The organism is Shinella yambaruensis (assembly GCF_050859155.1).
Classification (GTDB): Bacteria; Pseudomonadota; Alphaproteobacteria; order Rhizobiales; family Rhizobiaceae; genus Shinella; species Shinella yambaruensis.
In genome coordinates, this window is record NZ_CP150638.1 from 530,172 (window position 1) to 586,462 (window position 56,291).

Annotated in this window: 52 protein-coding genes (2 of these 52 cut by a window edge); 39 read left to right on the forward strand and 13 right to left on the reverse strand. The window is 64.5% G+C overall.

All coding sequences use genetic code 11. From position 1 onward, the window contains the following. The 3 genes from WMC41_RS02570 to WMC41_RS02580 all read left to right on the forward strand — a co-directional run. Positions 1-239, forward strand: the 3' portion of a protein-coding gene (locus WMC41_RS02570; RefSeq protein ID WP_272804507.1) for a phytoene desaturase family protein. 1,372 nt of this gene lie to the left of the window's left edge; only the last 239 of its 1,611 coding nucleotides appear in the window; the start codon falls outside the window, past its left edge; the stop codon is at positions 237-239. Positions 240-250: 11 nt separating this feature from the next. Next, positions 251-544 carry a muconolactone Delta-isomerase gene (locus WMC41_RS02575; RefSeq protein WP_244768050.1) on the forward strand — a complete coding sequence of 98 codons (294 nt, stop codon included), beginning with the start codon at positions 251-253 and terminating at the stop codon, positions 542-544. 72 nt (positions 545-616) lie between these two features. Further along, the gene (locus tag WMC41_RS02580) at positions 617-2,437 is read left to right on the forward strand and encodes an ABC transporter ATP-binding protein (protein WP_432346934.1); all 1,821 of its coding nucleotides are present in this window, start codon (positions 617-619) and stop codon (positions 2,435-2,437) included. Positions 2,438-2,696: 259 nt separating this feature from the next. Here WMC41_RS02580 and WMC41_RS02585 read toward each other — a convergent pair whose 3' ends face one another. After that, positions 2,697-3,725, reverse strand: a complete 1,029-nt coding sequence (locus tag WMC41_RS02585; RefSeq protein ID WP_244768048.1) for a LacI family DNA-binding transcriptional regulator — start codon at positions 3,723-3,725, stop codon at positions 2,697-2,699. A gap of 161 nt (positions 3,726-3,886) precedes the next feature. Between WMC41_RS02585 and WMC41_RS02590 the strand changes: the two genes are divergently transcribed. From WMC41_RS02590 to WMC41_RS02635, 10 genes are all read left to right on the forward strand, one after another. Next, entirely contained in the window at positions 3,887-5,602 is a 1,716-nt protein-coding gene (locus tag WMC41_RS02590) for an IlvD/Edd family dehydratase (protein WP_432346935.1), read from the forward strand. A 63-nt stretch (positions 5,603-5,665) separates the two neighbouring features. Further along, complete coding sequence (locus WMC41_RS02595; RefSeq protein WP_432346936.1) at positions 5,666-6,319, forward strand: RraA family protein; 654 nt, start codon at positions 5,666-5,668, stop codon at positions 6,317-6,319. A gap of 92 nt (positions 6,320-6,411) precedes the next feature. Then, positions 6,412-7,509, forward strand: coding sequence for a substrate-binding domain-containing protein (locus WMC41_RS02600; RefSeq protein ID WP_432346937.1), 1,098 nt, complete (start codon positions 6,412-6,414; stop codon positions 7,507-7,509). An 11-nt stretch (positions 7,510-7,520) separates the two neighbouring features. Continuing rightward, entirely contained in the window at positions 7,521-8,591 is a 1,071-nt protein-coding gene (locus WMC41_RS02605) for an ABC transporter ATP-binding protein (protein WP_432346938.1), read from the forward strand. After that, positions 8,584-10,290, forward strand: coding sequence for an ABC transporter permease subunit (locus WMC41_RS02610; RefSeq protein WP_432346939.1), 1,707 nt, complete (start codon positions 8,584-8,586; stop codon positions 10,288-10,290). Before WMC41_RS02605 ends, WMC41_RS02610 begins: the two co-directional genes overlap by 8 nt. Continuing rightward, entirely contained in the window at positions 10,287-11,375 is a 1,089-nt protein-coding gene (locus WMC41_RS02615) for an aldose epimerase family protein (RefSeq protein ID WP_272804514.1), read from the forward strand. The genes WMC41_RS02610 and WMC41_RS02615 overlap by 4 nt, the downstream gene beginning before the upstream one ends. Next, entirely contained in the window at positions 11,372-13,072 is a 1,701-nt protein-coding gene (locus WMC41_RS02620) for a phytoene desaturase family protein (RefSeq protein ID WP_432346940.1), read from the forward strand. Before WMC41_RS02615 ends, WMC41_RS02620 begins: the two co-directional genes overlap by 4 nt. 49 nt (positions 13,073-13,121) lie before the next feature. Then, positions 13,122-13,904, forward strand: a complete 783-nt coding sequence (locus WMC41_RS02625) for an SDR family NAD(P)-dependent oxidoreductase (protein WP_244768040.1) — start codon at positions 13,122-13,124, stop codon at positions 13,902-13,904. Between the two features lie 42 nt (positions 13,905-13,946). After that, the gene (locus WMC41_RS02630) at positions 13,947-14,600 is read left to right on the forward strand and encodes an HAD family hydrolase (protein WP_432346941.1); all 654 of its coding nucleotides are present in this window, start codon (positions 13,947-13,949) and stop codon (positions 14,598-14,600) included. A gap of 195 nt (positions 14,601-14,795) precedes the next feature. After that, positions 14,796-15,821: a LacI family DNA-binding transcriptional regulator gene (locus WMC41_RS02635; RefSeq protein WP_288083136.1), complete on the forward strand. Its 1,026-nt coding sequence runs from the start codon at positions 14,796-14,798 to the stop codon at positions 15,819-15,821. Here WMC41_RS02635 and WMC41_RS02640 read toward each other — a convergent pair. Continuing rightward, positions 15,802-16,878 (reverse strand): ester cyclase, encoded by a 1,077-nt coding sequence (locus WMC41_RS02640; RefSeq protein WP_432346942.1) that lies wholly within the window; start codon positions 16,876-16,878, stop codon positions 15,802-15,804. The two genes, WMC41_RS02635 and WMC41_RS02640, sit on opposite strands and share 20 nt — an antisense overlap. Before the next feature lie 193 nt (positions 16,879-17,071). Here WMC41_RS02640 and WMC41_RS02645 point away from each other — a divergent pair, with 193 nt between their 5' ends. The 11 genes from WMC41_RS02645 (at position 17,072) to WMC41_RS02695 (ending at position 27,409) form a co-directional block, all read left to right on the forward strand. Further along, positions 17,072-18,316 (forward strand): ABC transporter substrate-binding protein, encoded by a 1,245-nt coding sequence (locus tag WMC41_RS02645; RefSeq protein ID WP_432346943.1) that lies wholly within the window; start codon positions 17,072-17,074, stop codon positions 18,314-18,316. 83 nt (positions 18,317-18,399) lie between these two features. Further along, the gene (locus WMC41_RS02650; RefSeq protein WP_244768035.1) at positions 18,400-19,428 is read left to right on the forward strand and encodes a carbohydrate ABC transporter permease; all 1,029 of its coding nucleotides are present in this window, start codon (positions 18,400-18,402) and stop codon (positions 19,426-19,428) included. Between the two features lie 10 nt (positions 19,429-19,438). Then, positions 19,439-20,320, forward strand: a complete 882-nt coding sequence (locus WMC41_RS02655; RefSeq protein ID WP_244768034.1) for a carbohydrate ABC transporter permease — start codon at positions 19,439-19,441, stop codon at positions 20,318-20,320. Between the two features lie 5 nt (positions 20,321-20,325). Further along, positions 20,326-21,390: an ABC transporter ATP-binding protein gene (locus tag WMC41_RS02660; protein WP_288083132.1), complete on the forward strand. Its 1,065-nt coding sequence runs from the start codon at positions 20,326-20,328 to the stop codon at positions 21,388-21,390. Between the two features lie 5 nt (positions 21,391-21,395). Further along, a complete protein-coding gene (locus WMC41_RS02665; RefSeq protein WP_244768032.1) occupies positions 21,396-21,926 on the forward strand; it encodes an ester cyclase in 531 nt (176 codons plus the stop codon). Positions 21,927-21,930: 4 nt separating this feature from the next. Beyond that, positions 21,931-23,241, forward strand: coding sequence for a histidinol dehydrogenase (hisD, locus tag WMC41_RS02670; protein WP_244768031.1), 1,311 nt, complete (start codon positions 21,931-21,933; stop codon positions 23,239-23,241). Next, positions 23,238-24,011 (forward strand): SDR family NAD(P)-dependent oxidoreductase, encoded by a 774-nt coding sequence (locus tag WMC41_RS02675; protein ID WP_432346944.1) that lies wholly within the window; start codon positions 23,238-23,240, stop codon positions 24,009-24,011. Before hisD ends, WMC41_RS02675 begins: the two co-directional genes overlap by 4 nt. Positions 24,012-24,019: 8 nt before the next feature. Further along, positions 24,020-24,997 carry an ester cyclase gene (locus WMC41_RS02680; protein WP_432346945.1) on the forward strand — a complete coding sequence of 326 codons (978 nt, stop codon included), beginning with the start codon at positions 24,020-24,022 and terminating at the stop codon, positions 24,995-24,997. 5 nt (positions 24,998-25,002) lie between these two features. Beyond that, a complete protein-coding gene (locus WMC41_RS02685; protein ID WP_432346946.1) occupies positions 25,003-25,974 on the forward strand; it encodes a cupin domain-containing protein in 972 nt (323 codons plus the stop codon). Then, entirely contained in the window at positions 25,971-26,669 is a 699-nt protein-coding gene (locus WMC41_RS02690) for an alpha/beta fold hydrolase (RefSeq protein ID WP_288083129.1), read from the forward strand. The genes WMC41_RS02685 and WMC41_RS02690 overlap by 4 nt, the downstream gene beginning before the upstream one ends. A 38-nt stretch (positions 26,670-26,707) precedes the next feature. After that, a complete protein-coding gene (locus tag WMC41_RS02695; RefSeq protein ID WP_432346947.1) occupies positions 26,708-27,409 on the forward strand; it encodes an RraA family protein in 702 nt (233 codons plus the stop codon). Positions 27,410-27,540: 131 nt separating this feature from the next. Here the strand turns inward: WMC41_RS02695 and WMC41_RS02700 are convergent, their stop codons facing one another. From WMC41_RS02700 to WMC41_RS02740, 9 genes are all read right to left on the reverse strand, one after another. Further along, a complete protein-coding gene (locus tag WMC41_RS02700; RefSeq protein WP_432346948.1) occupies positions 27,541-28,545 on the reverse strand; it encodes a zinc-binding dehydrogenase in 1,005 nt (334 codons plus the stop codon). Between the two features lie 11 nt (positions 28,546-28,556). Continuing rightward, on the reverse strand, positions 28,557-29,630 hold the full coding sequence (locus WMC41_RS02705; protein WP_288083127.1) for an ABC transporter ATP-binding protein: 1,074 nt from the start codon (positions 29,628-29,630) through the stop codon (positions 28,557-28,559). Positions 29,631-29,640: 10 nt separating this feature from the next. After that, positions 29,641-30,465 (reverse strand): carbohydrate ABC transporter permease, encoded by an 825-nt coding sequence (locus WMC41_RS02710; protein ID WP_244768023.1) that lies wholly within the window; start codon positions 30,463-30,465, stop codon positions 29,641-29,643. Between the two features lie 4 nt (positions 30,466-30,469). Further along, positions 30,470-31,360 carry a carbohydrate ABC transporter permease gene (locus tag WMC41_RS02715; protein WP_432346949.1) on the reverse strand — a complete coding sequence of 297 codons (891 nt, stop codon included), beginning with the start codon at positions 31,358-31,360 and terminating at the stop codon, positions 30,470-30,472. A gap of 129 nt (positions 31,361-31,489) precedes the next feature. Then, on the reverse strand, positions 31,490-32,890 hold the full coding sequence (locus WMC41_RS02720; RefSeq protein WP_432346950.1) for an ABC transporter substrate-binding protein: 1,401 nt from the start codon (positions 32,888-32,890) through the stop codon (positions 31,490-31,492). A gap of 92 nt (positions 32,891-32,982) precedes the next feature. Continuing rightward, complete coding sequence (locus WMC41_RS02725) at positions 32,983-33,498, reverse strand: VOC family protein (protein WP_288083125.1); 516 nt, start codon at positions 33,496-33,498, stop codon at positions 32,983-32,985. Positions 33,499-33,523: 25 nt separating this feature from the next. Next, a complete protein-coding gene (locus WMC41_RS02730; RefSeq protein ID WP_432346951.1) occupies positions 33,524-35,155 on the reverse strand; it encodes a GMC family oxidoreductase in 1,632 nt (543 codons plus the stop codon). Between the two features lie 94 nt (positions 35,156-35,249). Next, positions 35,250-36,257 carry a LacI family DNA-binding transcriptional regulator gene (locus WMC41_RS02735; RefSeq protein ID WP_288083123.1) on the reverse strand — a complete coding sequence of 336 codons (1,008 nt, stop codon included), beginning with the start codon at positions 36,255-36,257 and terminating at the stop codon, positions 35,250-35,252. 24 nt (positions 36,258-36,281) lie between these two features. Then, entirely contained in the window at positions 36,282-36,941 is a 660-nt protein-coding gene (locus tag WMC41_RS02740) for a TetR/AcrR family transcriptional regulator (protein ID WP_288083122.1), read from the reverse strand. Positions 36,942-37,196: 255 nt separating this feature from the next. Here WMC41_RS02740 and WMC41_RS02745 point away from each other — a divergent pair, with 255 nt between their 5' ends. The 7 genes from WMC41_RS02745 to WMC41_RS02775 all read left to right on the forward strand — a co-directional run bounded on the left by WMC41_RS02745 (position 37,197) and on the right by WMC41_RS02775 (position 45,973). Beyond that, positions 37,197-38,306: a sugar ABC transporter substrate-binding protein gene (locus WMC41_RS02745; RefSeq protein ID WP_432346952.1), complete on the forward strand. Its 1,110-nt coding sequence runs from the start codon at positions 37,197-37,199 to the stop codon at positions 38,304-38,306. Between the two features lie 78 nt (positions 38,307-38,384). Continuing rightward, a complete protein-coding gene (locus WMC41_RS02750; protein WP_244768015.1) occupies positions 38,385-39,350 on the forward strand; it encodes an ABC transporter permease in 966 nt (321 codons plus the stop codon). 8 nt (positions 39,351-39,358) lie between these two features. Further along, positions 39,359-40,864: a sugar ABC transporter ATP-binding protein gene (locus WMC41_RS02755; RefSeq protein WP_432346953.1), complete on the forward strand. Its 1,506-nt coding sequence runs from the start codon at positions 39,359-39,361 to the stop codon at positions 40,862-40,864. An 8-nt stretch (positions 40,865-40,872) separates the two neighbouring features. Further along, positions 40,873-41,814 (forward strand): ABC transporter permease, encoded by a 942-nt coding sequence (locus tag WMC41_RS02760; RefSeq protein WP_432346954.1) that lies wholly within the window; start codon positions 40,873-40,875, stop codon positions 41,812-41,814. 9 nt (positions 41,815-41,823) lie between these two features. Beyond that, a complete protein-coding gene (locus WMC41_RS02765) occupies positions 41,824-42,858 on the forward strand; it encodes a zinc-dependent alcohol dehydrogenase (RefSeq protein ID WP_432346955.1) in 1,035 nt (344 codons plus the stop codon). Positions 42,859-42,881: 23 nt separating this feature from the next. After that, positions 42,882-44,378, forward strand: a complete 1,497-nt coding sequence (locus WMC41_RS02770; RefSeq protein ID WP_432346956.1) for an aldehyde dehydrogenase family protein — start codon at positions 42,882-42,884, stop codon at positions 44,376-44,378. After that, on the forward strand, positions 44,378-45,973 hold the full coding sequence (locus WMC41_RS02775; RefSeq protein ID WP_432346957.1) for a GMC family oxidoreductase: 1,596 nt from the start codon (positions 44,378-44,380) through the stop codon (positions 45,971-45,973). Before WMC41_RS02770 ends, WMC41_RS02775 begins: the two co-directional genes overlap by 1 nt. 51 nt (positions 45,974-46,024) lie before the next feature. On the opposite strand, the gene WMC41_RS02780 is transcribed toward WMC41_RS02775, so the two are convergent. Then, positions 46,025-46,843: an aldo/keto reductase gene (locus tag WMC41_RS02780; protein WP_432346958.1), complete on the reverse strand. Its 819-nt coding sequence runs from the start codon at positions 46,841-46,843 to the stop codon at positions 46,025-46,027. A gap of 137 nt (positions 46,844-46,980) precedes the next feature. Between WMC41_RS02780 and WMC41_RS02785 the strand changes: the two genes are divergently transcribed. Genes WMC41_RS02785 through WMC41_RS02795 form a run of 3 tightly spaced genes read left to right on the forward strand, consistent with a single transcriptional unit; the run spans position 46,981 to position 50,621 of the window. Further along, complete coding sequence (locus tag WMC41_RS02785; protein WP_288083113.1) at positions 46,981-48,552, forward strand: acyl CoA:acetate/3-ketoacid CoA transferase; 1,572 nt, start codon at positions 46,981-46,983, stop codon at positions 48,550-48,552. Beyond that, positions 48,549-49,322: an enoyl-CoA hydratase/isomerase family protein gene (locus tag WMC41_RS02790; RefSeq protein ID WP_432346959.1), complete on the forward strand. Its 774-nt coding sequence runs from the start codon at positions 48,549-48,551 to the stop codon at positions 49,320-49,322. The genes WMC41_RS02785 and WMC41_RS02790 overlap by 4 nt, the downstream gene beginning before the upstream one ends. Positions 49,323-49,361: 39 nt before the next feature. Beyond that, on the forward strand, positions 49,362-50,621 hold the full coding sequence (locus WMC41_RS02795; RefSeq protein ID WP_432346960.1) for a glycerate kinase type-2 family protein: 1,260 nt from the start codon (positions 49,362-49,364) through the stop codon (positions 50,619-50,621). A gap of 40 nt (positions 50,622-50,661) precedes the next feature. Here WMC41_RS02795 and WMC41_RS02800 read toward each other — a convergent pair whose 3' ends face one another. Next, complete coding sequence (locus WMC41_RS02800) at positions 50,662-51,678, reverse strand: aldo/keto reductase (RefSeq protein ID WP_432346961.1); 1,017 nt, start codon at positions 51,676-51,678, stop codon at positions 50,662-50,664. 152 nt (positions 51,679-51,830) lie between these two features. Between WMC41_RS02800 and WMC41_RS02805 the strand changes: the two genes are divergently transcribed. The 5 genes in view from WMC41_RS02805 to WMC41_RS02825 are tightly spaced (at most 11 nt apart) and all read left to right on the forward strand, a layout consistent with a single transcriptional unit that may run on beyond the window. After that, a complete protein-coding gene (locus tag WMC41_RS02805) occupies positions 51,831-52,973 on the forward strand; it encodes an acyl-CoA dehydrogenase family protein (protein WP_432346962.1) in 1,143 nt (380 codons plus the stop codon). Beyond that, entirely contained in the window at positions 52,970-53,749 is a 780-nt protein-coding gene (locus tag WMC41_RS02810; RefSeq protein WP_432346963.1) for a 3-ketoacyl-ACP reductase, read from the forward strand. Before WMC41_RS02805 ends, WMC41_RS02810 begins: the two co-directional genes overlap by 4 nt. Positions 53,750-53,758: 9 nt before the next feature. Further along, positions 53,759-54,907, forward strand: a complete 1,149-nt coding sequence (locus WMC41_RS02815) for a dihydrodipicolinate synthase family protein (RefSeq protein ID WP_432346964.1) — start codon at positions 53,759-53,761, stop codon at positions 54,905-54,907. Between the two features lie 3 nt (positions 54,908-54,910). Then, positions 54,911-55,768 carry a sugar phosphate isomerase/epimerase family protein gene (locus WMC41_RS02820; RefSeq protein ID WP_432346965.1) on the forward strand — a complete coding sequence of 286 codons (858 nt, stop codon included), beginning with the start codon at positions 54,911-54,913 and terminating at the stop codon, positions 55,766-55,768. Positions 55,769-55,779: 11 nt separating this feature from the next. Beyond that, on the forward strand, positions 55,780-56,291 hold the 5' portion of the coding sequence (locus tag WMC41_RS02825; protein ID WP_432346966.1) for an electron transfer flavoprotein subunit beta/FixA family protein. 238 nt of this gene lie beyond the right edge of the window; 512 of the gene's 750 nt are visible here — the first part of the coding sequence; it begins with the start codon at positions 55,780-55,782; its stop codon lies beyond the right edge, outside the window.

Sequence of the window (56,291 nt, forward strand, 5' to 3'; positions counted from 1 at the left end):
TCAATCCCGTCGAAATCGAGGACGAGCTGGGTCTCGTCCAGTCGAACATCACGCATGGCGACATGCTGCCGAATGCACTTTTCGGTGCGCGCCCGCACCGCAAGGCGCACGATTATCGCACGCCGCTTTCCGGGCTTTACCTCTCGGGCGGCGGCACCTGGCCGGGTGGCTATGTCACCGGCATCCCCGGCTACAACGCCGCAAACACCATCATCAAGGATCTGGACGTCACATCATGAGGGAACATGCAATGGAATTTCTGGTCAACATCAAGCTGCGCTGGTCTGACGACATGGATCCGGAATTGAAGGCGAAGGTGATCCGCGACGAGCGCGCCCACGCCGCCGAGCTGATCAAGGAGGGGCACCTGGTGCGCATGTGGCGTGTGCCCTGCCGCTTCGAGAACTGGGGTCTGTGGCGCGCAGCGGATGCAACGCAGCTGCACGAGATCATTACCAGCCTGCCGGCCAACCCCTGGATGTACGATATCGACGTGCTTCCGCTGGCCAAGCATCCGGTCGATCCGATCCATACCGCCGCCTAGCGCAGTTCGGTTTGCCGCATTGTCCGACCGCCGAAGCGATTTGGCTTCGGCCGCTCCAGAAGGGAAAACAGGATGGACATACCTTCCGCCCAGCCGCCGGTTCTGTCCGTCAGCGATCTCACGACTGCGTTCCGGTCGGGCGACCAGTGGAAGCCCGTCGTCCGCAACCTCTCCTTCTCGATTGCCCCGCGTGAGACAGTGGCGATCGTCGGCGAGTCCGGATCCGGCAAGAGCGTGACGTCCCTGTCGATCATGCGGCTGCTTCCGAAACATTCGAGCCGGATCGAAGGCAAGGCTTCGCTCGGCGGGCGCGACCTGCTGACGCTCGGCGAGGAGGAGATGCGCAAGGTCCGCGGCAACGACATCTCGATGATCTTCCAGGAGCCGATGACCTCGCTCAACCCGATCTTCCCGATCGGCAAGCAGATCGCCGAAGCGATCACCTGCCATCGCGCCCTCTCCCGGGGCGAGGCGCGGGCAGAGGTGACGCGGCTTCTGGAAAAGGTCCGCATTCCGAACGCCAAGGGCCGGTTTGACGACTATCCGCACCAGTTCTCCGGCGGCATGCGCCAGCGCGTGATGATCGCCATGGCGCTCGCCTCGAAACCAAAGCTCCTGATTGCGGACGAGCCGACGACGGCGCTCGACGTGACGATCCAGGGCCAAATCCTCGACCTCATCAAGACGCTGCAGGAAGAGGAGGGCATGGCGGTGCTCTTCATCACGCACGACATGGGCGTGGTGGCCGAAGTCGCCGACCGGACGATCGTGATGTTCCGTGGCGATGCGGTGGAAACGGGCGCGACCGGGGATATCTTTAGCCGCGGAAGGCATCCCTATACGCGGGCGCTGCTCTCGGCGATTCCGCGTCTCGGCTCGATGGCGGGACGGCCCCGGCCCATGCGCTTTCCGGTGATCGACATCGTGACCGGCGAAACGCGCCAGGCGGAAAGCGAGGGACCTGTGCCCGTTGCCGGTGAACGACCCGTTCTGGAGGTGAAGAACCTGACGACGCGCTTCGACATCCGCTCGGGCCTCTTCGGTCGCAAGAGCGGTGCGGTGCATGCGGTCGAGAACGTGTCCTTCGACCTGAAAGCCGGTGAGACGCTGTCGCTTGTGGGTGAATCCGGCTGCGGCAAGTCGACGACGGGGCGCTCGATCATACGGCTGGTCGAGCCGACGGGCGGGGCGGTCTCGTTCAGCGGGCATGATGTGATGGGCCTCGACGGCAGGTCGCTGCACAAGATGCGGCGCAATATCCAAATGGTGTTCCAAGATCCGTTCGCCAGCCTTGATCCACGCATGACGGTGGGGGCGGCGGTGATGGAGCCGTTCATTGAGCATGGCCTCGGCACCAAGCAGCAGGCGCGGGACAAGGCGACCGACCTCCTGCGGCGGGTCGGGCTCGGCCCGGAGATGATGCGGCGCTTCCCGCACGAATTCTCCGGCGGCCAGCGGCAGCGCATCGCGATCGCGCGGTCGCTGATACTCGATCCGAAGGTGATCATCGCCGACGAGGCGGTCTCGGCGCTCGACGTGTCGGTCAAGGCGCAGGTGTGCAACCTCCTCCTCGACCTCCAGCAGAGCTTCAACCTCGCCTATCTGTTCATCAGCCATGACATGGCCGTCGTGGAGCGGGTCAGCCACCGGGTGGCGGTGATGTATCTCGGCGAGATCGTCGAGATCGGCCCGCGACGGGAGGTGTTCGAAAACCCGCAGCATCCCTATACGAAGAAGCTGATGGACGCCGTCCCGATACCCGATCCCGCCCGGCGCACCCTCCGGCGATGCCTTTCCGGCGACGAGACGAGAAGCCCTGTCCGCCCTCTTGGCTATACCCCGCCCAGGCGCAGCTACCATGAGGTCTCGGAGCGGCATTTCGTTCAGGTTTAGTCTGGAGACGGGAATGCACGTAACCGCGATCTCAAGTTGCTGATGGATGCTGCTGGATGAACCGGGGCGGCAGACAAGATATCGTGCTGGCCGGCCATCGGCCTCATGGAGCTGACCATGGAGACCGCCTTGCCCGGGCGGGGTCTGAGGGAACGCAGCCAGGCGAATGCCCACTTTGCTGGCGACCGCTGCATCCAAGCTGTGTTTGCAACTTGTGCATCGATGCCGGCCGCGAGGCCAGCCATTGCGGGGGTTGCCGTCAGGCGCAGGTATCGCCCGGCAGGAACTCGACGTTCAGCACTTTGCCACCCGGGAAACTTCCCTTGGTGATCCGCTTCAACAGCGCCGCCGCCGCCGCCTCGCCGATTTCATAGGCAGGCGAGCGCATGGAGGTCAGGAGCGGCATCGAATATTCACGGAAGGCAAATCCGTTGAAGCCGGTGATCATCAGATCCTTCTTGATGGAGAAGCCGAGCTGAAGCGCCGCCTGCGTGGCGGCAATGCCGAACAGGTCGTTGCCGCCCATGACGAAATCCGGCGGGTTGGCCGATAGCCGCGTCTTCACCTGGCTCACGACGGCCTGGAAGTTGATTTCCGTGCAGATCATGGTTTCGACATCGGCGCGTCCGGCCGCTGCCTTGCGGGCCCCGAGTTCGCGCTGCGCCATGGCCGGCCAGAAATGGTCCGGGCGCATGAACAGGATCTTACGGGCGCCATTCGAAAGCCCAAGCTCGGCCAGCTGGAATGCGCCTTCCTCGTTCGTCTGGCGTACGAAACTGGCATCCGCCAGGCTGTCGTTCGCCTCGTCGCCGATGAGGAGCATGGGCAGGCCGAGCGCGGCGAGCTTGGTATAGACAGCGTCGCGCTGAGCGGTGTCGCCGAAGATGTAGACGGCAAGGGCATCCAGCTGCGAAATGCGCGGCAGCTTGTTTTCGAGATCCTTCGAATTTTGCGCTCCGAAGATCAGCAGGCCGTAACCGTTCTGTGCGAGCTTGTTGCTCATGCCGGCCGCGACCTCGGTGTTGAAGGGATCGTTGAGGAAGCGCCGCTCCGGATGCAGCATGACCAGGCCGATCGCAAAGTCTTTCGCCAGCCGCAGGCCGCGGCCGCGCAGATGCGGCACATATTTCAGGTCTTTGATCTTTTCCTTGACGAGAAGCCGGATTTCATCGCTGACGCGGGCGGTCTTTCCGTTCACGACGTTGGACACGGTCATGATGGAAACGCCGGCGGCGTCGGCGACGTCCCGAAGGGTTGCGCGTCCCTGACCCTGTTGATTTTTCTTCATGATCATCGCCTGCACATATTCGGTCCGATCGCTGGCGGCAACAATACAACTCAACTCGATGTTTACAATCTCGCCCGCCGGAACGAGAACAATCTGGCCTGTTGACAGGAGATAGGTTTAACGTTAAATCTAAATCCAACAGAGGCGTGGAGGCGCATGTCGTGGAGCGCAAGCAGAGACTGAGAAGCCAGGATTGGTTCGGCAGCGGCGGGAAGGATGGTTTCATCCATCGCAGCTCGATGAAGATGCAGGGGCTGCCCGATCATGTCTTCGATGGCCGGCCGGTCATCGGCATCTGCAACACCTGGTCGGAGTTCAATCCGTGCAATGCGGGCCTGAAGGGCCTCGCTGAGGCCGTCAAGCGCGGCATCTGGGAGGCGGGTGGCCTGCCGCTGGAATTTCCGGTCGGCTCGCTCGGGGAGGACCAGATGCGCCCGACCGCCATGCTGTTTCGCAACCTGCTCGCCATGCAGGTGGAGGAGTCGATCCGCGCCCATGGAATGGACGGTGTCGTTCTGCTCGCCGGCTGCGACAAGACCACGCCGGCCCAGTTGATGGGGGCTGCCAGCGTCGATCTGCCGACCATCATGATCTCGGCCGGGCCGGCACTCAGCGGCAATTTTCGGGGCAGGACGATCGCCTCGGGCACGGATGTCTGGAAGTTCTCCGAAGAGGTGCGGGCAGGCACGATGTCCATGAAGGACTTCGTTGCGGCTGAAAGCGGAATGAGCCGCTCCGTCGGCGTCTGCAACACTATGGGCACGGCATCGACAATGGCCTCGCTGGTCGAGGTTATGGGCGTGGCACTGCCGATGAATTCGGCCTATCCCGCGGTCGATGCGCGCCGCTTCGCGCTCGCGCATCTCACCGGCAACCGCATCGTTGCGATGGTGCGCGAGGATCTCCGGCTTTCGAAGATCCTGACAAGGGCGAGTTTCGAGAATGCGATCCTTGCGAATGCGGCGCTGGGTGGTTCGACCAACGCGATCGTCCATCTGCTTGCAATTGCTGGAAGAATTGGCGTCGACCTGAAGCTGGACGATTTCAACCTCGGCTCCGACGTGCCGCTGCTCGTCAACTGCCTTCCGTCGGGCAAGCACCTGATGGAAGAGTTCTGCAATGCCGGTGGCGTGCCGGCGGTTCTCGCGCAGATCAAGGGCATGCTGCGCGATGCGCTGACGGTGGAGGGGCGCTCGGTCGTCGAGGTCGCCGCCGAGGGCGAGTGCTTCAACGACGACGTGATCCGCGCGCTGGACAATCCGGTTCGGCCAAAAGCCGGCATCCGCGTGCTGCGGGGAAACATCGCGCCCGATGGCGCGGTCATCAAGCCTTCGGCGGCGACGGAATCTCTTCTCGTGCACGAGGGAGAGGCCTATGTGTTTTCCTCCGTCGAGGAAATGAAGACGAAGATCGACGATCCCGACCTGCCGGTCACGGCCGATACGGTGCTGGTGCTCCAGGGCTGCGGGCCGAGGGGATATCCCGGCATGGCTGAGGTCGGGAACATGCCGATCCCGGCGCGACTGGTGCGCGAAGGCGTGCGCGACATGCTGAGAATTTCCGACGCCCGCATGTCGGGCACCGCCTTCGGCGCCGTCGTCCTGCATGTCTCGCCGGAAACCTCGGTGGGCGGACCGCTCGCTCTGGTGAAGACCGGCGACCGCATCCGGATGAATGCCTATGAAGGAACGCTGGAGCTTCTGGTCTCCCAAGACGAGCTTGAGAAACGCGCGAAGGCGTGGGTGCAGCCTCGAACGGTCACCCCGCGCGGCTTTGTGAAACTCTACCAGGATCATGTGATGCAGGCCCATACGGGTGCCGACCTGGACTTTCTCGTCGGCGCCAGCGGCGACGCTGTCGTCAGGGAAGCGCATTAGCCGTACGCCCCTTTTGGCACTATTTCCGGCTTCAAGGTTTATCGTTAAAGTAAGGACCAAGCGATGCAGTTCGAAACTTACGCAAAGCAGCTCTACACCGGCGTGCTATCCGACGTGATGGACAGTCTCGGCCGGACCAGCCAGGCGATGCGGCCATTCATCCGCCCCGTCGACGATGCATCGGTCCTGATGGGCCGTGCGCGGACCGGCCTTTACGCGACCGTCTACGGCAGGCGCGACAACGACAACCCCTACGAACTCGAAATGGAGCTTGTGGACAGCCTGACGAAGGACGATGTCGCCGTGCTCGCCTGCAATGGCCCGACCGAGCGCATCGCTCCCTGGGGGGAGCTTCTGTCGACAGCGGCCAAGATGCGGGGCGCCAACGGGTGCGTGACGGATGGCCTCGTGCGCGACACCAAGCACATCAAGCACCTCCGATTTCCGGTGTTCCACGGCGGCATCGGCCCGCTCGACAGTATCGGCCGCGCAAAGATGATCGAGCATGACACGGAAATCATCTGCGCGGGTGTGACCGTCCGCTCCGGCGACATCGTCTTCGCCGACATCGATGGTGTCGTTGTCATTCCGCAGGAGATCGAGCAGCAGGTGCTCGATCTCGCCATGACCAAGGCCACGAGCGAGAACAATTCCAGGAACGAACTCCTGGAGGGCAGGCTGCTGCGCGAAGTCTACGAAAAATACGGCGTTTTGTAAGTCATCGAAAGGGGGAGCGGCCGAAAAGAGCCGAAGGCGAAGCCGTCGCCGGAAATTGCTCCCCCGCTAACCGACCAGAGAGGATTAAAAGCATGGGCAACTACCAATTTGACCGCCGAACCTTCCTGAAGAGCGCCGCGGGTCTCGGCGCTCTGGTGACACTGCCGGGCCTTGCGAAGCGGGCTTTCGCCGACCAGGGTGAGATCACCCTTCTGACGTGGGAAACCTATCAGGACGACCCGTGGATTGCCGAATACACGGAAAAAACCGGCGTGAAAATCAAGGCCGTCCGCTCCGGATCGATCGACGAGATGTTCGCGACCGTCCAATCGGGCGCCATTTCGCCCGATGTCATCTATTTCGACACGGGCACGGCCAATCGCTTCAAGAACTCGGGCCTGATCGCGCCCTTCGACGCCTCCCAGGTTCCCAACAGGTCGAACATCGCCTCGTCGATGGACTGGGAGGCGAAGGCCACGATCGACGGCACCCTCTACGCCCTGCCGTACAACTGGGGCAACCAGCCGCTGATGTACAACGCCGATGCCACCGGCGGCGAGCCGCAGAGCTGGGACGCGCTCTGGGATCCGAAATACGCCGGCAAGGTCAACCTGTTCGACGACGGCTACGTCGTCATGCAGATGATCGCGCTCAAGATCAAGGCGGCCGATCCGTTCAACCTGACGGACGAGGAGTTCGAGGCGTGCGCGGATGCGCTGCGCACCCTGCGGCCCCAGGTCAACACCATCGCCCGCGGCTTCGACGATGCCCTGACGATCTATGCGGCGGGCGACGCGGTGATCGGCTACTGCCAGAACATCTCGATCGTCAACAAGCTGAAGTCGCTCGGCAAGAACTTCGCCTATACCTTCCCGCAGGAAGGCACGCCCACCTGGCTCGACTGCGCCGTCCTGACCGAGCGGGGCCGCAGGAAGGAGGTGTACGATTTCATCAACGAGACGCTGACGCCGGCCTGGCAGGCACGCTTCATCAGCACCAACAGCAACAACGGCATTCTCAGCCCCGAGGCGGCCGCAAAGGCCGGCGTCTCGCCGGAGGCCCTGGCAAATACGAACATTCTTGACCAGATGGAGGACGGCTTCTGGAACAAGATGGTCATATCGAAACTGCCGGAGGACATCGACCGGCGTGTGGCGATGTGGAACGACTTCAAAGCCGGCACCCTGTGAGGACACGTTCGATGAGCCCAGTCAACGCTTCCGGGCCGTTCCTGCGGCTTTCAGGCCTGTCATTGTCGTTCGGTGCGTACAAGGCGCTGCACGACTTGTCCCTGGACATCGGGGAGGGGGAGTTCTTCTCCCTCCTCGGCCCCTCCGGCTGCGGCAAGACGACGACGCTACGGCTGATCGCGGGCTTCGAGGCGCCGGATCGGGGCAACATATGGCTGGCAGGCGACGACATCACGACGTTGCCGCCAAACCTGCGGGATACCAACACGGTCTTCCAGTCATACGCCCTCTTCCCGCACATGACCGTGCGGGGGAACGTTGCCTATCCGCTCCGCATGAAGGGCGTTGCGAAGGCGGAGATCGCAACCCGCGTCGATGATGCGATCGCCAAGGTCAATCTCGGCGCCTTTGCCGAGCGCCTGCCCCATGAGATGTCCGGTGGCCAGCGGCAGCGCGCCGCGCTCGCCCGGGCCATCGTCGGCCGCCCGAAGATCCTGCTGCTGGATGAGCCGCTCGGCGCGCTCGATCTCAAGCTGCGCGAGCAGATGCAGCACGTCCTCGTCGACCTGCAGAAGTCGCTCGGCATCACCTTCATCTACGTCACCCACGACCAGGGCGAGGCCCTGTCCATGTCCGACCGCATCGCCGTGATGAGCGGCGGGCTGATCCAGCAGATCGGCACGCCGGAGGAGATCTACTACAGGCCGGCCAACGCCTTCGTTGCCGACTTCATCGGAAAGTCGAACAGGATTTCCGCTTCGCCGAATCCGGGGGATGCTGCATCCTTGCGGTTCGGGCCGGTCGACATTCCCCGCAGCCGCGTGGCGGGCAGGGCGCAGCCGAGCGCCGTCGCCCTGCGCTTCGAAGCGCTCGACGTGCAGCCGGAAGGCCGTTGCGACGTGACCTTCGACGCAAGGATCGCTCGGGTCATGTTCCTCGGCAGCGTCATCGAGGTCGTCATGGAAAGCGGCGGCCAGATGCTGACGAGCCATGTTCCCTCCCGCAAGGGGCTCGCTCTCAAGGTCGGTGACACCGTGCCGGCGGGTCTCCTCTTCGACGACGTGGTGTATCTCGATGACTAGGTCCCCCGAAAAACTCGCCAAGCTGGTCTCCTCCGCCTCGCCGGGGCTGATCTACCTCTGGCTGCTGGCGCTCGTCGTCGCCCCCAACCTCGTCCTCTTCGGAACCAGCTTCTTCAAGGCGTCGGCGGGCCTGGTGACGGACGAGGTGACGTTGAGGAACTATGCGGCCGTGTTCCAGTCGAGGACCGTGCTCGTCCTCGTGATGCGGACGCTGGTCACCGCCTTCGTCGCCGCCGCGCTCGCCTCGCTCGTCGCCTATCCGCTGGCATTCTACGTCAGCCGCTACATGCGCGGGATGAAGCAGGTCGCCGTCATGCTGGTTGTCATCCCGCTCTGGATCTCGCTGCTGATGCGCGTGTTCGCCTGGCGCGTCATCCTTGGCGAGAACGGCGCGATCAACTCGCTGCTCGTCACGCTCGGCATCCTGTCCGAGCCGTCCGACGCGTTCCTCTATACGCGGTTTGCCGTCGTCCTCACGCTTGCCTACATGGCCATTCCCTATGTGTTCGTCTCCTCCTTCACGGCCCTGGAGCGTGTTCCGGAAAGCCTGCTGGAAGCAAGCCGGGATGCGGGCGCGAACCGGTTCCAGACGTTCAGGAACGTCGTCTGGCCGCTCTCCAGGCAGGGGCTTGCGATCGGCTTTTCCCTCGCCTTCCTGCTGGCCGTCGGGGATTATGTCAGTCCGTCCATGGTCGGCGGCCTCAACGGCACGATGCTCGGCATGGTCATCGCATCGCAGTTCGGCATGGCCGGGAACTGGCCGCTGGGCGCCGCGCAGGCTGTCATCCTCATGCTCGCGGTCGCCCTCATCCTCGCCGTCATCGGCTATCTCGGCCGCTCGAAGGGGATCATCCAGGCCGTGGATTCGGGCGCGGGTGCGACGCTGAAGCGCGCGGCCACGCTGCGGGGGCGTATCGGCCAGATCCTGCTGAAGCTGGCCGTCACGCTGCCCTATCTGTTCCTCTATGCGCCCCTGGTGGTCACGCTCGTCTTCTCCTTCAACGACAGCCGTGTCCAGACATTCCCGCTGACGGGTTTCACGCTCCAGTGGTATCGGGAACTGTGGACGAACACCGCCCTCATCGAGGCGTTCCAGCGCACGCTTTTCGTAGCCGTCCTGTCGACGGCGGCCGGCACGGTCATCGGCGTCGCTTTCGCTCTCATCCTCGCCTATCGTGTCCGGGCCTTCGGCAACGTGCTGCAGCTTGCCCTGGCGGTCCCCGTCGCGATACCCGGCATCGTGCTCGGGATCTCGCTGGCCATCGTGGCGCAGTTCTCGGGCCTGCCGCAGGGGCTGCCGCGGGTGATCGTCGGGCATCTGAGCTTCGTCATGCCGGTCATCATGCTGATCGTGCTGACGCGCCTGAGGGCGCTCGACCCGAGCTTCGTCGAGGCATCGCTCGATCTCGGCGCCACGCGGATGAAAACGTTGCTGCATGTCCTGCTGCCGATGATCCGCTCGGCCATCATCGGCGGCGCCATGCTCGGCTTCACGCTTTCTGTCGACGAGGTCATCGTGACTCTGTTCCTGACGGGCACCGAGCCGACGCTTCCGGTCTATGTCTGGAACCAGATGCGGTTCGGCTTCACGCCCTCCATCAACGCCATTTTCACCCTGATCGGATTGATCTCGGTCGCCTTCGTTCTCTGCGGGCTCTGGGTCATCAATCGCACCAATGCAAGGACACTGCGAGCATGAACACCACCGCCAGGAAACAAGAAGCCGATGCCGCCGAAGTGTTCGGCATCTACGAAGGGCAGGAAATCCTCGCCGTCACCATCGCCAACGGCAACGGCCTCAGGGCGAAGCTGATCACCTTCGGCGCCCGGCTGACGGAGCTATACGTTCCCGATCGTAACGGCGATCTCGCCGACGTGGTCCTCGGCTTCGACACGATCGACGAATACGCGGCGACGGACACCTATTTCGGCGCGACTTGCGGCCGGTACGGCAACCGTATCGAGGGCGGCCGGTTCGTGCTTGACGGCGTCGAGCACCACCTCAACGTCAACGAGGGCGCCAATCACCTGCATGGCGGCGTCCAGGGCTTCGATCGCAAGGTCTGGGACATCGAGACAGTCACGGCGGACAGCGTCGTCTTCAGGACGACATCCGAGGACGGCGAAATGGGCTTTCCCGGCAAGTCGAACCTGCGGGCGACCTATACACTCACAGCGGACAACACGCTGCGCATCGTCATGGAGGCCGACACGACCAAGGCGACGCTGATGAACATGGTGCACCATTCCTATTTCAACCTCGCCGGCCAGGGCTCCGGCGACGTGCTGCGCCACGACGTCAGGATATCGAGCCGCTTCTATACGCCGGTCGACGACGAGCTTCTCGCGACAGGGGAGATCCTGCGCGTCAGGGGCACGCCGTTCGATTTCACCGAATTCAAGGCCATCGGCGCCGATATAGACAGGCTGCCCTCCGTCGGTGCGACGATTTTCGAAGCTGGCGGCGGATATGACCACAACTGGTGCCTCGACGGTGGCCCGGGTCTGCGCAGGTGCATCGACGTGCACGAGCCTGTCTCCGGCCGGCGGATGACCATGCATACGACGGAGCCGGGCGTGCAGTTCTACACCGCCGGCTACCTGTCGGACAAGGTGATGGGCAAGAAGGGCAAGCGCCTGTGCAAGTATGGCGGCTTTACCCTCGAGACCCAGAAATATCCGGGCTCGCCGAACTTCTCCCACTTCCCGTCCTGCCGTCTCGATCCCGGCGAAACGTACCGGCATGAAATGGTCTTCTCCTTTGGAACGGATGCTGCGTCATGACCACGAGATATGATGTCGTCATTGTTGGCGGAGGCCATAACGGCCTCGTTGCGGCCAACTATCTCGCGCGGGCCGGAAAATCCGTTTGCGTGCTGGAGGCACGCCATGTGGTCGGAGGTGCCTGCGTCTCCGAGGAACTGGTGCCGGGCGCGACATGGTCGTCCTGCTCGTTCATCCAGGGCATGCTGCGGCAGGAGGTCATCGACGATCTCGAACTGGCAAGGTTCGGCTTGCGATCGCTCTCACCGGAAGTCCAGGGCGTCGCGCTCTGGGAAGACGGCGACCACTTCATGCTCCACCATGATGTAGACGAGACATTGAAGTCGATCGGCCGGCACTCGCCGGATGACGCGCGTCGGTTCTTCGAGTTCGGCTCGAGGCTGAAGCGGTTTGCCGATATCTCACGCGACTGGCTGCTGTCTGATCCGCCGACCCGCTCGGAAGTGTTCGGGCGCTTCGAACGTCTGGGCGAGACTGAGCTTCTCAACGAGTTCATGGTCGTGTCGGCCCAGGATCTGCTCGACCGGTATTTCGTCTCGCCCCGGCTCAAGGCCTACATGACCTTCCTTGCCATGGTCTCGACCTGGGGCGGGCCGCAGACGCCGACGACGGCGCATGTCTACGGATACCATGCCTTCGGACAGTTCGAGAACGTATTCGGGCGGTGGGGCATTCCGGTCGGCGGCATGGGCTCGATCACCGCCGCGCTCCGCAAGGGTGCGGAAGCGTTCGGGGCCGTGGTGCGCACCTCCGCGCCCGTCGCGGAAATCCTCGTGCGCGGCGGCCGGGCGGCGGGCGTTCGCCTTGTCGGTGGCGACGTTGTCAACGCCGATATCGTCATGTCGAACGCCGCGCCGACGGTCGCCCTCGGCAGGCTGGTCCCGGCCGGGGCGATGAAGGAGGAATGGCGCAGGGAAGCGCTCCGCACCGACGTGCGGGGCTCCATGGCCCGCATCCACGTGCTGCTCGATACGCTGCCGCACTATAATGGCTTCGAGCCCGGCCTCGGGCCGCAGCATCTCGGCCACACGATCCTCAACGCATCAGCCGAGAACTACGAAGCTGCGGCGGAAGCCCAGCGGCGCGGGCAGTTTCCTGATGATTTCGTCATCGAAGGCCTCATCCATTCCGCGACCGATCCCAGCGTCTGCAAGCCGGGGCAGCACACGCTGCTGCTCGGTGTCCAGCAATTGCCGTTCCATCTGGAGAAGGGCGACTGGGACGACCACAAGGAAGCCTGGACCGACCGTGTCATGGAGACCTTCTACCGGTTTGCGCCGAACCTTCGCGGTCATGTCATCGGCCGAAATACGGTGTCGCCTCTCGATCTCGAGCGTACCTACGGCCTGCCCGGCGGCAACATCTTCCAGCGTTCCATCGTGGGCCTCGAAAACCTGTTCTCGGAGCGCAAGGCGCCGGGCGGGGACGGATACCGCACGGCGGTGGAGGGCCTCTATCTCTGCGGTTCCGGTGCGCATCCGGGTGGTGGCGTGACCGGGGCTCCCGGCCACAATGCGGCCAGGCGGGTGCTCGCCGACATGTCCGGCGATCGTGCCCCGGTGCGGCGCCATACGGAACTCAGCAAGAGCCTGATGGACCGTGTCCTGGAAACGGGCGTCGGCAAGGATCTCGGTTACCAGGTCGCCCAAAGCAAGCTTCTGCGCGGCGTCACGCGCCTCTTCGCCAAATCGAAATGACAACAGGGGCGCCGAGGCGCCATCGTACCGATCAGTCAAAGGACACAAGATGAACTACGATCTCATGGAAGGGCGCGCAAGCTACCCTAGTCTCAAGGACAAGCATGTCTTCATCACCGGCGGTGCATCGGGCATCGGCAGGTCGCTTGTGGAGCATTTCGTCGATCAGGGGTCTGTCGTCACCTTCGTCGATTTGAACGACGATGCAGCGGCGGATGTGATCAAGGGCTGTGTCGCCCGCGGTGGCCGTCCGCCGGTCTACCAGTATCTCAACCTGCGCAATGTCGAGGCGCTCGAGGCCTTCATCACGAAGAGCGGGGTCGAGCGCGGGCCGATCAGCGTTCTTGTCAACAATGCGGGCAATGACGACCGTCACCAGCTTTCCGAGGTTACGTCGGAATATTTCGACGATCGCATAGCGGTGAACCTGCGGCACCAGGTGTTCGCGGCCAAGGCCGTCGTTTCGCAGATGAAAGGGTTGGGTGGCGGCTCGATCATCAATCTCTCCTCCATAACCTGGATGGAGGCGGATGGCGACGGCGTGTGCTACGTCACGGCAAAGGCCGCGGTGCACGGAATGACGCGTGCACTGGCGCGCGAGCTCGGCCCGGACAATATCCGCGTCAACTCCATCGCTCCGGGCTGGATCATGACCGAACGGCAGGTGGACCTGTGGCTCACGCCCGAGGGCGAAAAGCAGATCGATGCGCGGCAGGTTCTTCCCGGCCGGATCTATCCGCCGGAAATCGCACGCATGGCCCTGTTCCTGGCCTCCGACGACAGCCGGATGATCTCGAAGCAGTCCTTCATCGTCGATGCGGGCTGGATCTGATCCGCAGGCGCCTTGGCGGCGGCTGGCCAGGAGATGTTTGGCGTGAAGACAAGATACCGATCGATCATCTACGATTTCGATGGCGTCATCCTTGATACGGTGAGCGCCAAGGTCGATGCGTTCGCGCATGTCTACCGCGACGAGGATCCTGCGAAGATCGCCGCCATCAGGGCCTATGCCGAAGCCAATGGCGGCATGTCACGCTACGAGAAGTTCCGATACTTCGAGGGGACTGTCTTCCACCGGCCGATATCGGAGGCCCGGCTCGCCGAACTCTGCACGCAGTATCGCGCGGCCGTGGAGGCTGCCGTCGCATCGGCGCGCTTTATCGATGGCGCGCTGGAAGGGATAACGCGCCTTCATGGCATCGCGGCCCAGCATGTCGTTTCCGCCGCCCCCGAAGACGAGCTTCGGAGCGCTTTGGCCGAGCGCGGGATTTGCAACCGGTTCAAGTCGATCGGTGGTGCGCCGAAATCCAAGCTCTCCGAATTTCGCCGGATACTCGGCGAGGATGCCGTCGAGGCGGGGGAGGTTCTCGCCATCGGCGATTCCCTCATGGAATATCACGCCGCAGTGGACCTCGGCATTCCATTCCTGGCGATCGTCGCCCCCGGCGTGCCGGACAGGTTCCCGGACGGCGTTCAAAGGGAAGGCAACCTCTTGAACCTCGTCGCGCTCATCAACGGACAGGGATAACCGAATTGTCCGGCATGAAGGGGACGAGGACGAAATCATCGAGATCGGAACCGTCGCTTTCAGCGTCTACGGGGGAGGAACCGCCCGGGTCTCTGCGGCCCACCTTTGCTCACGTAGTCAAAATTTCGGCGTCGGCCGTTGCCGGCACCGGCTCCCATGGGTTAATGGAAGTTACCTCCAAGGAACCGATGGGCAATGTCATCTCCAAAGAACCCGGCAAACTCGATTGAAGTTGCGCGTCTGGCAGGTGTGTCGCAATCGGCGGTAAGCCGGGTGTTTCGACCCGGAGCCAGCGTCTCGAAAAAAATGCGCGAAAAGGTGCTCAAGGCCGCCGCCGAGCTCGGCTACAGGCCGAATGCGCTGGCGCGGGCGATGAACAGCGGCAAGTCCAGGCTGATCGCGCTTCTGGTCGCCTATCTCGACAACCAGTTCTATCCCATCGTCCTCGAACAATTGTCGCGAAAGCTCCAAAGGCATGGCTATCACGTCCTGCTCTTCATGACGGAGCCGGGAAAGCAGGACGAAGTCGTCGAGCAGATCATGCAATACCAGGTCGAGGGGATCGTCATGGTCTCGGCCACGCTGTCGTCGTCGCTGGCGCGCGAATGCGCGCGGACGGGCGTGCCGGTCGTCCTGTTCAATCGATATGTTTCGTCTTCGCCTGCCAGTTCCGTGACGTCGGACAATATGGAGGGCGGCCGGCAGATCGCGCATTTCCTGGTGGACGGCGGCCACCGGCGCATCGCCTTCATTGCCGGGGCCGAGGACTCCTCGACCAACCGGGACCGCGAGGCGGGCTTCAACAAGGGAATGGCCGAGCGCGGCGTACCGGTGTTCGCTCGCGCGGTCGGCGCCTATACGTTCGAAGGCGCGGCCGAGGCGACGCGCGCGCTCTTCAGGGGAAGCGAGCGTCCGGACGCCATTTTCGTCGCCAACGACCACATGGCCTTTTCGGTCATGGACGTGATCCGTGACGAACTGAATTTGCGGATTCCCGACGACGTGTCCATTGTTGCCTATGACGATGTTCCCGAGTCGTCCTGGAAGGGCTACAAGCTCACCACCGTGGCGCAGCCGGGAGAGGCGATGATCGATGCCACGATCGAGATCCTGCTCGCGCAGATCAACGAGGAGGTCGTCCGCCGGCGGAACGTGGTGCTGCCGAGCCGTCTCGTCGTTCGCGCCTCGGCGAAGCTTCCGGTCACATCCGCCCCCGATTGAAGTGGCTTTGCATCCGGTCGATGACATCGACCCCCATCTGCGTCAGCAGGTCGAGAATATCGAGCGGCACCCAGTTCTCGCGGATCAGGCCCTCGTGATGCAGATAGAAGTCCATCACGCGCATCGTGACGAGCCTGTCGGTGGCGCCGACGTCGAGAAAGCTTCCGCCGCTGTGATAGGCCATGACGCTTGGCCATCCGCCCGTCACGGAATAGGGCCCGTCGCCGACGCGGATGTAATGGCCGCCCTTCTTGGCGGACGCGGCCACGTCCTTCTCGGTCCACTGACCGCCGCCCTTGCGATTGGGGAAGGCCAGCCTGAAAGGCAGCTGGTGGTAATCGACGAAGCCCTGGAGCCCCCTCGTCGTACCGATCCCCGACGGCCCGTACCACATCATCTTCGGATGCCAATATTCTTTCTGCGGCATGTCGAGAAGGCCCTGCCTTCCGCGGCCGTCGAGATCGTTGTAGTCGCCGAGCGTCTTGTGCATCGCCAGCGTCTGCGCGATGCTGGCGGCGGACTGTCCGGGATCGGTCGCCGTCAGGACGATGCCGTCGCCGGTGATAGGCCCCGCCCAGTGCCCTTCGGTGCCCAGACTCGGCGCGATGGGCCAGAAGCCCGCCTGCCTGATGAGGTCGAGAATGTCCCAGAGGCAGGTGGCCTGGACGATCTTGCCGTCTTTGACCTCGTAGACCTCGCCGTAGCGCAGGAAGACGGGCCGGCCCGTGGCCGGGATCGACAGCCAATCGTGCCGGAACGTGCCGCAATAGTGGCCGACGGCAGCGACATAATCCCGCCCCTGATAGTCGCCGCCGATGAGGATCAGGTCGCGCCGCTCGAGGTCGGGGAGGGCGCGCTTGAGAGGCAGCCAGACCGTTTCGAGCGCCTGGTCGCGTCCTGTCATTTCGTTGAGGGGATGCGACATTCGCCACTGCGCATCTGCCGTCGACACCGAGGCCAGGCGGGCCGGAAGCTCTGACGCCGCCGCTTCGGCGATCTCCTGCAACGCCCGGTACAGGCTTTGCTTGTTGGCGACATGCCGGTCCGAATTCTGCATTTCCTGTCCTCCCATATCGGTGGTCGCGGCGCGGCGGCGAATGTCCTGCAAAGGGCTTAGTCGCCAAACTTGAAAATTGTTATTGACTACGTAGTCATTTTTTGCAAGCCTTTAATCATCGGGTCAGGCGCCGGTTGGGACGGCGGACGATCGACGCCGAAAACAAGAAGAACCGACCAGAAGGAGAACGCAGATGACAATGACAGTCACGATGAAGGCGCTGTTGTCCGGAGCCATGTTGATGGCGCTGGCGACGACGGCGCAGGCCGCATGCGGGATCGAGAAGGGCTCGATCCGCATTCTGGGCAATGATTTTCCGGCGATCCAGGCGGTCACGGCCGCGGCCGCGACCTGTCGGAGCGATACGGTGCAGTTCAAGGTGAACCTGACCCAGGATCACGAGAGCCTCGCGGTCGCCGCGCTGAAGGCGAAACCCGCCGAATACACGTCCCAGATCGTCGCCAGCTCCTCGATCCTGCCGCTCCTCAACGACGGCCTCATCCGGCCGCTCGACGATTACGTCGCGAAGGATGGCGCCGGGCTCAAGAAGACCCAGCTGATCACCATCAACGGCAAGGTCATGGCCGTCGCCTTCATGGCCAATGCGCAGCACCTGTTCTATCGCGAGGACATTCTCAAGGCGGCCGGCGTCGAGCCGCCGAAGACCTATGAGGAGGTGCTTGCCGCGGCCAAGGCCATCAAGGACAAGGGCCTCGTGAAATATCCCTTCGGCGGCACCTACAAGGCCGGCTGGGACCTCGGCGAGGAATTCGTCAACATGTACATCGGCATGGGCGGCACTTTCTTCAAGGAAGGCTCGGCCGAGCCTGCGATCAACAATGAGAAGGGTGTGGCGGCGCTGGAGATGATGAAGGCGCTGAGCGCCTACATGAACCCGGACTACCTGACCTTCGATTCCAACGCGCTCCAGGCCGAATTCGAGGCCGGAAACGTCGCCATGGCGAACTTCTGGGGCTCGCGCGCCGGCGCGGTGACGGATGGGGAGGGCTCGAAGCCCGAGATCACCGGCAACATCAAGTTCGCCGCCGCACCGACGGTCGCCGGCGGCACGATCCCCGCCACGACGCTCTGGTGGGATGGTTTCACGCTGGCGACCAACATCTCCGACGACGACGCTGCGGCGACCTTCAAGGCACTGGCATCGGGCGTGACCAAGGAGGTCGCCAATGCCAATACCGACAAGGCGGTCTGGCTGGCGGACGGCTTCAACCCGGGACCGCTTGCGCAGGGCACCCTCGAATCGGCGAATGCCGGTGCGCTTCCCTATCCGATGGAACCCTATATGGGCCTGATGCACACCGCGCTTGGCAATGGGCTCGCGGAATTCATGCAGGGCAAGGAGGACGCCGCCAAGGCGCTTTCCGACGTCGAGGCGACCTACAGCGCCGCGGCCCAGGCCGCCGGCTTCCTGAAATAGGGCCGCGCCGGCTCCGCCACGTCGCGGGCAGGCTGCCTCGCCCGCGAACACCTGATCCACAACCGGCACAAAGGGAGGGCTCGATGCCGCATCGGACATTCATTGCGTTTATCCTGCCGTCAGCCCTGGCGATGCTGATCTTCATCGCCCTTCCGATCGTCTCGGTTGTCGTCCAGTCGCTGTTCATCGAGCACGAGCGGGTCATGGTGACCGCCGAGAATTGCGGCCCCTTCGGCTGCAAGAAGGAAAGCCATGTCGACGAGGCGGCGACGGCCGAACTCAGGCGCGACCAGCCGCTCGGCCGCTTCAACGGCCTCGGCACCTATCTGGACCGCAAGCATCTCGCGGCCAAGGAGGTGCGTGAGGCATTCGCCGAGGCCAGCGGGCCGATCGATTTCCTGACGCGCGTCGGCAGCCTGCCCCTGTACAAGGCCTTGGGCTTCACGCTCGCCTATACGTTCGTGGTCACGCCGCTGGTGCTCATCCTCGGCTTCATGATCGCACTCGCGGTCAACGCGCTCCCGTATTTCGTGAAGGGGCCGGTGATCTTCGCCTCCCTCCTGCCGATGATCATCACGCCGCTGATCGGCTCGCTGATCCTGTTCTGGATGATCGATGCGAACGGCATCATCGGAGCGTCGCTCCAGGCGCTGTTCAACGATCCGGACCTCTCGCTCAAGGCGTCACCCACGCTGACCTGGATCACGCTCATGGTCTATGGCGTCTGGCACTCGGCCCCCTTCGCCTTCGTCGTCTTCTATGCCGGTCTCCAGACCCTGCCGCATGACACGCTCGAAAGCGCGATGATCGACGGCGCCAACCGTTTCGAGCGCATTCGCTTCGTGGTCCTGCCGCACCTGATGCCGCTTGCGATCTTCGTCGGGCTGATCCAGCTGATGGATAATTTCCGCGTCTTCGAACCGATCGTCGGCTTCAATGCCGGCGCGAGCGCGACATCGCTCTCCTACGCGATCTACACCGATCTGCGCAGCACCGGCGCGCCGCTCTTCGGCTCGGCGGCGGCGACCTCGATGCTGACCATCATCGGCATCTGCATTCTCATGGCGCCCGTGCTCGTGCGGACCTGGCGCGATTTCAAGCGTCGGCACTGAGGAGTTGGCCATGTCGGTCCTGACTGCAAAGACCTCACCCTGGATGCGCGGGGCCGCGATCGGCTTCATCACGCTCTGGCTGCTGATGGCGGCCTTCCCCTTCGTCTGGACGCTCTGGGGATCGTTCAAGGTGCAGGGCGATTTCTTCTCGCGCCAGGACTGGCTGAATGCGCTCTACGGCGTCCAGACGCTCGCCGAGACCGGCAGCAGCTTCACCGGCCGAGGCTATTACGGCGCCTGGGTCGAACGCGAGTTCTGGCGTTCGGTCATCAATACCGGCATCGTGACCGGCTTCGTCGTGGTCATCTCGCTGACCTTCGGCACGCTGGGTGGCTACGCCCTGTCGCGCTCGACCGCCCGCTATGCCTTCTGGATCCTGATCGCGGCGCTGATCTTCCGCGCCATGCCGCATATCACGTTGCTGTCGGGCTATCTGCTGCCCTTCTTCCAGCTCGGTGTCTGGGGCTATCTGTCCACGGCGATCATCGTGCTCGTGGCGATCAACCAGCCCTTCACCATCTGGATGCTCAATTCCTTCTTCCAGACCATCCCGAAGGACCTCGACGAGAGCGCGATGGTCGACGGCTGTTCACGCTTCCAGGCGTTCCGGCTGGTCATCATCCCGGTCATGTGGCCGGGCGTGATCACCACCGGCCTGTTCTCCTTCCTGCTCGCCTACAACGATTTTGCGGTCACCGCCGTCCTGCTCTCGCAGGAAAACCAGACGATGGTGCCGAAGATCGCGAGCTTCATGGGCAGCACGCAGGTGCAGGGCAATGTGATGTTCGCCGTCTCGGCGGTCGTCTCGGCCACGGTGCCGCTCTTCATCCTCGTGCTTTTCTTCCAGCGCCACATCGTCAGCGGGCTCACCGCCGGCGCAGTCAAGGGTTAACCGGCATGGCGACCATCAGCCTCAAGAATGTAAGCAAGAAATGGGCGGGGTTCACCGGCGTCGATGCGCTCAGCCTCGACATTGCCGACGGGGAGTTCCTTGTGCTGCTCGGCCCCTCGGGCTGCGGCAAGACCACGACCATGCGCATGATCGCCGGTCTCGAAACCATCTCCGACGGCGAGATCTGGATCGGCGATCGTGTGGTCAACACGCTGGAGCCCAAGGACCGCGACATCGCCATGGTGTTCCAGTCCTACGGCCTCTATCCGACCATGTCGGTCTACGAGAACATCCGGTTCCCGCTGAGGGTGCGCAAGGTTCCGCGCGAGACCCACCATGAACGCGTCATGCGGGCGGCTGCCATGGTCGAGCTCGGCGACTTCCTGGAGCGGCGGCCGGCGGCGCTGTCCGGCGGTCAACGGCAGCGCGTGGCGCTCGCCCGCGCCATCGTGCGCCAGCCGACCGTCTTCCTGATGGACGAGCCGCTGTCCAATCTCGATGCCAAGCTGCGCGTCTCGACGCGCGCCCAGATCAAGAACCTGCACCACGAACTGAAGACCACCACGATCTACGTCACCCATGACCAGATCGAGGCCATGACGCTCGCCGACCGCGTGGTCGTCATGAACCGTGGGATCGTGCAGCAGGTCGGCACGCCGATGCAGATCTACGACCGCCCGGCGAACACCTTCGTTGCCGGCTTCATCGGCTCGCCGGCCATGAACCTCATCGAAGGCGACATCCGGTCCGGCGTTTTCACCGCGACCAACATGCGGGTCGAGGGCCTTGCCGGCATGCCGGACGGTCCGGTGACGCTGGGCTTCCGGGCCGAGGATGCCGGCGTGGCGGACCAGGGCGGCCAGATAAGCGCGCCGGTCTATTCCATGGAGCTGCTCGGCGATGCCTCGATGGTGACCGTGCAATGCGGCAAGGCGCTCGCCGCGGTCAAGACACCCAAGGATTTCCGCATCGCGATCGGCGCACCGGTGGGGATCACCGTGCCGGCCTCGATCTGCCACTTCTTCGATGCCCGCAGCGGGCATCGCATCGAACATCCAGGAAAGGATTGATTGACATGAAAGGCTCAAGACCGGAACAGGGCGTCCTCACCAAGGACAACGACCACAGCAAGACCGCCGAGACCAAGGCCGTGATCGAAGGCATGGTCGATGGCCTCAACGACCATCGCATCTCCGATATCGGCGAGTTCTTCGCCGAGAATTTCCGCTGGCTCGGCAATGCCGGCTGCGGCACCAAGATGGGCCTCAAGGAATTCCAGCGGAACTGGCAGCATCCGTTCCAGGCCGCCTTCTCCGACAAGGTCTGCGTCGACGAGGCGCGTCTCTTCGACGGCGAGTGGGGGGCTGCCTTCGGACGCCAGGAAGCCACCCATTCCGGCGAGTTCATGGGCATCGCCCCGACCGGCAAGCGGGTCGAGATCCGCTACATGGACTTCTGGAAGGTCGTCGACGGCAAGATCGTCGATAACTGGGTCACCGTCGATTTCCCCCATGTGATGCGCCAGCTCGGCGTCGATCCGTTCAACGGCCATGGCTGGGAAGCCTATGACAGCGGCGAGAAGGTTCCGCCGAAGAAGCAGGGATGAGACCATGCCTGTCACGTATCTGAAGAAGGGAAAGTCCGCGGAGGAGCGGTCGGGCGACGACGCCACGGTCCGCGCCAATGTCGAGGCGATCCTGGCGGATATCGAGGCGCGCGGCGATGCCGCCGTCCGCGCGCTGTCCGTCAAGTTCGACCGCTACGATCCGCCGGCCTTCCGGCTGACCGCGTCCGAGATCGAGGCCCTGATGAACCGGGTCTCCGCCCGCGACATGGCGGATATCCGCTTCGCCCAGGCACAGGTCCGGCGCTTTGCCGAAGCGCAGCGCGCCTCGATGACGGATGTCGAGATCGAGACGCTCCCGGGCATCATCCTCGGGCATCGCAACCTGCCGGTCCAGTCGGTCGGCTGCTACGTTCCGGGCGGCAAATTCCCGATGGTCGCTTCGGCGCATATGTCGGTGCTGACCGCGTCCGTGGCCGGCGTGCCGCGGATCGCTGCGGCGACACCGCCCTTCAAGGGTGCGCCGAACCCGGCCGTCATCGCGGCGATGCATCTCGGCGGCGCGCATGAGATCTACGTGCTGGGCGGCATCCAGGCCGTCGGCGCGCTGGCGCTCGGCACGCAGACGATCGAGCCGGTGCACATGCTCGTCGGCCCCGGCAACGCCTATGTCGCGGAAGCCAAGCGCCAGCTTTTCGGGCGGGTCGGCATCGACCTCTTCGCAGGCCCGACCGAGACGATGGTCATCGCCGACGAGACGGTGGACGCGGAGGTCTGCGCCACCGACCTGCTGGGCCAGGCGGAGCATGGCTACAATTCGCCCGCCGTGCTGGTGACCAATTCGCGCCGGCTCGCCGAGGCGACGATGGCCGAGGTCGAACGCCTGCTGAAGCTGCTTCCGACCGCCGAGACGGCATCCGCCTCCTGGCGCGATTACGGCGAGGTCGTCCTTTGCGACAGCCATGAGGAGATGCTTGCCGTCGCCAATGACATCGCCTCCGAGCATGTGCAGGTGATGACCGACCGCGACGACTGGTATCTGGAGAACATGACGGCCTATGGCGCGCTGTTCCTGGGACCGCGCACCAATGTCGCTAATGGCGACAAGGTGATCGGCACAAACCACACCCTGCCGACCAAGAAAGCCGGCCGATATACCGGCGGGCTGTGGGTCGGCAAATTCCTCAAGACGCATTCCTACCAGAAGGTGCTGACCGACGAGGCGGCCGCGACGATCGGCGAATATTGCTCGCGCCTGTGCATGCTGGAAGGTTTCGTCGGCCATGCGGAGCAGGCCAATGTGCGCGTGCGCCGCTATGGCGGCCGGAACGTGCCATACGGAGCGGCCGCCGAATGACCCCCGCATCCCTGCCACGCACGCCGTCGTTCCGGCTGGATGGCCGTCGCGCCCTGGTCACGGGGGCGTCGTCCGGGATCGGGCTCGGCGCTGCCGCGGCGCTGGCGGCGGCGGGCGCGCATGTCGTGTGTGCCGCCCGAGGCCGGGAGCGGCTTGCGGACGTGGTGAGGGCAATCGGCGCGGAAGGCGGAAAGGCCGAAGCGATAGCGTTCGACATCGCGGATATCGCCGCGATGCGGGACGCCATCGGCGGGCTCGAACCCTTCGACATCTATGTCAACAGCGCGGGGACTGCGCGCCATGGTCCCGCGCTGGAGACGCAGGTCGCCGATTTCGACAGCGTTTCGGCCATCAACTGGCGGGCGGCGCATTTCTCGGCGGCTGAAGTCGCGCGCGGCATGATCGCCCGCGGCCGCGGCGGATCGATCGTCACGATCTCGTCCCAGATGGGCCATGTCGGCGGGGTCGACCGCTCGGTCTATGCGGCGTCGAAACATGCGCTCGAAGGCATGACCAAGGCGGTGGCGATCGAATGGGCGCCGCACGCCATCCGGGTCAACACGATCTGCCCGACCTTCATCCGCACGCCGCTGACCGAGCAGACCTTCGCCAACCCCGAGCGGACGCGATGGATCACCGAGAAGATCAAGCTCGGCCGGGTCGGCGAGATCGAAGACATCATGGGTGCCGTCGTCTTCCTGGCGTCGGACGCCGCGACGCTCATCACCGGAACTTCCCTTCTTATCGATGGCGGCTGGACCGCCGGTTAGGAGACCGCATGCCCCTCAAGGGATTTGACAAGAAATTCAGGGATTTCCCCGACTACATCCTCGGTGTCACCAAGGAGATCTGGGAAGATCGCGGCATTGCCACCCTGCACCGGTATTACGCGCCCGACATCGTCGTGCGCTCGCCGGCCTCGGTGGTTCGCGGCAACCGGAACGTCATCGGCGCCACCATGGCGACGCTTGCGGAATTTCCGGACCGCCAGCTCCTGGGCGAAGACGTCATCTGGTCGGGCAGCGACGAGGACGGCACGCTGCTGTCCTCGCACCGCCTGCTTTCGACCGCCACCCATCTCGGCGACGGCGTCTATGGCAGAGCCTCGGGCAAGTCCCTGACCTACCGGATCATCGCGGACTGCGCCGCGCGCGACAACATGATCTACGACGAATGGCTGATCCGGGACCAGGGGGCGATCGTGCGCCAGCTCGGCTGGGATCCCAAGCAGTTCGCGATCGACCTGATCGAGCGCGAAGGGGGGCCGGAGGCCTGCGTCAAGCCGTTCACGCCCGAGATCGACATGGCCGGCGACTACAAGGGCCGCGGCAACGACCATCCGGTCGGCAAGGACTACGCGGACTTCCTTTCCGCGATCATGGCGGCCGATTTCAGGGTCATTCCGAAGGTCTACGACCGCGCCTGCCAGCTCGACCTGCCCGGCGGCGTCACCGCCCATGGCCGGGGCGCGGCGGATCGCTTCTGGATGGAATTGCGCGCGGCGTTTCCCGATGCCCGCTTCGAGATCCACCACGTCATCGGCCGGACCGATGCGGCAATGCCGCCGCGCGCGGCGCTCCGGTGGTCGCTGACGGGCACCCATGACGGCTGGGGCGGCTTCGGCGCGCCGACAAAGGCGGAGGTCCACATCATGGGCATGTCGCATGCGGAATTCGGCCCCTACGGCCTCAAGCGCGAATTCGTGATCTTCGACGAAACCGCGATCTGGAAGCAGATCGCCCTCAAGACGGGATGAGAGACATGACACCTCAGGAAATGGAACGGCGCATCGTGCGCTATGGCGAGCTGAAACCGTGCAAGACCGCCTTCATCGACGCCCATACGCCGGGTTCGAACCAGAAGGAGAACTTCACCATCATCGGCGCCGGCGTGTCGGAGAGCCCGGACCAGCATATCCACATTCGCGAGACGCCCGGCTTCAACATCGGCGCGGCCGGCCAGCCGCCCAAATGCCGCAACTCGCTGCATTCACATCGCACGGCCGAGGTCTTCTTCGTGCTCAAGGGGCGCTGGCGCTTCTTCTGGGGCCGCCATGGAACGGCCGGCGAGGTCGTGCTCGAGGAAGGCGACATCTTCAACATTCCGACCGGGATCTTCCGCGGCTTCGAGAATATCGGCACCGATTACGGGATGATCATGGCCATACTCGGCGGTGACGATGCCGGCGGCGGCGTCATCTGGGCGCCGCAGGTCATCGAGGATGCGCGGGACCACGGCCTGGTGCTCGGCAAGAACGGCAAGCTCTACGATTCCAAGAAGGGACAGTCCCTGCCGGACGGCGTGCCGCCCATGCCGCTCCTGACGGATGAAGAGCTGAAGGCCTTCCCCGAGCCGACGACCCTCGATGTCGTGCCGCACTATGTCGGCCGCTACTGGGACATGATGGCGCTGGCGGATCGCCAGCCGGCCAGGGTGATCGGCGCCGAGGGCATGCTGCGCGACCGCCCGGGCTTCGAGGTCGAGCTGCTCGGCCGCGGTTCCATTCCCGAAACGCCCTACACGACCCCCTCGCACGAGGTTCTCATGGTCATGCGCGGTCACTGGAAACTGTCGTGGCAGGGCGGCGAAGCCGTCCTTGCGCCCGGCGACACCTGCGCCGTGCCGCCCGGACTGGAGCACGCGCTCGTGCCGTCCATGACAGGGGAGGCCAGCCTCTACCGCGTCCGCAACACCGACGACCCCGCCGGCCCGACGCACAAGCTGGCCGCGTGAGCGCGCCGCTGCTCCTGATACCCGGCCTGATGTGCGACGAGCGCCTTTTCGCACATCAGGCTGCGGCGCTCGCCGGCGGGGCCGAGGTGATCTGCGCCCGGCTCGACGGGCCGCCGAGCATCGAGGGACTTGCCCGCATGCTTCTCGACCGGCATCCGGGGCCGCTTCGCCTCGCCGGGCTTTCCATGGGCGGCATCGTGGCGATGGAGATGGTGCGGCAGGCACCGGAACGGATCGAGCGGCTGGCGCTGCTCGACACGAACCATCACGCGGATCTGCCGGAGCGCTTGCCGATCCGGAACCGGCAGATCGACGATGCGCGCAACGGCAGGCTTGCCGCCGTCATCGTCGAGGAGATGCGCCCCGCCTATTTCGCCGCCGCCAATGCCGACAAGCAACCGCTGCTCGAATTGGTCCTCGACATGGCGACGGCGCTCGGGCCGGCTCTCTTCGAGCGCCAGTCGATCGCCCTGCGGGACCGACGCGACCAGACCGAGACGCTCCGCTCTTACTCCGGTCCGACGCTTGTTCTCTGCGGGGCGGAGGATCGGCTGTGTCCCCCGCGCCGGCACGAGGAGATGGCGCGGCTCTTGCCCCGTTCCGAGCTCGTCGTGGTCGAGCAGGCCGGGCACCTCACCACGATCGAACAGCCCGGCGCCGTTTCGTCGGCGCTCGCGCATTGGCTCGTCCGGTGACAGTCCCCGTCGCCCGGCGATCTCAAGGAGGTTCATCCATGACACTCGATGCTTCACTTCAAAACCTGCTGGCCTCCGTCGATACGCCCACGGTCTGCAACGCGATCGAGGTCGCGCAGGGCAGGCGCGGCTTCCAGGGGTTCACCCGGGGCACCGTTCTTACGGCGCAGCCTCGTCTCAAGGCATTTTTCGGCTATGCAAGGACGGCGAGAATTCGTGCGGTTCACCCGTCAACCGAGGCTCCCGACGTGATCCGCCGCCGGCGGATGGACTATTACCGCTACATGGCGGCGGGACCGCGACCGGCGGTCACGGTCATCGAAGACCTCGATGGCGCCGCCGCCATCGGCGCGTTCTGGGGAGAGGTCAACACGACGGTTCACAAGGGACTGAAGCTGTCGGGTGCGATCACCAACGGGGTCATGCGGGATCTCGACGATCTCGCGCCGGATTTCCAGGTGCTCGCCGGATCCATCGGGCCAAGTCACGGTTTCGTTCATGTCGTCGATTTCGACACGCCCGTTACCGTCTTCGGCTTGTCGGTTGCACCGGGTGATTTCCTTCACGCGGATCGTCATGGTGCCGTGGTGGTGCCGCCCGAGGTACTGCCCGAACTCGAGACGGCGATCGAAAAGATGCGGGAGAGCGAAACCTTCATTCTGGAGCCGGCGCGAAGAGACGACTTTGATATCGGAAAGTTCGAAGAGGCATGGGCGGCCTTCGAGAGGGCCAGAATATAGAAATGATGGCCGGCTTTCCTCCATTCCCTGGCTCCCAGATTGTTTTTTCGTAGCTTGTGCGTGGTTCATCAGCTTTCGTGTATTTGATCATGGATGGCTGTGGCACAGGGTATCGCAGCCATCCTTCGAGGCTATCGGTCAGCCGTCTGCGACCAATCCAGCACGATGAATGGTTCGACGATATGCCGTGCCATGATGTCCCCGTAGAGCGTGGCCGGATCGTCCGGCTTTGCATGATGAACCAGGCCATGAAGCGGGATTTTGTCTTCGGCGAGCCAGTCCAGGGCACGGGACAAGCCGCTGAAAATCGAGTGCGGCGCATTGTTGTAGCCTTCAAGCAGTTCCTCCCAGAGAAAGCTGCGGGCGTGCATGGGAAGTTCCCATTCCCAGCCCGAGCGCAAGGTGACGTGGTTGAAGAAGACGGCATTGAGCACGTCATGGGCCGTCAGATCGGTATGTTTGCGCCAGGAAACGCCGACGAGGACCACTTCTCCCATGCGGCGGATGATGCGGCAGCCTTCCAGCACGGCACCCTCGTGGCCCGAGCAGTCGACCACCAGCGCGACCCGGCCGGCGAGATCGGGATCGTCCAGCGGCATGGCCGAACGCGTATCGCTGATGCCGCTGCGGGCGAGCTGTTCCCGGCGCACGGCGTCGGGATCGACCACCGTGACGCGGTAGCCGCAGATCTGGAACAGATGGGCGGCGAGGAAGCCGACGGGGCCGGCGCCTGTTATGACGACACGATCGCCCGGGCGGGCCCTTGTCGTCATCAGGGTGGTCATCGACACGCCCATCAGCCGTGCGATGACGGCGGTGTCGGGTGCCATGCCGTCCGGCAGCGGCAGGGTGTGTTCGGCCGCGTGGGTCTGGCTCGATCGATGGTAACCCATCGCAAAGCGCCGTTCGCCGCGCGTCACGCCGGTCACGCCTTCGCCGACCTCCTCGACCTCGAAGACTGCGGCATAGCCCGGCCGGACCGGAAAGGCGTCGCCATTGGCCCAACCGATCTCGGTGCCTTGGCTGATCAGCGTGCACAGCGTTCGCCCTCGTATCTCGCCGCGTTGCAGCGGCTGGTCCTCATAGGGCCGGAGCTGGAAGGTCCGGCGGGAGGGGATGATGATTTCCATTGGCATGGGCGAGGCTTTCAGGAGAGGAGCGTGCCGCCGGTCGCCGCATCGAAGAGATGCAGGCCGGCCGCGTTGAAGGTGACATGGACCGACGCGTCGTTTCCTGGCCGGTTGACGGCAGGAACTTGGGCGATCATCTCATGCGGGCCGACCCTGAGGTCGAGGAGCGCGTCATCGCCGAGATACTCGGTCACTTCGACGGTGGCGCGCAGGGCGCCCGGGTTGTCGGCGGTGGTCAGCGTGACATCCGATGGCCTTATGCCGATGAGCACGGCCTGGCCCTCTGCGGTGCGGCCGGAGAAGCGGTCTGGCAGGGGGAGCGTGAAGGCTTCGGCCTGCAGCTTTCCACCCATCAGGCGCGCCGGCACCAGGTTCATGGCGGGGCTGCCGATGAACGTCGCGACGAAGGTGTTGGCGGGGCGGGTATAGACATCCTCCGGGCTGCCCACCTGCTCCACATGACCGTCCCGCATGATGACGATCTTGTCGGCCAGCGTCATGGCCTCCACCTGATCGTGGGTGACGTAGAGGATGGTGGTGCCGAGCCGCTTGTGCAGCTTGCCGATCTCCCAGCGCACCTGCGTGCGCAGTTTCGCGTCGAGGTTCGACAGCGGCTCGTCGAAGAGGAAGACCTCGGGCGTGCGCACCATGGCCCGCCCCATCGCGACGCGTTGCCGTTGGCCGCCCGATAGTGCGGAAGGCTTGCGCGCCAACAGGGCGTCGAGACCGAGGATGGCGGCCGTCTCCCGAACGCGCCGGTCGACTTCGCCGGGGGCGAGCTTCAGCGGACGCAGGGCGAACTCCATGTTCTGCCGTACGGTCATGTGCGGGTAGAGCGCATAGTTCTGGAACACCATGGCGACGCCGCGATCCTTGGGCGCCACGTCGTTGACGACCCGCCCGCCGATCGAGAGCTTTCCGTCGGAGACGTCCTCCAGGCCTGCGACCATGCGCAGCGTCGTGGTCTTGCCGCAGCCCGACGGGCCGAGAAGCACGACGAATTCCCCCTTGTCTATGGCAAGGTCGATGCCGTGGACGATCTCGAAGGCGCCGTAGCGCTTGACCACTTTTTCCAGTGCAATGGACGACATGCGCCCCTCCTTACTTGACTGAGCCCATCGTCAGGCCGCGGACCAGCCAGCGCTGGCAGGTCAGGACGAAGACGACGCCGGGGATGAGGATGATGAAGGAACCCGCCATGATGCGGCCCCACTGGACGGCATCGGATGACCAGAAGGACATGACGGCGACGGTAGCGGTCTGAGCCCTGGAGCCTGTGAGCATCAGGGCGAAGAGGAACTCGTTCCACGAGAAGATGAAGCAGAACACCGCCGAGACCGCGAGGCCGGGTGCCGCGAGCGGCAACGTCACGCGCCAGAAGGTCTCGATGATGCCGTAGCCGTCGACCATCGCCGCCTCTTCGAGTGCCGACGGCACCTCGTCGAAGAAACCTTTCATCAGCCACACGACCAGCGGGATGTTGGCGGTGGAATAGACGATGATCAGCGCCAGCGGCGTGTCGAGGAGGCCGGCAGTCTTGAAGATGATGTAGTAGGGCACGACCACCGTGATGGGCGGGAACATGCGCAGCGACAGGATCCAGAAGGCCACGTCGTTCATTCGCCTGTGGCGTATGCGGCTGATGGCATAGGCCGCGAGCGAACCGAAGACGAGGCTGATCGCCGTCGAGCCGAGGGCGACGATCAGGCTGTTGCCGATGAACTTCAGGAATGGACGCTCGGTGAAGAGCACATGGTAGTGTTCCCAGGTCGGCGTGAAGAAGAAGGCCGGCGGCTTCTGGAACATGATGGGCGCAGGCTTCACCGAGGAGGATGCGACGAGGTAGATCGGCGTCAGGAAGACGATCAGCACCACCGCGAGAAGCAGGTAGACGAGGATGGCCTGACGGGTCGAAGGCTTGTTCATGGGGCTACTCCAGCGCCGAGCGGTCGCGGTTCAGCGATTTGAAAAAGAAGGTGACGAGGACCGTGATGATGGCGAGCGAGACGAAGGACGCCGCGGCGCCCATGCCCATGCGCCAGAAGGTGAAGGACTCGCGATAGATGAACATGGAGAGCACTTCGGTGGAGTCGCCCGGCCCGCCCTTCGTCAGCACGAAGATGATGTCGTAGATCTTGAAGGCGTCGATCGCGCGCAGGAACATCAGGCTGATCAGAACGGGCTTCAGCTGTGGCAGCGTCACGCGCCAGAACACGTCCCAGCGCGAGTTTCCGTCGATCATCGCCGCCTCGTAGGGCTCGGGCGACAGCGAATGCAGCGCGGCGGCCGTGCCCATCATGATGAAGGGCGTCCATTGCCAGATGTCGGCTATGGCGATCGCCCAGAGCGCCCAGGTCGTGGTGGTGATCCAGCCGACGCCGGAAAGGCCGACGAGGCTGAGGAAATAGTTGAGATAGCCGAGTTCAGGGAAATAGAGGAACAGCCAGACGAGCCCCACGATGACGGGCGAAATCATCATGGGGATGAGCAGAAGCGTGCGCGCCATACCCATGCCGGGCAGGCGCTGCGTGACGAGAAGCGCGATGCCGACGCCGAGCACGAGCTGGATGGAGAGCGTCATTGCCATCAGCTTCAGCGTCGTGACGAGCGCATGCAGGAACGTGCCCGAGGACAGGATCTCGGCATAGTTCGCCCAGCCGACGAAGATGCGCGGAATGAAGGGTTTGGCAAGGTCGTAATTGCGAAACGACAGCCAGCCCGCATAGAGCATCGGATAGATCGTCGTGAGGAACAGGACTGCGACGACGGGCAGCAGGAAGAGAACGAAGATGCGCCTGTTGCGCGTTGCTTGATAGGCCATGGCGGAACTCCGGCATTATCCTCTTGTTTTGACGCATTCCCGGACGCAAAACCGCGTGCCGCACTTTGCTGGAAATGCTCCGGGAAGCGCCGCCCCGGGGAGGCTGGGGCGGCGCGGCGAACGTGCGCGTCAGTCCGCAAGGACCTTCGCCGGCACGTCGTTGATCCAGCGCAGGCGCGTTTCGACCGGGAACATCTTCAGGCGCGAATTGACCGCATTGCACGCCGTGGTCAGCGCTTCCGCAGCCGTTGCGGTCTCGCCGGCCATGAACTTGTTCAGCTCGACGCCGAAGGTCTCCTCGACATCTTGGTAGAACGGGTGGAAGATGCGGCGCTTGGCATTGGCCTGGCTGTCGAGCAGAACCTTGTAGTAGGGGTATTTCTGCTGCAGGTCCGGATCGGCGAGGATCGCCTTGCGGAACTGGCTGACGCCGTTGCCCTCGGTGGCGAAGCGCCGCATCAGGTCTTCACTCGTGGACCATTTGATGAAGGCCCAGGCGGCTTCCTTTTCCTTGTCGGAGACTTTCGCGTTGATGGCGAAGGAGAGCGCGCCGGTATAGGTCGGCTCCGGTTTGCCGTCGTCCGTCGGATTGGCCGCGAAGCCGGCCTTGCCGATTTCCGCGAGCCTGGCTTCCGCGGGGTTGGTGAGCCGCACGGAGCGGACCGACCAATAGGCGGCCTGAGCAGCCTCGCCGCGCTCCATGTAGCCGGACTGGATGTCCCACATCAGGCCGAGATAGTCCGGAGGGTTGAAGGGGATCAGCGACTTCATGTATTCGGCCGCCTTGATGTGCGGTTCGCCCGTCATGGCGCAAAGACCGGTCTGCGGGTCCCAATAGTCGCCGCCGAACGAGCGCATGAACGGGAAATAGTCATGCGTGATGGCGCCCTGGACGCGGCTGTAGGACTGGCTGGCGCCGTAGAGATCGTTTTCGAGCGGCTTGCCGCCGGCGTTCTCGCCCTTCTTGCGGGTGAAGAATTCGGCGATGTCGCGATACTGGTCCCATGTCGTCGGGGCGGCGAGGTCGTAGCCGTATTTCGCCTTGAACGCGGCCTGTTCCCCGGGATTTTCGAAGAGGTCGGCGCGGTACTGGTTGAGCCAGGTCATGCCGGAGGCGGGAAAAGCGAGAAGCTGGCCCTGCCAGGTGTTTTCCTGCAACTGGATCGGGATGATGTCGTCGAGCTTGATGTCTGCGGCATCGCGCCTGGCGAGGTCCGTCAGGTCGACGAGTGCGCCGGCCTCGCCGAGCATGCCGACCCAGGGGCTGTCGACCCAGAGCAACTGATAGGACGGCGAATCGGAACTTGCTTCTATGATGATCTTGTCGACGAGCCCCGGATAGGGAAACATGTCGATCTGCACCTTCGCGCCGGTCAAGGCCTCGAATTCCCCGACGATCGGGGCAAGGCGGGTGACTGACGTATCGCCGATGCCGAGCATTTTCAGCTCGACGCCTTCGAATGGCTTTTCGGCCATCGCCGCGCCTGCTGTCGCCATGCAGAGTGCCACGGCATAAGCCAGAGTTCGCATTCTACCCATTTTCTCCTCCTGTTGAGTCCCGTTGTTGAAACGTTTCACCAATTGGCGAAACGCCATGCGGTACGGGGCCGCATATTGCGATATCAATCGGTTGCGGGAGACCACTGTGCGGGACCACCCGCCCGCTCGGCGCCCAGGGGACCCGCCATGCTGACGATTTCGAGGAACTGGCCCCAGGGCGCCTTCAGGTAACACCAGGTCAGGCCTTCCATGGGACCTCCGTCGATATAGGTCGGCCCGTCCAGCACCTCGACGCCTGCCGCGCGAAGCCGGGCGGCCGCCGCATTGCAGTCGTCCACCTGAAAGGCCAGGTGATAGCCGCCGGGCTGGCTGTTGCGCTTGAGCGGGGCGTCAGGCTCGGCATCGCCGGAGTACTTGAAGAGTTCGAGATTGGCGCCGTTGCCGACGCGCAGCACCTTGATGTCCTCGATGCGCGCGTTGCACGTCACACCGAGACGCCGCCGCATATATTCGTCATCCACATCGATGAGGCCGGTGGACAGGCATTCCACCGCACCGAACAGCCCTGTGAAAAACGCCACCGCCTGGTCGAGATCGGGCACCGTGAAGCCCACATGCTGCATTCCGTAGACTTTCATGAATTCCTCCCCTTCCTTGGATAAATCAGGCCAATTCCCGTTTGCGACCATGCTCTTGCGACAGGTCCGCCGCCGGCAGGGGCGGCAGGCCGCGAATGAGATCGCTGGCCTTTTCGCCGATCATGATCGTGGGGGCGTTGGTGTTCGACGAGTTGATCTGCGGCATGACGGAGGCGTCGCAGACCCGGAGGTCGGCAATACCCCGCACGCGCAGCTCCGGATCGACCACCGCCATGTCGTCCGTGCCCATCCGGCAGGTGCCGACCGGATGATGATCGGTCTTTGCCATGCGGCAGGCGTAATCGAACAGGGCCTCGCGGTCTTTCACCCCGTCGCCCGGCAGCACCTCGCGGCGCAGATAGGGGCGCAGTGCCGGCTGGCGCAGGATCTCGCGGGCCATTTCCAGCCCGCGCAGCGAGATTTCGCGATCGTAGGGATCGGACCAGTAGTTCGGGTCGATCAGCGGCGCGGCCGCGGGATCGGAAGAGGCAAGGCGCACCGTGCCGCGCGATCGGGGGCGCATGAGGGCGGAATTGAGGGTGACGCCCCAGCCGTTGATCGTGGCGATGCCCTTTTCGATGCCGGAGCCCTGGCCGAGATGGAACTGCATGTCCGGCCAGGAGGCATCCGGATCGGCATACCAGAAGCCGCCCGTCTCGAAGAGGGAGGAGGCCACCGGCCCGGATTTGAGGGCGAAATATTGCAGGCCGGCGGCGATCATCCGGTCCGGCCTGAGCACCCCGTCATAGGAGTGCGGCCCCGTGCATTCGGCGAGCACGCAGATGTCGATATGGTCCTGCAGGTTTTCGCCAACCCCCGGCAGGTCGTGCAGGACTTCAACGCCTGCCACGCGCAGATGATCGGCAGGCCCGATGCCCGAGAGCATCAGGAGGCGCGGAGAGCCGATGGCGCCTGCCGTCAGGATCACCTCGCGGCGGGCATGATGTACGGTTCCGTCCATCATCTCGACGCCGGTCGCGCGGCCGGCGGCAACGAGAATGCGCCGTACCTGAGCGTTGGTCTCGACCGTCAGGTTCCTTCGCGGCTCGGCGTCGCGAAGATAGGTTCCGGCGGTAGACGAGCGGCGAACATCCCGCTGTGTCAGCTGATAGAAGCCGACGCCTGCCTGATGCCGGCCGTTGAAATCGGGATTGTAGGGCATGCCCCATTGCTGCCCGGCGCGCACGAAGGCCTCGCAGATCGGCAGCGCGGCGCGCGGCATCGACACGCCGAGCGGGCCGTTCGTGCCGTGGAAGGGCTCGGAAAACCGCTCGTTTCCCTCGGCGCGCTTGAAGTAGGGCAGGACATCGCGATAGGCCCAGCCAAGGCAGCCGTGCTCCTCGGCCCAGGCATCGTAGTCCCGGCGGTTGCCGCGGGTATAGATCTGCGCGTTTATGCTCGATCCGCCGCCGATGACTTTTGCCTGGGTGAACCAGAGCACACGATCGCGCAGGTGCTTTTGCGGCACGGTGGACCAGCCCCAACTCGCAATGCCCTTCGTCATCTTGGCAAAGCCGGCCGGCCAATGGAACAGGACGGACCGGTCGCGCGGGCCTGCCTCCAGCAGGAGGACGGTCATGTCGGTATCTTCCGTCAGCCGTGCGGCGATCACACATCCGGCCGAGCCTCCACCGACGACAATGTAATCCGCGTCCATCGCCTTCCTCATTAGTATGTAACTAGTCCGTTACTTGAAACGATTAACCAAACGGAGCTCGCAGTCAAGGGGAAAGCGCAGGCGAATGTGCGATTCAGGCCGTGATGACGGATTTCCGCTGAACGAGGATTGGTTCGAGCCGATGGCGAGGGGCGGTGTTGGTGCTCGAGAAGACGCGGCGAAGGGCAATTTCAGCAGACATTTGTCCGATCAGCGCCGGTCGGATATCGACGGTCGTCAGTTCCGGCTCAAGGATGCGACCCTGCGGAATGTTGTCGAAGCCGACGATCGAGATATCGCGTCCCACGATCATGCCCAATTTGCGGGACGCGCGATAGGCGCCTGAGGCCTGGTCGTCGTTGAAGCAGATCACGGCATTCGGCAGGATGCCTTGGGATGCCAGCCAAAGCATCTTCTCCTCGGCGAAATCGGGATGCATGAGGCCCGGAACCAGCCGGCACGCCGCTTCCGGCAAACCGGCGCGGGCAAGTGCCCGCCGGATGCCGGCGCAACGGCCGTCCCAGGTGCTGGTGTGGGGATAGCCACCGATGAAAACCATCGAGTGGTGCCCGGCGGCAAGCAGGCAGCTGGCCGCCAGGTAACCGGATTTTTCGTCGTCGACGCCGACAAACGCCGCCTGGCTGCCGGCCAGGTCGCGAACGCACAGGACGAGTGGCAGTCCGTGACCGAGCATGGGGGCCAGGTCAGCCAATGCGGTCCCGTGGACAGGGGACAGGATGACGCTGCCGACGCCCTGCGCCACCATCGAGGCCAAAAGCTGCTCTTGCCGAACCGGGTCGTTCTGGGCGGTCGCCAGAAGCGTGAGCCCTCCCGCTTCGTAGACGGTGGCTTCCAGCGAGGCTACGAGCTCGCTGAAGAATGGATTGATGATATTGTTGAGAATGACGCCGACGAGGTTCGATTTGCCGGTGCGCAGACGTGCCGCCGAGGCGTCGCGAATAAAGCCGAGTGCGTTGGCGGCCGCCAGCACGCGCTTGCGCGTCGCCTCGGAGGAGCGCCCGGTTCCCGAGAGCACGTAGGATGCCGTTGCGACCGATACGCCTGCTGCCGCAGCAACGTCCTTGATTCCGGATCGCTTCATGGCGTGCGGCGCAGACAGGTCATGTCAAACGGCGACCAGGCGCGTGATCGTTTCGATGTTGAACCGGATGCGCTGCTCCAAGGCTTCCCTGGCCATCAGGTCCCGCTCGTAGATGATCGAACCGGTGAAGCGGTTCGTCAGATAATAGTAGCCGACGGCGGCGATCGTGATGTTGAGCTGCACCGGATCGATGCCGCCGCGGAAGACGCCTGCCTTCACGCCACGGTCGAGGATGTTCGAGACCATGCCGACAAGCTTGCGGCTGGAGGACTTGACGATTTCCGATTTTTTCAGGTGCTTCGCGCGGTGCAGGTTCTCGCTGTTGACGAGGGTGAGAAACTCTGGGTTCTTGAGGTAATATTCCCAGGTAAAGCGAACCAGCTGTTCGAGCGCGGCCTTCGGATCGAGATCCTCCAGGTGGAGTTTCTGCTCTGCGCTGCGGATGTCGAGATACGCCTCTTCCAGGACGGTCTGGAACAGCCCCTCCTTGCTTTCGAAATAGTGGTAGATCATGCGCTTGTTGGCTTTCGCCTTTTCGGCGATGTCATCAACTCTCGCACCACCCAGACCGTTCTTCGCGAACTCTTTTTTGGCGGCCTCGAGAATGCGGGCCTTGGTGGCCTCCGCGTCGCGGATGCGCGGCTTGCGGCCTGGTTTTTCCTGCTGGTCGCCTGTCGTTGTCAAAACTGTTCTCCGCCGCGGTCAAGGTTTCCACTGTCTCGGTCATATATGCACGAATCGCGCGTCGTCGAAAACAGACGAACCGTGCGGCGCGCTCCAGGCCAGTGTATCCCACTTGACGGCGATGGCAATAATGCAGTAACTAGTTAGTGCGTTAATGGCGCAGCGCACATTGCGGATCGGAGGCATCCGTACGGTGTGGCCTGCCAGATCTGCCCTAACGCAAGCTGCATTTTCAAACGGGAGCCGGAGGAGCCAATGTCGACCTTCATCAAGGATTTCATCGAGCGGGAAACAATCAGCCGCCGCAACTTTCTTTTCGCCACGGCGGCCGGTTTCGGCGCGGCCGCGGTGCCGGGTGTTTTCGGCGGCGGCACCGCCGCGGCGGCGCTGACGGACCCGGCGATCGCCTGGAGCTATCGTGACAGGGCGTCCGCCTACTGGAACTCGGTCGTTTCCGGCGGCGAAGCCTTCGTGGAATCGCTCGGCAAGCCGAAGAGCGCGCTCGTCAGCCTGATCAACGAGGGCTCGACCGAGAAGTCGCTCTCCGACATCAAGGCCTTCCTCGCCAAGAACAACGGCAATTGCGCCATTGCCTGCGATGCCAATGACAGCCCGAACGCCCGCCCCGTCGTCGAGGCGGTCCAGGCGGCTGGCGCCTACATTTCGACGATCTGGAACAAGACCGACGACCTGCACCCCTGGGACTTCGGTGACAACTATGTCGCCCACATGACCTGGTCCGATGTGAAGCCCGCCGAGGAGACGGCCCGCATCCTGTTCGAGGCCATGGGCGGGGAAGGCGGCGTCGTTCACCTTGGCGGCATCGCGGCCAACAATCCGGCCGTCGAGCGCCTTGCCGGCCTCAAGAATGCGCTCAAGGATTTCCCGAACATCGAGCTGCTCGACGCGCAGCCGGCCGACTGGGACACCCAGAAGGGCGCCGCCCTGATGGCTTCCTTCCTCACGCGCTACGGCGACAAGATCAAGGGCGTGCATTGCGCCAACGACAATATCGCTTATGGCGTCATCGAGGCGCTGCGCGCCGAGGGCATCGAGGACATGCCGATCGTTGCCTATGACGGCAATCCGGAAGCCGTGCAGATGGTTATGGACGGCCAGTTGCTCGCCACAGTCTTCACCAATCCCCACTGGGGCGGCGGCATCAGCGCGGCGCTCGCCTACCATGCCGCCATCGGCACCTTCAAGCCTTCCGAGGAGCCGAAGGAGCACCGCGAATTCTACGGCCCGACGATCCTCGTCACGGCCAGGGATGCGGCGGAATTCAAGGCGAAGTACCTCGACTCCGTTCCGGCCTATGACTGGAAGGACTTCTGGGGGCCGTCGAACGGCCAGATCCAGTACTGATCCTTCAGCGAACTCGGCGGCAGCCAGAAGCGCTGCCGCCGCACTCCCTAAAATTCATCGGGAAGAGGGGTGTCTGACGTGACACGTCGCATATCGCGCGAAACCTTGATCAAGTGGGCGCCGTTGCTGGTGCTGCTTGCGCTGGTGATCTTTTTCACCGCGCTCAATCCGACATTCTTCTCTCTGCGGAACTTTGCCCGCATCGCGATTGCGGCGTCCCCGGCCCTGATGGTCGCCGTCGGCGTCACCTTCATCATCGTCATGGGCTCGATCGACCTTTCCATGGAGGGGACGGTCTCGCTCACGGCGGTCTCTTTCGCCTTCATCTTCGCCCAACTCGGCGGCTCGCTCGCCGGGCTCGGTTGGATTGCCATCCCGTTAACGCTCGCCCTCGGCGGCCTGATCGGGCTTCTCAACGGGCTGGTGCATGTGAAGCTGAAGATCCCGTCCTTCATGGCGAGCCTCGCCATGGGTTTCGTCGGGACGGGTGCCGCGATCCTGCTCACCGGTGGCGATATCGTAAAGGTCAGCGATGCGGCTTTCCGCGGCCTGCTCACGGTGCGCTGGCTCGGCTTCCCGCTGATGGTCTATGTCGCGGCCTTCTTCCTGCTCGTCGGCTGGTTCATCCAGACCCACACGACGCTCGGCCGCAACTTCTACGCCGTCGGCGGCGGCGAGGACCTTGCCCATGCCTCCGGTCTCAATGTCACCCGCGTCCGCGTCACGGGCTTCGCGCTGGCCGGCGTCTTCTATGCCATCGCGGCGGTCCTCGTCGTCGCCCGCATCGGGCAGGCGGAATCCGTGACGGGCGCCAATTTCATGTTCGTTTCCATCACGTCCGTGGTCGTTGGTGGCGTTGCGTTGTGGGGCGGCATCGGCGGCGTGTGGAATGCGCTCGTCGGCGTGCTGATCGTCAATGTCATCGACAACGGCATGGTCGTCATCGGGCTGCCGGACTTCCTGCAAGCCGGCGTGCTCGGCCTGCTCGTCATCCTTGCCGTCGTGCTTTCGACCGACCGCAAGATGCTTTCCTTCGTCAAGTGAGGCGCGCCATGTACGAGCTGAAAGCCGTCGACAAGAAATTCCCCGGTGTTCACGCGCTGAAGGCCATCGATTTCCATATCAGGCGCGGCGAGATCGTCGGCCTCGTCGGCGAGAACGGCGCCGGCAAGTCGACCCTGATGAAGGTCATCTACGGCGCCTACCAGCCGGATGGCGGCCAGATCCTGATCAAGGGGTCGTCCGTCCGCTTCGCCAATCCGCGCCAGGCGATGGAGAAGGGCATCGGGATGGTGTTCCAGGAACAGTCCCTGATCCCCAACCTCACGGTCATGGAGAACATCTTCCTCGGCTACGAACGCCAGTTCGTCCGCTTCGGGGTCGTCGACTGGAAGGCGATGGCGAAGGCGGCGAAGGCGCAACTTGCGAAGGTGAAGCTCGGCATCGACCCTGCAATGGTCACGTCGAAACTCTCCTTCGCCCAGCGCCAGCTCGTCGAGCTCGCCAAGGTTCTGACGCTGGAGGAGCGGGTCGATGGCGATCTCGTCATCCTGCTCGACGAGCCGACATCGGTCCTGTCGAAGGACGAGGTGCAGCTGCTCTTCAAGCTCGTCCGCGAACTGACGACGCGCGCCTCCTTCATCTTCGTCTCGCACCGCATGGACGAAGTCATGGACCTTTCGGACCGCATCTACGTCATGAAGGACGGTGAGGTGGTCGACGTCGTCGAACGTGGCGGGGCGGCGGCCGAGGCCATCCAGCACAAGATGGTCGGCCGCAACGTCGACAAGGAATACTACCGCGAGCACCTGCAGAAACCGTATGACGCAGCGAAGGTGCTGGTCGAGATGGAGCGTGTCGGCCTGCCCGGCCGCATCCAGGATATTTCCCTCAAGCTGCATGCCGGCGAGGTCCTGTGCCTCGTCGGAACGGAGGGTTCCGGCCGCGAGGCGATCCTGCGCACGATCTACGGCATGCTGACGGCGACTTCCGGCCGGCTTCGCATCAAGGGCGAGGACGCCGCCGCCTTCTCGCCGCGCCAGTCGGTGGCCCGCGGCGTCGGCTATGTGCCGCGCGAGCGCAAGATCGAAGGCATCGTCGCCGGCATGAACGTCTACGAGAACATGACGCTCTCGCAGATGAAGAACCATTCGAGCGGCGGCGTTCTGCGCGTTTCGGAAGAACGGGCTCTGGCGCGCGACTGGATTAGGAAGCTCTCGATCAAGGCGCATTCCGAATTCGCCGATTGCAGCAACCTCTCCGGCGGCAACCAGCAGAAGGTCGTGCTTGCCAAATGGCGCTCCGCCGGCTCGGATATCATGTTGCTCGACCACCCGACGCGCGGTCTCGACATCGGCGCCAAGGAGGATGTCTACGACATGATCCGCGCCATGAGCGCGGCGGGCGTCGGCATCGTGCTGGTCGCCGATACGCTGGAAGAGGCGATCGGCCTGTCGCACACCATCATCGTCGTCAAGGACGGGCGCATCCAGAAGCAGTTTGCCTGCGAACCTGGTGCAAAGCCGACGCCCTTCGACCTGCTGCACTACATGATCTGAGGGACAAGATGGATATTCAGCGCCTCAAACCGCACCTGCCCTGGATCACGCTGGTCGTGCTCGTCGCGATCGTCGGCATCAACGATCCCGGCTTCCTGCGTCCCTCAAACCTCCTCGGCATCGCCGGCGATATCGTGCCGCTGTTCATCATGGCGCTCGGGCTCACCTTCGCCATCTATATCGGCGGCATTGACCTTTCGGCCCAGTCCATGGCCAATATGGTGACGGTCATCGCCTCGGTCTATCTCGCCTCCATGGGCGCGTGGGTCGCCGTGCTTTGCGTGATGGCCGGCTTCCTGCTCGGCATGCTCTCCGGCTATGTGACGACGCGGCTCTTCGTGCCGTCCTTCATCTCGACGCTCGCCGTCGGCGGCATCGCCTTCTCGATTGCGCAATGGCTTTCCGGCCAGCGCGCGCTCAACATGGATGCGGCGCAACGCAACGAGACCTTCGGCTGGATGATCGGCCGCACCTGGGGCGTGCCGAACGAGTTGCTGATCGCGGCCGTCCTCGTCGCCGTCTGCCTGTTTATCGAGCGCCGCACGACGCTTGGGCGTGCCCTCAAGGCGGTCGGCGCCGGCGAGCTGGCGGCCGCGGCCTCCGGGCTCAACGTCGCGCGCTACAAGATCCTCGCCTTCGCGATCTCGGGTGCGCTTGCGGCCATCGCCGGCCTGCTCTTCGCAGTGAAACTTTCGGGCGGCGCGCCGACCATCGCCAACGGCTTCCTGCTGCCGGCCATCGTCGCCGTGCTGGTCGGCGGCACGCCGCTGACCGGCGGTGTCGGCGGTGTCGCCAACACGGTCGTCGGCGCGCTGATCGTCGCCGTCATTCGCGCCTCGATGCTCTATTTCGAGATCGACGCGACGCGTCAGCAGATCGTCTTCGGCATCGTGCTCATCGTCGCCATCGCGCTGACCATCGACCGCGCCAAGCTGCGCACCGTGAAGTGAGGGCAGGCAATGACGACCATGCGCGCCGCCGTCCTGACCGCGCCGAAACGCTTCGAGCTCCGTGAGGTCCCCATCCCGAACATCGGGCCGGAGGACGTGCTGGTGCGGGTGACGCGCACCGGAATCTGCGGCACGGACATCCATATCTTCAATGGCCATTACGCGGCCGACCGGCTGCCGCTCATCCCCGGCCACGAATTCTGCGGCACGATCGCCGGGCGTGGAGCCAATGTCCGTCACCTCGATATCGGCGCGCGGGTCGTCGTCGACATCAACATCGGCTGCGGCACCTGCTTCTGGTGCCGCCGCAACGAGGTGCTGAACTGCGCCGAAGTCGTCCAGGTCGGCATCGGCCGGGACGGCGCCTTCGCCGAATATGTCGCCGTTCCCGCGCGGTTGGCGATCCCGGTCTCCGCCGACATTGCAGACGACGTGCTTGCCTTGACCGAGCCGGTTTCCTGTGTCGTCCGCGCCGCGCGCAAGGCGAAGGCCGCACTCGGCCAGTCGGTCGTCGTTTTCGGCGCCGGGCCGATCGGCAATCTGCATGTGCAGATGATGCGGCTTGTCGGCGCCGCGCCCATCATCGTCGCCGACCTGTCCGCCGATCGCTGCCGAATGGCCATGGAGGCAGGAGCGGATGCCGCGGTTGCCGATCCGGCCCAGCTAGAGCCGATCGTGCGGAAAATGACCGCCGGGCGAGGGGCTGATCTCGTCATCGAAAGCGTCGGCAGCCGGAGACTTTATAAACAGGCGTTCGATCTGGCGCGTCGGGGCGGCCATGTCGCCTTTTTCGGCATCACGCCGCCGGGTGAGACCGTACCCGTCGATATTCTGCGCACGGTGTTGGAGGAAACGAGCCTGAAGGGCTCCGTCGCCGGCATGGGAGAGGATATGCATGATGCGCTGACCCTTCTATCGCACGGTCGTTTCCGCACGAGCGATTTCACCAAGGCGAGCTATACGCTGGAGAATATCCAGCAGGCTTTCGAAACCCTCGGCGACCGGCCGCAGGACCTGAAGACGCAAATCGCCGTTTCGGCGTAAATACCATCGAAGTGGAGGATTTCATGGACCAGAAAAACCCGCATCTTTCTACGCCGACCGCGGCACGCAACTTCGGTTTCTTCGTCGATGGGCAGTGGAGGGATGGAACGGAGCGCTTCGAGCGCGCCTCGCCGGGTCATGGCACGCCCGTCACGCGTACGGTTCGCTGCACGGTGGAGGACCTGAACGCCGCCGTCGCCGCGGCACGGCTCGCCTTCGAGGATCGCCGCTGGTCGGGCCTTTCCGGTGCCGCTCGCGCCGGCGTCCTGCTGCGCGTCGCTGAAATCCTGCGCCGCCGCCGCGACGAGATCGCCTATTGGGAGGTGCTCGAAAACGGTAAGCCGATCTCCCAGGCGCGTGGCGAAATCGACCATTGCATCGCCTGCTTCGAGGTCGGCGCCGGTGCGGCGCGCATGCTGCATGGCGACAGCTTCAATTCGCTCGGTGACGATCTCTTCGGCATGGTGCTGCGCGAGCCGATCGGCGTCGTCGGCCTGATCACGCCGTGGAACTTCCCGTTCCTGATCCTGTGCGAGCGCGTGCCCTTCATCCTCGCTTCCGGCTGCACGATGGTCGTGAAGCCCTCCGAAGTCACCTCCGCCACCACGCTGCTGCTCGCCGAAGTGCTGGCGGAAGCGGGTCTGCCTGCCGGGGTCTACAATGTCGTCACCGGTTCCGGCCGCATGATCGGTCAGGCGCTGTCGGAACATCCGGACGTGGACATGCTGTCCTTCACCGGCTCCACGGCGGTCGGCCGCTCCTGCGTCCATGCCGCCGCCGACAGCAATTTCAAGAAGCTCGGCCTGGAACTCGGCGGCAAGAACCCGATCATCGTCTTTTCCGATGCCGATCTGGAGGACGCGGCGGACGGCGCGGCCTTTGGCATCAGCTTCAACACCGGGCAGTGCTGCGTCTCGTCCTCGCGGCTGATCGTCGAGCGCTCGGTCGCCGCCGACTTCGAGAAGCTCCTTGCTGAAAAGATGGCGAAGATCCGCGTCGGCGATCCGCTGGACGAGGCGACGCAGGTCGGTGCGATCACCACCGAGGCGCAGAACGCCACGATCCTCGACTATATTGCCAGGGGCAAGGCCGCGGGTGCGCGGCTTTTGGCCGGCGGCGGGCCGATCGATCTCGGCCGGGGCCAGTATATCGCGCCGACCCTCTTCTCCGGCGTCTCGCGCGACATGCCGATCGCCCGTGACGAAATTTTCGGCCCGGTTCTCTGCTCCATGCATTTCGACACGGTCGAGGAAGCCATCCAGCTTGCCAATGATACCGTTTACGGCCTTGCGGCGAGTGTCTGGACGAAGAACATCGACAAGGCGCTGACGGTGAGCCGTCGGGTGCGTGCCGGCCGCTTCTGGGTCAACACCATCATGGCGGGCGGTCCCGAAATGCCGCTCGGTGGCTTCAAGCAGTCCGGTTGGGGCCGCGAAGCCGGCATGTATGGTGTGGAGGAATATACCCAGGTGAAGTCCGTTCATGTGGAGATCGGCAAGCGGACGCATTGGATCGCGTGATGACAGAGGGTTACGACTACGTCATCGTCGGCGGCGGCAGCGCCGGCTGCGTGCTGGCGGCGCGGCTTTCGGAAAATCCGTCCGCGCGGGTGTGCCTCATCGAAGCGGGCGGGCGCGATAGCCACCCGCTGATCCACATGCCTGTCGGCTTTGCGAAGATGACGACAGGCCCGCTGACCTGGGGGCTGAAGACCGTCCCCCAGAAGCATGCCGGCAACCGCGAGATTCTCTACGCGCAGGCCAGGGTGCTGGGCGGCGGCTCCTCCATCAACGCCGAGGTTTTCACGCGCGGCCATCCCAGCGACTACGACCGTTGGGTCGCGGAAGGGGCCGAGGGCTGGGGCTTCAAGGACGTCCAGAAATATTTCCTGCGTTCGGAGGGCAATTCCATCCTCTCCGGTGCCTGGCATGGAACGGACGGACCGCTTGGTGTCTCGAACATTCCTGAGCCGCAGCGCATGACGCGTGCCTTCGTGCAGAGCTGCCAGGAGTTCGGCATCCCCTACAACCCCGATTTCAATGGCCCGGTACAGGAAGGCGCCGGCGTCTACCAGACCACGACGCGCGACAACCGCCGCTGCTCGGCAGCCGTCGGCTATCTGCGGCCGGCCCTGCAGCGACCGAACCTGACGGTCGTCACCGGCGCGCTCGTCTTGCGCATCGTCTTCAAGGGGCGCCGCGCCATGGGCGTCGACTATGACGTCGGCGGCAAACGCAAGACCGCGCGGGCGGAAAGCGAAGTGCTCCTCACCTCGGGCGCCATCGGCACGCCGAAGCTGATGATGCTTTCGGGTATCGGCCCGGCCGACGCGTTGCGGCGCCACGGCATCGACGTCGTGCAGGACATGGCCGGCGTCGGCCGGAACCTGCAGGACCATTTCGGTGTCGATATCGTCGCGGAGCTGAAGAACCACGACAGCCTCGACAAGTACAACAAGCTGCACTGGTCGCTCTGGGCTGGCATTCAATACGCCCTGTTCAAGTCCGGCCCGATCACCTCCAACGTGGTGGAGGGCGGGGCATTCTGGTACGGCGACAAGGATAGTCCCTGCCCGGACCTGCAATTCCATTTCCTCGCGGGTGCGGGCGCGGAGGCAGGCGTTCCGAGCGTGCCGAAGGGCGCGTCCGGCATAACGCTCAATTCCTATACGCTTCGGCCGAAATCGCGGGGAAGCGTGACCTTGCGCTCGGCCGATCCGCGCGCCTTGCCGCTTGTCGATCCGAACTTCCTCGCCGACCCCGATGATGTGCGGATTTCCGTGGAGGGCGTGAAGATCAGCCAGGAGATTTTCAGCCAGCCGTCCTTGCAGAAATACATCAAGACGCTGCGCTTTCCCGACGGCAACGTGCGCACGCAGGAAGACTATGTCGCCTATACGCGCCAGTACGGCCGGACCTCCTACCATCCCACCTGCACCTGCAAGATGGGGCGGGACGAGATGGCGGTGGTCGATCCGCAACTGCGCGTGCATGGCCTCGACGGCATCCGCATCTGCGACAGTTCCACCATGCCGAGCCTCGTGGGGTCCAACACCAATGCGGCGACGATCATGATCGGGGAAAAGGCGGCGGACATGATCCGCGGCAATGCCTGATTGTTGCAGGCCGGAACGTGGGAAGGGCGGCCCTGCGGCCGCCCTTTCGCATCAGTCCCATTCCGGCGCCCAGGGCAACTGCCTCGGCCTGATGATGCGATAGCCGGTGGCGTTGAGGGCGTCGATCCGTTCCATGTCGATGGACGACAGCGTGAAATCCATGATGTCGAAATTCGCGCGGATGTTTTCCGGCTTGGTCGACATGGTGTTGAGCGGAACGCCTTTTTGCAGGATCCAGCGCAGCACCACCTGGGCGGCAGTCTTGCCGTAGGCCGCGCCGATTTCGGCGAAAAGACCATGTTTGAACACTTCGCCCCGGGCGATCGACGCGTAGGACGAGAGGGGAATGCCCGTTTCCGACGCCGCGGCGAGGAGTTTGCGCTGGTCGACCAAGGGGTGGAATTCCACCTGGTTGGTGACGAGCGGTCCCTCGATCACGGCGCGCGCCACATGCATCATCCGTGCGGTGTAATTGGAGACGCCGATGGCGTCCGCAAAGCCTCTCTCCCTGGCCGATTGCAGCAGGCGTAGGGACGGCGTGACATCCCCGTCCGCCGGCGGCCAGTGCAGGAGGAGTGCGTCGACGCGGTCGATCCGAAGCGCCTTCAGGCTGGCCTCGACGGACGGCAGGAACGTCTCCGCGGAATAGTTGTCCGGGTGCACCTTGGTGGTGATGCAGAGCTCGCCGCGCGCGACGCCGCTCGAAGCAAGCGCCGCACCCGTCTCCGCCTCGTTGCCATACATCTGCGCCGTATCGAACGCCCGGTAGCCGGCGGCGATCGCCGCGTGGACGGCGGTGCGCAGCGCCTCGCCCTTCAGGGGATAGGTGCCGAAACCGCGCTGAAAATTCCGTTGGAAATAGATGTTCATGCTTCCTCCTCGATTGGCCCATGTGGGGCGGTGCGTCCATTGGACGACGGTTCGAAGATCCTTCTTGCGCGACCGCTCCGTTCGTGTTTAATGTATAACTAGTTAGTTACTTAATGCAATGGGCATTGGAGGACGGCATGCGGAAGGTGAAGACTGCGGACGAGGCGGCCAGGCTCGTCAGGGATGGTTCGGTCGTTGCGGTCAATTCGTCGTCCGGGCTTTGCTGCCCCGATGCCGTGCTGAAGGCGCTGGGAGAACGTTTCGACCGCGAAGGCCATCCGCGCGGGCTCACCTCGGTTCATCCGATCGCGGCCGGCGACCTCTTCGGCACCAAGGGCGTCGATCATATCGCCAAGCCGGGCATGCTGGTGAAGATCATCGGCGGCTCCTATCCGTCCGGGCCGAGCAATGCCGAGCCGCCGCTCGTCTGGCAGATGATCCTGAAGGAGGAGCTTGCCGCCTGGAACGTGCCGTCCGGCATCGTTTTCGACATGCTGCGCGAGGGCGCGGCCAAGCGCCCCGGCGTGCTGACCAAGGTCGGCATGGAGACCTTCGTCGATCCGGAGCAGGAGGGCTGCGCCATGAATGCCAGCGCACGGGCCGCGCCGCTCGTCAAGCGCGTCTCCTTCGAGGGCGAGGACTGGCTGCATTTCCCGGCGATCCGCCCGGACGTCGCGATCATCCGGGCAACGACCGCCGACCAGAACGGCAACCTGACCTTCGAGCATGAGGGTGCGACGCTCGGCGCGATGGAGATGGCGCTTGCCGCGCGGAACTCCGGCGGCTTGGTCATCGCCCAGGTGAAGCGCGTTGCGGCCAACGGGACCTTCCGTCCCCATGACGTGCGCGTTCCCGGCATCCTCGTCGACGTCATCGTCGAGGCTCCCGACCAGTTGCAGACGACGGCGACACAATATGATCCCGCGATCTCGGGAGAGCTGTTCCGGCCGCTCGAAACCTTCCGCCTGCCCGCGCTCGACGTCGGCAAGGTGATCGCCCGCCGGGTCGCGCAGGAGCTGAGGGCGGACTGGGCCGTCAATATCGGCTTCGGCATTTCCGCGAACGTACCGCGCATCCTGATCGAGGAGGGGCTGCACGGCAAGATCACCTGGGTGATCGAGCAGGGCGCCGTCGGCGGCGTGCCGCTGCTCGACTTCAAGTTCGGCTGTGCCTCCAATGCGGAGGCCTTCGTCGCCTCGCCGCACCAGTTCTGCTATTTCCAGGCGGGCGCGTTCGATTGTTCGCTGCTCTCCTTCCTCGAAATCGATGCGGAAGGCTCGGTCAATGTCAGCCGTCTGGCGGCGACGCCGCACCGGACCGCCGGTGCCGGCGGCTTCGTCGACATCACGGCACGGGCGCGGAAGATCGTCTTTTCCGGGAATTTCAATGCCGGCGCGAAGATGCGCGTCGATGACGGCCGCCTCGTGATCGACAAGGAAGGGCGTATCGCCAAGTTCGTGCCGAAGGTCGATCAGGTCAGCTTTTCCGGCAAGCGCGCCCGCGCGCAGGGCCAGGACGTCACCTACGTCACTGAGCGCTGCGTGATAAAGCTCGGACAGGAGGGACTGGTCGTCACCGAGATCGCACCCGGCCTCGATCTCCAGCGGGACATCCTCGACCAGGCGACCACGCCGCTCGGCGTCTCCGACACGGTCAAGACGATGGACGATGCGCTGTTTCGCGATGACCTCATGGGGCTGGTCCTGTGAGCGACGCGCGCATCGAGCTCCGTGTCGAGGAGCGCATCGCGTACCTGACGATCTGCCGCGCGGAAAAGCTGAATGCGATCGACGAGGATATGGTCGATGCGTTGTTGCAGGCCTGTCGCGCCATCGAACGCTCGGATGCGCGGGTGGCCATCCTGACGGGAGAGGGCGCAAAGTCCTTTTGCGCGGGCGGTGATATCGAGGCGTGGAGCCGGCTCGATGCAGGCACGTTCTCCCGCCGCTGGCTGCGCGATGGCCATGATGCCTTCGATGCGCTGGCGCGGCTGACCGTGCCGCTGATCGCCGTCCTGAACGGGCATGCGCTGGGCGGCGGGCTGGAGCTTGCCGCCTGCGCCGACCTGCGCATCGCCGAGGCGCATGTGAAGATCGGCCTGCCGGAGACCGGCCTCGGCATCATTCCCGGCTGGTCGGGCACGCAGCGGGCCTCGCGGCGGTTCGGTGCAGGCCTTGTCCGCCGCATGGCGTTGTTCGGCGAGGTGTTTTTCGCCGAGGAAGCGCTGGCGCTCGGACTGGTGGACCTGGTCGTGACGACGGGAGAGGGAGCGGCGGCCGCGCAGATCGCCGCGGCGCGCGTGTTGCAGCGGTCTGCCCGCGCAACGGAACTCACCAAGATGCTGATCAACGCCGCCGAGGGCGAGGAGAGCGAGCGAGTGGTCGAGGCTCTCGCCGGCGCCGTTGCTGCGTCTTCGGACGATCTGACGGAGGGCCTTGCAGCCTATCGGCAGAAGCGCCCGGCGCGTTTCGACCAATAGAATGTTCAGCGGCAGCATTCAGCCCGTGGGACGTGGCTCATGAAACCAGGCGATAAAGAATTCCTTGCCGGCCTTTTCGGCGCTGCAGTCGAGGCCGCGGATCCGGAGACGGCGCTCCGTGCCCATCTTCCAGCCCGGCCGCGCGGGCGAACCGTCGTCGTCGGCGCGGGCAAGGGCGTGGCGCAGCTCGCGGCGGCCTTCGAAAGGCTGTGGGACGGCCCACTCGAAGGCGTGGTGGTGACGCGCTACGGCTACGCCGCTCCCTGCCGGCGCATCCGTGTCCTCGAAGCCGCCCATCCCGTGCCGGATGCAGCGGGGCTGCAGGCATCGCGGGCGCTCTTTGCGGCGGTGGAAGGTCTCGGCGAGGAGGACCTTGTGGTCGCCCTGGTCTGCGGCGGCGGTTCGGCCCTGCTGCCCTGTCCGCCGGGGCCTCTCACCTTGGCGGATGAGGCAGCGATGAACAGCGCGCTCCTTGCCAGCGGTGCACCGATCTCCGTCATGAATGCGATCCGCAAGCAGGTCTCCGGCATCAAGGGCGGGCGGCTTGCCGCGGCCTGCCGTCCGGCGAAGGTCGTGACGCTCGTCGTCTCCGACGTGCCGGGCGACGATCCGGCGCAGGTCGCCAGCGGGCCGACAATAGCGGATGCCGCCGATCGCGCGGAGGCGCGGGCGCTGGTCGGGACATGGGGCATCAAGCTGCCGGAGGCTGTCGAATCCTGGCTTGCCGGAGAGGAAGGGCAGCCGCCGTCGCCGGCCGATCCGGTTCTTGCCGCCCACGAGGTCCATGTCGTCGCTTCGGCGCGTCTCTCCCTTGAGGCCGCCGCCGCGCGGGCGGAAGCGCTCGGCGTGCCCGCGGTCATCCTGTCCGACAGCATGGAGGGGGAGGCGCGCGACGTCGCGCGCGTGCATGCGGCCATCACCCGCGAAGTCGCGAGCCGTAACCGCCCGTTTACGCGTCCGGTCGTCATCCTGTCGGGCGGCGAAACGACGGTGACGATCCGGGGGCAGGGAAAGGGTGGACGCAATACGGAGTTCCTGCTGTCGCTCGCGCTTGCCGGCGAGGGCGTTCCGTTCGCCGCGCTCGCGGCCGATACGGACGGCATCGACGGTTCGGAGGACAATGCCGGTGCCTTTGCCGATGGCGCCAGCATGCAGCGCTTGCGCGGACTGGGCGCGGATCCTGCCGCCCTGCTTGCCGGCAACGATGCCTGGACGGCCTTTCACCGTCTCGGAGACCTGTTCGTGCCCGGCCCGACGGGAACCAATGTCAACGATTTTCGGGCCATTCTGATCCGGTAGCGAAACCCGCGCCGCTTTGGCGGCGCGGGCGGATGACGCTTCAGGCCGGGACGGGCGCGTCCTCGCGCAGCAGGCCCTTCTGCTTGAGGTCCGTCCAGAAATCGGCCGGAATCGGATGGGAGAACCAGGCAAGGTTCTGGTCGAGCTGTTCGATCGTGCGCGTGCCCGCCATGAAGGAGGGGACGGCGGGGTGGGCGACGACGAACTGCAGGGCCGCAGCGGCAAGCGGCACGCCGTGTTCCGCGCAGACGGCCTCGATCTTCGCCACCTTTTCCATGACGTCACGCGGCGCCGGCGCGTAATTGTACTTCGCGCCCTCCTTCGCGCCGGTGGCGAGGATGCCCGAATTGAAGCCGCCACCCACGACGACCGCCGCGCCGCGCTCCGCGCAGAGCGGAAGGAAGCTGTCGAGCGCCTCCTGTTCGAGAAGCGTATAGCGGCCTGCCAGTAGGAAGCAGTCGAAATCGTGGCGCAGCAGGGCCTCATGGCAGACCTGCCACTCATTCACCCCGACGCCGATCGCCTTCACCACTTTTTCCGAACGCAGCCGCTCCAGCGCCCGCCACGCGCCGTCCATCGCCTGCTCGAACACCTCGGGCTGCTCGCTTCCGCGTGTGAAGACGTCGATGTCGTGGATGAAGCACATGTCCATGCGTTCCAGCCCCAGTCGCTGCAGGCTGTCCTCGAAGGCGCGCATCGTGCCGTCGTAGCTATAGTCGAAATGCATGGTGAAGGGGGCGGCATTCGTCCAGGGCGCAAAGTCGATGGTCTCGCGCTTCGCGGGGCGCAACAGCCGACCCACCTTGGAAGCGAGGACGAAGTCGTCCCGCGTCTTCCAGCGCAGGGCATGGCCGGTGCGCAGCTCGGCAAGCCCGTGGCCGTACATCGGCGCGGTGTCGAAGAAGCGCACGCCGGCCTCCCAGGCGCGCGTGAACATCGCTTCCGACGTCGCCTCGTCGATCTGGCGGAAAATATTGCCGAGAGGGGCGGTTCCGAAACCGAAGGCGGTCACCTCCAGATCCGTCCGGCCGAATTTACGCTTTTGTCCGGGATGCATGTTTCTCCTCCATAAGTAACTATATGGTGCATAATATGCATGCGTCGAATCCGCGCGCAAGCACCTTCCCGTCTTGTGGGTACTTTTCCATCTTGACGCCGATCGAGCATCAAATGTATGTAACTAGATAGTTACTACATTGGAGGAATCGAATGTATCTCACAGAAGTGCAGGAGCAGGTGCGCGAGATGGCGCGCACATTCGCCGATGAAGTGATCCGGCCGGTCGCCGAGGAGCTGGACCGCGAGGAACGCTTCCCGGCGGAGCTCTACGACGAGATGGCCAAGCTCGGCCTGTTCGGCATCGGCGTACCGGAAGCGCTGGGCGGTCCGGGCTTCGACACGGTGACCTACGCCCTCGTCATGGAGGAGCTGAGCCGCGGCTACGCCTCCGTCGCCGACCAGTGCGGCCTGCTCGAACTCATATCGTCCCTGCTGGTCCGTCACGGGACGGAGCGTCAGCAGGCGATGCTGCCGGATATTCTCGGCATGCGCGCCAAGGTCGCCTATTGCATCACCGAGCCGGAGGCCGGCACCGACGTCTCGGGCATCCGCACGACGGCGACGTGCGACGGCAATGGCTGGCGGCTGAACGGCGGCAAGATCTGGATTCACAATGCGCCGGTCGCCGATTACGGCTTCGTGCTTGCGCGCACCGACAAGGAAGCTGGAAACCGCGGCATGTCGATCTTCATCGTCGACCTGCATGCGGCGGGCGTCGAGCGCGGCCCGAAGGAACACAAGATGGGCCAGCGCGCCAGCCAGGTCGGCGCGCTCAATTTTACCGATGTCCGTCTTTCGGCCGATGCGTTGCTCGGCACGGAGGGCCGCGGCTTCCACATGATGATGTCGGTCTTGGACAAGGGCCGCGTCGGCATCGCCTCGCTGGCGGTCGGCATCGCCCAGGCCGGCCTCGAGGCCGCACTCGACTATGCCGGCACGCGAAAACAGTTCGGCAAGGCCATCGCCGATTTCCAGGGCGTGCAATGGCTGCTGGCCGACATGGCCAAGGATATAGAGGCCGCCCGCCTGCTCGTCCGCTCCGCCGCCTCGAAGATCGACGCCGGCACGGATGCGACGAAGGCCTGCTCGATCGCCAAGTGCTTTGCCGGCGACATGGCCGTGCAGAGGACGGCGGATGCCGTGCAGGTGTTCGGCGGCTCCGGTTATATTCGCGGTTTCGAGGTGGAGCGCCTCTATCGCGATGCCAAGATCACGCAGATCTACGAGGGCACCAACCAGATCCAGCGCATGATCATCGCCCGCGAACTCCTGAAGAAGGGCGCAAGGGAATGAGAGCCGCGTCCGTCCGCCCGGTCGCGCTCGTGACAGGCTCCTCGCGCGGTATCGGGCTTGCGGTCGCGGAAGCCTTGGCGCGCGAGGGTTTCGCCGTCGCCGTCAACGGTCCGGCCGACGACGCGGAACTGTCGGCCGCCGTGGCGCGGGTCGCCGCCCTCGGTGCGCCGGTCGCCGCCGCACCGTTCGACGTCACGCGGGTTGGCGGCCATGACGCCGCCCTCGCCGCCGTCGAGGAAAAGCTCGGCCGGCTGACGACGCTCGTCAACAATGCCGGTGTCGGCGTGCTGAGGCGCGGCGACATGCTGGACGTGTCGGAAGAGAGCTGGGACCGCTGCCTCGCCGTCAACGCGAAGGCCATGTTCTTCCTCAGCCAGGCCTTTGCCCGTCGCCTGCTGTCGCGGGAGCGCCCCCCGCTCTTCCACTCCATCGTCAACGTCACCTCCTCGAATGCCGTCGCGGTGGCCGAGCAGCGTTCGGAATATTGCGCCTCGAAGGCAGCCGCCGCCATGGTCTCCAAGGCGCTCGCCGTTCGCCTCGGGCGCGAGGAGATCGCGGTCTACGACGTCCAGCCGGGCCTGATCGCCACCGAGATGACCGCGCCGGTCATCGACGCCTATCGCGAGCGGGCCGAGCAGGGCCTGACCCTGTTTCCGCGCGTCGGCCAGCCAGACGATATCGGCGCGCTGGTTGCCTCGCTCGCGTCGGGGCGGCTTCCCTACACCACCGGACTGTCGATCCCGGCTGATGCCGGCATGCTCGTCCCGCGCTTCTGAGGTCTTGCCATGAAAATTGCGCTTCCCGATACCGATGGCCGCCTTTCCGACTATTTTCTGTCTGGCAGGCCGATCGCCGCCGCGACGCTTGGCCGGAACCCTGCCCGTGTCGTCTATTCCGCCGCCCATGTCGTCGCCGATCCCTTCACCGCCAACGACCCATCCGGCCGCGCGACGGTCGACTGGGCGAAGACGATGGAGTTTCGCCGCTATCTCGCCGGCCTCGGCCTTGGCATCGCGGAGGCCATGGATACGGCGCAACGCGGCATGGGCCTCGACTGGCCGGGCGCGCTCGAGCTCATCCGCCGCACGCGCGAGGAGCTGCCCGATGCGCTGGTGGCGAACGGCTGCGGCACCGACCATCTCGATCCGGCGGCTGCCATCAGCCTCGACGATGTCCGCAAGGCCTATCTGGAGCAGGTCGAAGCCATCCAGAAGCTCGGCGGGCGCATCATCCTGATGGCCTCTCGCGCGCTTGTCCGCGCCGCGAAGGGACCGGAAGACTATGTCAGGATCTATTCGGACGTGCTTGCCGCCTGCGACGAGCCGGTGATCCTCCACTGGCTGGGCGACATGTTCGATCCGCAGCTTGCCGGCTATTGGGGCACCGTCGATTTCGATCCGGCCATGCAGACCGCGCTTGCGGTCATCGAGGAGAACATGGCCAAGGTGGATGGCATCAAGATTTCCCTCCTCGACAAGGAGAAGGAGATCGTCATGCGCCGCCGGCTGCCGGCGGACGTGAAGATGTATACGGGTGACGATTTCAGCTATCCCGAGCTTATCGAGGGCGACGGCGAGGGCTTCTCCCATGCCCTGCTCGGCATATTCGATCCGCTGGCACCCGCGGCAGCCTATGCGGTCGAGCGGCTGGGTGAAGGCGACAGGGCCGGCTTCCGCGCGACGCTCGATCCGACCGTGCCGCTCGCCCGGCTGATCTTCCGCGCGCCGACCCGGTATTACAAGACCGGCGTGGTGTTCCTTGCCTGGCTGAACGGCTTCCAGGATCATTTCGTCATGCTGAACGGCGCGCAGGCCATGCGCCCGCTGCCTTATTTCGTCGAGATCTTCCGCCTGGCCGACCAGTGCGGCCTGCTGCGCGACCCTGAATGCGCCGTCCAGCGCATGAAGAGGCTGCTCGCCCTCTATGGGGCATAGGCGATGCGCGACTTCTCGGCCGACCATTCGGCGCTCGCGCTCAACACTGCGAGCCTCGGACACAATCTGGATGGCCATGGCGCAGGCTGGCCGCCGGAGCGGGTCATCGATGCTTGCGCGGCGCGCGGCTTCGGCGCCATCGTCTTCTGGCGGCGGGAAATCGGAACGCACGCGGCGGAGATCGGCGAGCGGGTGCGCGCCGCCGGCCTGTCGGTCGCCGGGCTTTGCCGCACGCCCTTCCTCGTCGGGGGCGAGGCAACGGACCGGCAGGCGGTAATGGACGGGGCAAAGGCCTCGGTCGACATGGCCGCAGCGCTCGGTGCCCCGGTGCTGACCATCGTCGTCGGGGGCGTACATCCCGGCACCAAAGGAACCGCCGCAAGCCTGAAGATCCTCGCCGACCGGGTCGCGGAACTCGCGCCGTATGCGCAGGCGTGCGGCGTGCGGCTTGCGCTCGAACCGCTTCATCCCGTCTATGCCGGAAACCGTTCCTGCCTGACGACGCTGCGTGATGCCGTCGATCTCTGCGACAAAGTCGGCGCGCCCAACCTCGGCATCGCCGTCGATGTCTATCATGTCTGGTGGGACAGCGACCTCGAAACCCAGTTGCGCCGCGCCGGCCCTGGCCGCCTGTTCGGCTACCATCTCTGCGACTGGCTGGCCGATACGACCGACGTGCTGCTCGATCGCGGCATGATGGGCGACGGCGTGGCCGATCTGAAAGCCATTCGCGCGGCCGTGGAGGGCGCCGGCTATGCCGGCCCCTGCGAGGTGGAAATCTTCTCGGCCGGCAACTGGTGGAAACGAGACCCGAATGAGGTGCTGGACGTGATCGTCGAGCGCTTCCGTACGCTTTGCTGAAAGGTTACCCCATGAAACTGCTCGTACCGATCAAGCGTGTCGTCGACTACAACGTGAAGATCCGCGTGAAGGCGGATGGCTCGGGTGTCGAGCTTGCGAACGTGAAGATGTCGATGAACCCGTTCGACGAGATTTCGGTGGAAGAGGCGCTTCGGCTGAAGGAGGCGGGCAAGGCGGAGGACGTGGTCGTGGTGTCGATCGGCCCGGCCAAGGCCGAGGAGACGCTGAGGACGGCGCTTGCCATGGGCGCCGACCGGGCGGTGCTGGTCGAGACGGAGGACCAGGTCGAGCCGCTGGCGGTCGCTAAGATCCTCAAGGGCGTGACGGAAGCGGAAGCGCCGGGCCTCGTCATCGTCGGCAAGCAGGCGATCGACGACGATTCGAACCAGACCGGCCAGATGCTGTCGGCGCTGCTCGGCTGGGCGCAGGCGACGTTCGCCTCGAAGGTGGAGATCGACGAGGGTTCGGCCCGGGTGACGCGCGAGGTCGACGGCGGCCTGCAGACCATCGAGGTGAAGCTTCC

What these genes read in the sequence shown, in the direction of transcription:
- WMC41_RS02575 (WP_244768050.1), top strand. Translation starts at nt 251, where the DNA reads ATGGAATTTCTGGTCAACATCAAGCTGCGCTGGTCTGACGACATGGAT.
- WMC41_RS02580 (WP_432346934.1), top strand. Translation starts at nt 617, where the DNA reads ATGGACATACCTTCCGCCCAGCCGCCGGTTCTGTCCGTCAGCGATCTC.
- WMC41_RS02585 (WP_244768048.1), bottom strand. Translation starts at nt 3,725, where the DNA reads ATGAAGAAAAATCAACAGGGTCAGGGACGCGCAACCCTTCGGGACGTC.
- WMC41_RS02595 (WP_432346936.1), top strand. Translation starts at nt 5,666, where the DNA reads ATGCAGTTCGAAACTTACGCAAAGCAGCTCTACACCGGCGTGCTATCC.
- WMC41_RS02600 (WP_432346937.1), top strand. Translation starts at nt 6,412, where the DNA reads ATGGGCAACTACCAATTTGACCGCCGAACCTTCCTGAAGAGCGCCGCG.
- WMC41_RS02605 (WP_432346938.1), top strand. Translation starts at nt 7,521, where the DNA reads ATGAGCCCAGTCAACGCTTCCGGGCCGTTCCTGCGGCTTTCAGGCCTG.
- WMC41_RS02610 (WP_432346939.1), top strand. Translation starts at nt 8,584, where the DNA reads ATGACTAGGTCCCCCGAAAAACTCGCCAAGCTGGTCTCCTCCGCCTCG.
- WMC41_RS02615 (WP_272804514.1), top strand. Translation starts at nt 10,287, where the DNA reads ATGAACACCACCGCCAGGAAACAAGAAGCCGATGCCGCCGAAGTGTTC.
- WMC41_RS02620 (WP_432346940.1), top strand. Translation starts at nt 11,372, where the DNA reads ATGACCACGAGATATGATGTCGTCATTGTTGGCGGAGGCCATAACGGC.
- WMC41_RS02625 (WP_244768040.1), top strand. Translation starts at nt 13,122, where the DNA reads ATGAACTACGATCTCATGGAAGGGCGCGCAAGCTACCCTAGTCTCAAG.
- WMC41_RS02635 (WP_288083136.1), top strand. Translation starts at nt 14,796, where the DNA reads ATGTCATCTCCAAAGAACCCGGCAAACTCGATTGAAGTTGCGCGTCTG.
- WMC41_RS02640 (WP_432346942.1), bottom strand. Translation starts at nt 16,878, where the DNA reads ATGCAGAATTCGGACCGGCATGTCGCCAACAAGCAAAGCCTGTACCGG.
- WMC41_RS02645 (WP_432346943.1), top strand. Translation starts at nt 17,072, where the DNA reads ATGACAATGACAGTCACGATGAAGGCGCTGTTGTCCGGAGCCATGTTG.
- WMC41_RS02650 (WP_244768035.1), top strand. Translation starts at nt 18,400, where the DNA reads ATGCCGCATCGGACATTCATTGCGTTTATCCTGCCGTCAGCCCTGGCG.
- WMC41_RS02655 (WP_244768034.1), top strand. Translation starts at nt 19,439, where the DNA reads ATGTCGGTCCTGACTGCAAAGACCTCACCCTGGATGCGCGGGGCCGCG.
- WMC41_RS02660 (WP_288083132.1), top strand. Translation starts at nt 20,326, where the DNA reads ATGGCGACCATCAGCCTCAAGAATGTAAGCAAGAAATGGGCGGGGTTC.
- WMC41_RS02665 (WP_244768032.1), top strand. Translation starts at nt 21,396, where the DNA reads ATGAAAGGCTCAAGACCGGAACAGGGCGTCCTCACCAAGGACAACGAC.
- hisD (WP_244768031.1), top strand. Translation starts at nt 21,931, where the DNA reads ATGCCTGTCACGTATCTGAAGAAGGGAAAGTCCGCGGAGGAGCGGTCG.
- WMC41_RS02675 (WP_432346944.1), top strand. Translation starts at nt 23,238, where the DNA reads ATGACCCCCGCATCCCTGCCACGCACGCCGTCGTTCCGGCTGGATGGC.
- WMC41_RS02680 (WP_432346945.1), top strand. Translation starts at nt 24,020, where the DNA reads ATGCCCCTCAAGGGATTTGACAAGAAATTCAGGGATTTCCCCGACTAC.
- WMC41_RS02685 (WP_432346946.1), top strand. Translation starts at nt 25,003, where the DNA reads ATGACACCTCAGGAAATGGAACGGCGCATCGTGCGCTATGGCGAGCTG.
- WMC41_RS02695 (WP_432346947.1), top strand. Translation starts at nt 26,708, where the DNA reads ATGACACTCGATGCTTCACTTCAAAACCTGCTGGCCTCCGTCGATACG.
- WMC41_RS02700 (WP_432346948.1), bottom strand. Translation starts at nt 28,545, where the DNA reads ATGCCAATGGAAATCATCATCCCCTCCCGCCGGACCTTCCAGCTCCGG.
- WMC41_RS02705 (WP_288083127.1), bottom strand. Translation starts at nt 29,630, where the DNA reads ATGTCGTCCATTGCACTGGAAAAAGTGGTCAAGCGCTACGGCGCCTTC.
- WMC41_RS02710 (WP_244768023.1), bottom strand. Translation starts at nt 30,465, where the DNA reads ATGAACAAGCCTTCGACCCGTCAGGCCATCCTCGTCTACCTGCTTCTC.
- WMC41_RS02715 (WP_432346949.1), bottom strand. Translation starts at nt 31,360, where the DNA reads ATGGCCTATCAAGCAACGCGCAACAGGCGCATCTTCGTTCTCTTCCTG.
- WMC41_RS02720 (WP_432346950.1), bottom strand. Translation starts at nt 32,890, where the DNA reads ATGCGAACTCTGGCTTATGCCGTGGCACTCTGCATGGCGACAGCAGGC.
- WMC41_RS02725 (WP_288083125.1), bottom strand. Translation starts at nt 33,498, where the DNA reads ATGAAAGTCTACGGAATGCAGCATGTGGGCTTCACGGTGCCCGATCTC.
- WMC41_RS02730 (WP_432346951.1), bottom strand. Translation starts at nt 35,155, where the DNA reads ATGGACGCGGATTACATTGTCGTCGGTGGAGGCTCGGCCGGATGTGTG.
- WMC41_RS02735 (WP_288083123.1), bottom strand. Translation starts at nt 36,257, where the DNA reads ATGAAGCGATCCGGAATCAAGGACGTTGCTGCGGCAGCAGGCGTATCG.
- WMC41_RS02745 (WP_432346952.1), top strand. Translation starts at nt 37,197, where the DNA reads ATGTCGACCTTCATCAAGGATTTCATCGAGCGGGAAACAATCAGCCGC.
- WMC41_RS02755 (WP_432346953.1), top strand. Translation starts at nt 39,359, where the DNA reads ATGTACGAGCTGAAAGCCGTCGACAAGAAATTCCCCGGTGTTCACGCG.
- WMC41_RS02760 (WP_432346954.1), top strand. Translation starts at nt 40,873, where the DNA reads ATGGATATTCAGCGCCTCAAACCGCACCTGCCCTGGATCACGCTGGTC.
- WMC41_RS02765 (WP_432346955.1), top strand. Translation starts at nt 41,824, where the DNA reads ATGACGACCATGCGCGCCGCCGTCCTGACCGCGCCGAAACGCTTCGAG.
- WMC41_RS02770 (WP_432346956.1), top strand. Translation starts at nt 42,882, where the DNA reads ATGGACCAGAAAAACCCGCATCTTTCTACGCCGACCGCGGCACGCAAC.
- WMC41_RS02775 (WP_432346957.1), top strand. Translation starts at nt 44,378, where the DNA reads ATGACAGAGGGTTACGACTACGTCATCGTCGGCGGCGGCAGCGCCGGC.
- WMC41_RS02780 (WP_432346958.1), bottom strand. Translation starts at nt 46,843, where the DNA reads ATGAACATCTATTTCCAACGGAATTTTCAGCGCGGTTTCGGCACCTAT.
- WMC41_RS02785 (WP_288083113.1), top strand. Translation starts at nt 46,981, where the DNA reads ATGCGGAAGGTGAAGACTGCGGACGAGGCGGCCAGGCTCGTCAGGGAT.
- WMC41_RS02795 (WP_432346960.1), top strand. Translation starts at nt 49,362, where the DNA reads ATGAAACCAGGCGATAAAGAATTCCTTGCCGGCCTTTTCGGCGCTGCA.
- WMC41_RS02800 (WP_432346961.1), bottom strand. Translation starts at nt 51,678, where the DNA reads ATGCATCCCGGACAAAAGCGTAAATTCGGCCGGACGGATCTGGAGGTG.
- WMC41_RS02805 (WP_432346962.1), top strand. Translation starts at nt 51,831, where the DNA reads ATGTATCTCACAGAAGTGCAGGAGCAGGTGCGCGAGATGGCGCGCACA.
- WMC41_RS02810 (WP_432346963.1), top strand. Translation starts at nt 52,970, where the DNA reads ATGAGAGCCGCGTCCGTCCGCCCGGTCGCGCTCGTGACAGGCTCCTCG.
- WMC41_RS02815 (WP_432346964.1), top strand. Translation starts at nt 53,759, where the DNA reads ATGAAAATTGCGCTTCCCGATACCGATGGCCGCCTTTCCGACTATTTT.
- WMC41_RS02820 (WP_432346965.1), top strand. Translation starts at nt 54,911, where the DNA reads ATGCGCGACTTCTCGGCCGACCATTCGGCGCTCGCGCTCAACACTGCG.